44 protein-coding genes, 4 tRNA genes and 1 riboswitch (2 of these 49 running past the window's edge) are annotated in these 57671 nt (G+C 71.3%); of the genes, 24 read left to right on the forward strand and 24 right to left on the reverse strand.

From position 1 onward, the window contains the following. Positions 1-678, forward strand: partial view of a triphosphoribosyl-dephospho-CoA synthase gene (locus ACIP67_RS16390; RefSeq protein ID WP_401692343.1) — the 3' portion only. The gene continues 156 nt to the left of window position 1, outside the view; the window shows 678 of its 834 coding nt (coding positions 157-834); its start codon lies off the left edge, out of view; the stop codon is at positions 676-678. A gap of 550 nt (positions 679-1228) precedes the next feature. On the opposite strand, the gene ACIP67_RS16395 is transcribed toward ACIP67_RS16390, so the two are convergent. The 3 genes from ACIP67_RS16395 to ACIP67_RS16405 all read right to left on the reverse strand — a co-directional run bounded on the left by ACIP67_RS16395 (position 1229) and on the right by ACIP67_RS16405 (position 6143). Then, positions 1229-2623, reverse strand: coding sequence for a PLP-dependent aminotransferase family protein (locus ACIP67_RS16395; protein ID WP_401692344.1), 1395 nt, complete (start codon positions 2621-2623; stop codon positions 1229-1231). A 369-nt stretch (positions 2624-2992) separates the two neighbouring features. Continuing rightward, positions 2993-4483 (reverse strand): aminopeptidase P family protein, encoded by a 1491-nt coding sequence (locus ACIP67_RS16400; RefSeq protein ID WP_401692345.1) that lies wholly within the window; start codon positions 4481-4483, stop codon positions 2993-2995. Positions 4484-4637: 154 nt separating this feature from the next. Continuing rightward, positions 4638-6143 (reverse strand): PP2C family protein-serine/threonine phosphatase, encoded by a 1506-nt coding sequence (locus ACIP67_RS16405; RefSeq protein ID WP_401692515.1) that lies wholly within the window; start codon positions 6141-6143, stop codon positions 4638-4640. Positions 6144-6655: 512 nt separating this feature from the next. On the opposite strand from ACIP67_RS16405, the gene ACIP67_RS16410 reads away from it, so the two are divergent. Beyond that, positions 6656-7321 (forward strand): bifunctional DNA primase/polymerase, encoded by a 666-nt coding sequence (locus tag ACIP67_RS16410; RefSeq protein WP_401692347.1) that lies wholly within the window; start codon positions 6656-6658, stop codon positions 7319-7321. Between the two features lie 55 nt (positions 7322-7376). Continuing rightward, on the forward strand, positions 7377-8207 hold the full coding sequence (locus tag ACIP67_RS16415; protein ID WP_401692349.1) for a hypothetical protein: 831 nt from the start codon (positions 7377-7379) through the stop codon (positions 8205-8207). A 276-nt stretch (positions 8208-8483) separates the two neighbouring features. Here the strand turns inward: ACIP67_RS16415 and ACIP67_RS16420 are convergent, their stop codons facing one another. From ACIP67_RS16420 to ACIP67_RS16430, 3 genes are all read right to left on the reverse strand, one after another. Beyond that, positions 8484-9449: a DUF5926 family protein gene (locus ACIP67_RS16420; protein ID WP_401692350.1), complete on the reverse strand. Its 966-nt coding sequence runs from the start codon at positions 9447-9449 to the stop codon at positions 8484-8486. Between the two features lie 428 nt (positions 9450-9877). Continuing rightward, positions 9878-10429 carry an ATP-binding protein gene (locus ACIP67_RS16425; RefSeq protein WP_401692351.1) on the reverse strand — a complete coding sequence of 184 codons (552 nt, stop codon included), beginning with the start codon at positions 10427-10429 and terminating at the stop codon, positions 9878-9880. Positions 10430-10711: 282 nt separating this feature from the next. Next, a complete protein-coding gene (locus tag ACIP67_RS16430) occupies positions 10712-11533 on the reverse strand; it encodes a glycerophosphodiester phosphodiesterase (protein ID WP_401692353.1) in 822 nt (273 codons plus the stop codon). Positions 11534-11843: 310 nt separating this feature from the next. On the opposite strand from ACIP67_RS16430, the gene ACIP67_RS16435 reads away from it, so the two are divergent. Beyond that, positions 11844-13493 carry a S1C family serine protease gene (locus ACIP67_RS16435; RefSeq protein ID WP_401692354.1) on the forward strand — a complete coding sequence of 550 codons (1650 nt, stop codon included), beginning with the start codon at positions 11844-11846 and terminating at the stop codon, positions 13491-13493. A gap of 106 nt (positions 13494-13599) precedes the next feature. Further along, positions 13600-13686 (forward strand) — tRNA-Ser (locus ACIP67_RS16440). Positions 13687-15140: 1454 nt separating this feature from the next. On the opposite strand, the gene ACIP67_RS16445 is transcribed toward ACIP67_RS16440, so the two are convergent. From ACIP67_RS16445 to ACIP67_RS16475, 7 genes are all read right to left on the reverse strand, one after another. After that, entirely contained in the window at positions 15141-16535 is a 1395-nt protein-coding gene (locus tag ACIP67_RS16445) for a tyrosine-type recombinase/integrase (RefSeq protein ID WP_401692356.1), read from the reverse strand. Further along, a complete protein-coding gene (locus ACIP67_RS16450) occupies positions 16529-16741 on the reverse strand; it encodes a helix-turn-helix transcriptional regulator (RefSeq protein WP_401692516.1) in 213 nt (70 codons plus the stop codon). Before ACIP67_RS16450 ends, ACIP67_RS16445 begins: the two co-directional genes overlap by 7 nt. Beyond that, positions 16732-18195, reverse strand: a complete 1464-nt coding sequence (locus tag ACIP67_RS16455; RefSeq protein WP_401692357.1) for a replication initiator — start codon at positions 18193-18195, stop codon at positions 16732-16734. The genes ACIP67_RS16450 and ACIP67_RS16455 overlap by 10 nt, the downstream gene beginning before the upstream one ends. 150 nt (positions 18196-18345) lie before the next feature. Then, a complete protein-coding gene (locus tag ACIP67_RS16460; RefSeq protein ID WP_401692358.1) occupies positions 18346-19053 on the reverse strand; it encodes a DUF2637 domain-containing protein in 708 nt (235 codons plus the stop codon). A gap of 52 nt (positions 19054-19105) precedes the next feature. Further along, on the reverse strand, positions 19106-20461 hold the full coding sequence (locus ACIP67_RS16465) for a cell division protein FtsK (protein WP_401692518.1): 1356 nt from the start codon (positions 20459-20461) through the stop codon (positions 19106-19108). A gap of 56 nt (positions 20462-20517) precedes the next feature. After that, a complete protein-coding gene (locus tag ACIP67_RS16470; protein ID WP_401692359.1) occupies positions 20518-20730 on the reverse strand; it encodes a hypothetical protein in 213 nt (70 codons plus the stop codon). Then, positions 20727-21077, reverse strand: coding sequence for a hypothetical protein (locus ACIP67_RS16475; protein ID WP_385063683.1), 351 nt, complete (start codon positions 21075-21077; stop codon positions 20727-20729). The genes ACIP67_RS16470 and ACIP67_RS16475 overlap by 4 nt, the downstream gene beginning before the upstream one ends. 171 nt (positions 21078-21248) lie before the next feature. On the opposite strand from ACIP67_RS16475, the gene ACIP67_RS16480 reads away from it, so the two are divergent. Continuing rightward, complete coding sequence (locus tag ACIP67_RS16480) at positions 21249-21731, forward strand: GntR family transcriptional regulator (protein ID WP_401692360.1); 483 nt, start codon at positions 21249-21251, stop codon at positions 21729-21731. Positions 21732-22719: 988 nt separating this feature from the next. Here ACIP67_RS16480 and ACIP67_RS16485 read toward each other — a convergent pair. The 3 genes from ACIP67_RS16485 to ACIP67_RS16495 form a co-directional block, all read right to left on the reverse strand. Continuing rightward, positions 22720-23556 carry a protein kinase gene (locus ACIP67_RS16485; protein WP_401692362.1) on the reverse strand — a complete coding sequence of 279 codons (837 nt, stop codon included), beginning with the start codon at positions 23554-23556 and terminating at the stop codon, positions 22720-22722. A gap of 76 nt (positions 23557-23632) precedes the next feature. After that, a complete protein-coding gene (locus ACIP67_RS16490; protein ID WP_385079394.1) occupies positions 23633-24073 on the reverse strand; it encodes a glycine-rich domain-containing protein in 441 nt (146 codons plus the stop codon). 244 nt (positions 24074-24317) lie between these two features. Continuing rightward, the gene (locus tag ACIP67_RS16495; protein WP_401692363.1) at positions 24318-24548 is read right to left on the reverse strand and encodes a hypothetical protein; all 231 of its coding nucleotides are present in this window, start codon (positions 24546-24548) and stop codon (positions 24318-24320) included. Between the two features lie 126 nt (positions 24549-24674). On the opposite strand from ACIP67_RS16495, the gene ACIP67_RS16500 reads away from it, so the two are divergent. After that, on the forward strand, positions 24675-26018 hold the full coding sequence (locus ACIP67_RS16500) for a hypothetical protein (RefSeq protein WP_401692364.1): 1344 nt from the start codon (positions 24675-24677) through the stop codon (positions 26016-26018). On the opposite strand, the gene ACIP67_RS16505 is transcribed toward ACIP67_RS16500, so the two are convergent. Together ACIP67_RS16505 and ACIP67_RS16510 are read right to left on the reverse strand one after the other, a co-directional pair. Further along, complete coding sequence (locus tag ACIP67_RS16505; protein WP_385079403.1) at positions 25996-26529, reverse strand: NUDIX hydrolase; 534 nt, start codon at positions 26527-26529, stop codon at positions 25996-25998. The two genes, ACIP67_RS16500 and ACIP67_RS16505, sit on opposite strands and share 23 nt — an antisense overlap. Positions 26530-27044: 515 nt before the next feature. Continuing rightward, on the reverse strand, positions 27045-28472 hold the full coding sequence (locus tag ACIP67_RS16510) for a hypothetical protein (protein WP_401692366.1): 1428 nt from the start codon (positions 28470-28472) through the stop codon (positions 27045-27047). 612 nt (positions 28473-29084) lie between these two features. Next, positions 29085-29272: riboswitch (cyclic di-AMP (ydaO/yuaA leader) on the forward strand. A 5-nt stretch (positions 29273-29277) separates the two neighbouring features. Here ACIP67_RS16510 and ACIP67_RS16515 point away from each other — a divergent pair. The 4 genes from ACIP67_RS16515 to ACIP67_RS16530 all read left to right on the forward strand — a co-directional run bounded on the left by ACIP67_RS16515 (position 29278) and on the right by ACIP67_RS16530 (position 31708). Further along, the gene (locus tag ACIP67_RS16515) at positions 29278-29553 is read left to right on the forward strand and encodes a hypothetical protein (protein ID WP_401692368.1); all 276 of its coding nucleotides are present in this window, start codon (positions 29278-29280) and stop codon (positions 29551-29553) included. A gap of 355 nt (positions 29554-29908) precedes the next feature. Then, positions 29909-29998 (forward strand) — tRNA-Ser (locus tag ACIP67_RS16520). 148 nt (positions 29999-30146) lie between these two features. Beyond that, positions 30147-31028, forward strand: a complete 882-nt coding sequence (locus tag ACIP67_RS16525; protein ID WP_401692369.1) for a GNAT family N-acetyltransferase — start codon at positions 30147-30149, stop codon at positions 31026-31028. Between the two features lie 107 nt (positions 31029-31135). Further along, positions 31136-31708, forward strand: a complete 573-nt coding sequence (locus ACIP67_RS16530; RefSeq protein ID WP_401692370.1) for a GNAT family N-acetyltransferase — start codon at positions 31136-31138, stop codon at positions 31706-31708. 199 nt (positions 31709-31907) lie between these two features. Here the strand turns inward: ACIP67_RS16530 and ACIP67_RS16535 are convergent, their stop codons facing one another. Beyond that, the gene (locus ACIP67_RS16535) at positions 31908-32777 is read right to left on the reverse strand and encodes a bifunctional DNA primase/polymerase (protein WP_401692372.1); all 870 of its coding nucleotides are present in this window, start codon (positions 32775-32777) and stop codon (positions 31908-31910) included. Between the two features lie 337 nt (positions 32778-33114). On the opposite strand from ACIP67_RS16535, the gene ACIP67_RS16540 reads away from it, so the two are divergent. From ACIP67_RS16540 to ACIP67_RS16550, 3 genes are all read left to right on the forward strand, one after another. Beyond that, positions 33115-33429: a hypothetical protein gene (locus ACIP67_RS16540; RefSeq protein WP_401692373.1), complete on the forward strand. Its 315-nt coding sequence runs from the start codon at positions 33115-33117 to the stop codon at positions 33427-33429. 548 nt (positions 33430-33977) lie between these two features. Then, positions 33978-34526 carry a SigE family RNA polymerase sigma factor gene (locus tag ACIP67_RS16545; protein WP_401692375.1) on the forward strand — a complete coding sequence of 183 codons (549 nt, stop codon included), beginning with the start codon at positions 33978-33980 and terminating at the stop codon, positions 34524-34526. A 161-nt stretch (positions 34527-34687) separates the two neighbouring features. Further along, positions 34688-36331 (forward strand): long-chain fatty acid--CoA ligase, encoded by a 1644-nt coding sequence (locus tag ACIP67_RS16550; protein ID WP_401692519.1) that lies wholly within the window; start codon positions 34688-34690, stop codon positions 36329-36331. Positions 36332-36575: 244 nt separating this feature from the next. Here the strand turns inward: ACIP67_RS16550 and ACIP67_RS16555 are convergent, their stop codons facing one another. Next, positions 36576-37838 carry an MFS transporter gene (locus ACIP67_RS16555; protein ID WP_401692377.1) on the reverse strand — a complete coding sequence of 421 codons (1263 nt, stop codon included), beginning with the start codon at positions 37836-37838 and terminating at the stop codon, positions 36576-36578. Positions 37839-37984: 146 nt separating this feature from the next. Here ACIP67_RS16555 and ACIP67_RS16560 point away from each other — a divergent pair, with 146 nt between their 5' ends. After that, complete coding sequence (locus ACIP67_RS16560) at positions 37985-38587, forward strand: TetR family transcriptional regulator (RefSeq protein ID WP_401692378.1); 603 nt, start codon at positions 37985-37987, stop codon at positions 38585-38587. Positions 38588-38621: 34 nt separating this feature from the next. On the opposite strand, the gene ACIP67_RS16565 is transcribed toward ACIP67_RS16560, so the two are convergent. After that, positions 38622-43604, reverse strand: coding sequence for a PAS domain-containing protein (locus tag ACIP67_RS16565; RefSeq protein ID WP_401692379.1), 4983 nt, complete (start codon positions 43602-43604; stop codon positions 38622-38624). Between the two features lie 412 nt (positions 43605-44016). Beyond that, positions 44017-44496, reverse strand: a complete 480-nt coding sequence (locus tag ACIP67_RS16570) for an SSI family serine proteinase inhibitor (RefSeq protein WP_401692380.1) — start codon at positions 44494-44496, stop codon at positions 44017-44019. Positions 44497-44652: 156 nt separating this feature from the next. On the opposite strand from ACIP67_RS16570, the gene ACIP67_RS16575 reads away from it, so the two are divergent. Then, positions 44653-44743: transfer RNA gene (locus ACIP67_RS16575), tRNA-Ser, on the forward strand. A gap of 210 nt (positions 44744-44953) precedes the next feature. Next, positions 44954-45026: transfer RNA gene (locus ACIP67_RS16580), tRNA-Arg, on the forward strand. Positions 45027-45412: 386 nt separating this feature from the next. Here ACIP67_RS16580 and chvE read toward each other — a convergent pair. Further along, the gene (gene chvE / locus ACIP67_RS16585) at positions 45413-46501 is read right to left on the reverse strand and encodes a multiple monosaccharide ABC transporter substrate-binding protein (RefSeq protein ID WP_401692381.1); all 1089 of its coding nucleotides are present in this window, start codon (positions 46499-46501) and stop codon (positions 45413-45415) included. Positions 46502-47522: 1021 nt separating this feature from the next. Between chvE and ACIP67_RS16590 the strand changes: the two genes are divergently transcribed. The 7 genes from ACIP67_RS16590 to ACIP67_RS16620 all read left to right on the forward strand — a co-directional run bounded on the left by ACIP67_RS16590 (position 47523) and on the right by ACIP67_RS16620 (position 57467). Continuing rightward, entirely contained in the window at positions 47523-48434 is a 912-nt protein-coding gene (locus ACIP67_RS16590) for a DUF2797 domain-containing protein (protein ID WP_401692382.1), read from the forward strand. A gap of 233 nt (positions 48435-48667) precedes the next feature. After that, on the forward strand, positions 48668-49408 hold the full coding sequence (locus ACIP67_RS16595) for a response regulator transcription factor (RefSeq protein WP_401692383.1): 741 nt from the start codon (positions 48668-48670) through the stop codon (positions 49406-49408). Continuing rightward, positions 49405-51042 carry an ATP-binding protein gene (locus tag ACIP67_RS16600; protein ID WP_401692384.1) on the forward strand — a complete coding sequence of 546 codons (1638 nt, stop codon included), beginning with the start codon at positions 49405-49407 and terminating at the stop codon, positions 51040-51042. Before ACIP67_RS16595 ends, ACIP67_RS16600 begins: the two co-directional genes overlap by 4 nt. A 14-nt stretch (positions 51043-51056) precedes the next feature. Next, the gene (locus tag ACIP67_RS16605; protein ID WP_401692385.1) at positions 51057-52538 is read left to right on the forward strand and encodes a glycosyltransferase; all 1482 of its coding nucleotides are present in this window, start codon (positions 51057-51059) and stop codon (positions 52536-52538) included. After that, positions 52535-54892: an ArnT family glycosyltransferase gene (locus ACIP67_RS16610; RefSeq protein WP_401692387.1), complete on the forward strand. Its 2358-nt coding sequence runs from the start codon at positions 52535-52537 to the stop codon at positions 54890-54892. Before ACIP67_RS16605 ends, ACIP67_RS16610 begins: the two co-directional genes overlap by 4 nt. Positions 54893-55078: 186 nt before the next feature. Then, positions 55079-56611, forward strand: coding sequence for an MFS transporter (locus tag ACIP67_RS16615; protein WP_401692388.1), 1533 nt, complete (start codon positions 55079-55081; stop codon positions 56609-56611). Positions 56612-56702: 91 nt separating this feature from the next. Further along, the gene (locus tag ACIP67_RS16620) at positions 56703-57467 is read left to right on the forward strand and encodes a TetR/AcrR family transcriptional regulator (RefSeq protein ID WP_401692389.1); all 765 of its coding nucleotides are present in this window, start codon (positions 56703-56705) and stop codon (positions 57465-57467) included. Positions 57468-57664: 197 nt separating this feature from the next. Here ACIP67_RS16620 and ACIP67_RS16625 read toward each other — a convergent pair whose 3' ends face one another. Beyond that, positions 57665-57671: the 3' portion of a PPOX class F420-dependent oxidoreductase gene (locus ACIP67_RS16625; protein WP_401692390.1), read on the reverse strand. 464 nt of this gene lie beyond the right edge of the window; 7 of the gene's 471 nt are visible here — the last part of the coding sequence; its start codon lies off the right edge, out of view; its stop codon occupies positions 57665-57667.

Here is a 57671-nt window from a genome sequence, read left to right on the forward strand (position 1 = left end):
GCGCTGGCACCCGGCCTCGCGGCCATGGCCGCCGCCGCCCGCCGCACCGGCGAACCCACGCCCCGGCTCCGAGCCGAGCTGGGCGCGATCGGGCGGTGCACCGAGCACTCGGTGGGGCTGGCCGGCGGCGGGCACCGGGGCGCGCTGTGGACGCTGGGCCTGCTGGTCGCGGCAGCCGCCCTCGATCCCCGCGCGAGGGGCGCCGAGGTCGCCGCCACCGCCAAACGCATCGCCGCCCACACCGACCGGGCCGCCCCTCGGCGCCCGTCGCGGGGCTCGACGGTCTCGGCGAAGTACGGCGCGGCCGGCGCCCGCGGCGAGGCCCGGGCCGGCTTCCCGCACGTCCGCCGTGCCCTGGACGCCTTGGCCAAGGCCCGCACCGCCGGCGCCGACGAGCCCCAGGCCCGCCTCGACGCACTGCTCACCGTGATGTCCACCCTCCAGGACACCGAACTCCTCCACACCGCCGGCCCTGCGGGCCTGCGGCACGTCCAAGCGGGCGCCCGTGCCGTCCTGGAAGCGGGCGGTACGGCGACGGCGGTCGGCCGCGAGGCCCTGTCGGCGTTCGACGCGGACCTCCACGCGCGCGCGTGGAGCCCGCGGGGGAGCGCGGGACTGCTGGCGGGGGCGCTGTTCGTGGACGCGCTGCCGGTGAACACCGCCGCGCCGGCCGCCTGATCCCGCCCGGCGGGGACGTGCGGGTACGCGCCGGAACGTGCGGGTACACGCCGGAACGTGCGGGTACACGCCGGAACGTGCGGGTCCTGCGAGCGGACCGCCCGTTCCGGCGCGGCGCGGCGGCGCGCCTCCGTCTGGGCCGGGAGCCCACGCCCTCCGGCGCGCCGCGGGGGCCGAGCCGGGCCCGCACGCTCTCCGGGATGCCTGAGGGGTCGAGCCGGGTCCGCATGCTCTCCGGCGCGCCTGCGTCCGGGCCGCCGCTGCACGCTCCCCTGGCATGCCGCGGGGGCGGGGCCTGCACGCTCTCCGGGATGCCTGAGGGGCCGAGCCGGGTAGGCGCAGCGCCCCGAGGCGGGGCCCCGGGGCCCCGCCCGGGGCCAACGGCGCCGGGAAGTCCGCACGCTCTCCGGCGCGCCTGCGTCCGGGCCGCCGCTGCACGCTCCCTGGCATGCCGTGGGGGCCGGGCCCGCCCGCTCCCCGGCACGACCGCAGCATCCCGGGAAGAACCGACCGAGGTCCGCTTCAGCGGTCCACCTCAGTGGTGTCCGCCTCAGCGGTCCGATCGGTTCCCGTTCTCGTCCAGCACCTTCGCCAGCACGTCCAACGCGTCGGGATACGCCCGCTCCCGGGGCGTTCCGTAGCCCACCACCAGTCCCTGGGGGCGTGTCCCGGCGCCCTCGTCGGGCGTGTGCCAGTGCTCGCCGAGGCGTCCGACCGCGAGGCCCTCCGCCTCCGCCCGTGCCATCGCCTCCTCCTCGTCGCAGACCTCCACCAGCGCGTGCAGCCCGGCCGCGATCCCGCGTACGCCCCGGCGCGTGCCCAGCCGGTCCAGGAGCAGGTCCCGGCGGCGCCGGTACCGCAGCCGGCAGGCGCGCACATGGCGGTCGTAGGCGTGGCTGTCGATCAGTTCGGTGAGGGCGAGCTGGCCGATGGACTCGGTGTGGTGGTCGCTGTGCAGCTTGGCATCGGCCACGGCGTCGACCAGGTGCGGTGGCAGCACCATCCAGCCCAGGCGCAGCGCGGGCCCGAGCGTCTTGGAGGCGGTGCCCAGGTAGACGACCTCCCCCGGCGCCATTCCCTGGAGTGCGCCGACCGGCTGCCGGTCGTAGCGGAACTCGCCGTCGTAGTCGTCCTCGACGATCAGTGCGCCCCGCGTGCGCGCCCAGTCCGTCAGCGCCCGTCGCCGGGCGGGGTGCAGGGTCACCCCGGTCGGGTACTGGTGCGCCGGCGTGACCACCACGGCCCCGGCGTCCCCCAGCTCCCGCACGCACACTCCCCGCTCGTCGACCGGCACCGGCACCACCTCGCCGCCGTTGTGCCGCACGACGTCCCGGTGGAAGGGCAGCCCCGGGTCCTCCATGGCGATCCGCGTGCCCTCCAGCACCCGGGTGAGCAGCGCGAGTCCCTGGACGGACCCGGAGGTGACCACGATCCGCTCCGGCGGCGCGATGACGCCCCGCGCCCGCTCCAGGTACCGCGACAGCGCCGTGCGCAGTTCCATCCGCCCCCGCGGATCCCCGTAGTCGTAGGCCAGCGAGGGGGCCGTCGCGATGGCGCGGCGCAGCGCCCGCAGCCAGGCGGCCGCCGGGAACGCCCCGACGTCCGGGCTGCCGGGCCGCAGGTCGAAACGCGGTTCACGCGCGCGTGCGCGGGCGTCCGGCGGATCGGCGGTGACGGAGGGCAGCGCGGCGACCCGGGTGCCCGAGCCCTGCCGGGCCGTCAGGTACCCCTCGGCGACGAGCTGGTCGTAGGCGGCCTTCACGGTGTTGCGCGAGAGGCCGGCCTCGGCCGCGAGCCGCCGGGTGGCGGGCAGCCGTGTCCCGGGCGCCAGCCGTCCGTCCCGCACGGCGTCGCGCAGCGCCCGCTCCAGCCCGGCCCGCCGCCCTTCGCCGTCGTCGGACTCCAACAGCAGATCGACTCCGACACCGGGCCAGAAGTCGTTCACGTGGTCCCTCCCCCTCCCCCTAGGTACGTCGTCCGCGGACGATCCGGCCGTGACACCGACCGGACGCGGCGCCGACCGGACACGGCACCGGCCGGACACGGCACCGGCCGGTCCGAAGACGGCCGGTCCGGCGACGGCCGGACACGGCCCTGTCCGGGCACGGCGATGGCCGGGCACCTCACCAGTACCCGGCCATCGTCCCCGTATCAGGCCCGGCGCGAAGCCGTCCGGCACCAGGCCGCGAAGCCGTCCAGTACCAGGCCGCGAAGCCGTCCGGTACCAGGCCGCGAAGCCGTCCGGTACCAGGCAAGGCCGGGAGCCGTCCCGGCGTCAGACCCGGCGTGAAGCCGTCGTCCCGCCGTCCGGTCGTCAGGCCCGGAGCGACGCCATCCAGGTCTCGACCTCGTCGGAGCGCCGCGGCAGCCCGTCGGACAGGTTGCGGTTCCCGTCCTCCGTCACCAGGATGTCGTCCTCGATCCGCACCCCGATCCCGCGGTACTCCTCGGGCACGGTCAGGTCGTCGGCCTGGAAGTACAGTCCGGGCTCGACCGTCAGCACCATGCCGGGCTCCAGCACGCCGTCCACGTACGACTCGGTCCGCGCGGCGGCGCAGTCGTGGACGTCCAGGCCGAGCATGTGCCCGGTGCCGTGCAGCGTCCAGCGCCGCTGGAGACCGAGCTCGAGCACCCGCTCCACGGGGCCCTCGACGAGCCCCCACCCCACGATCCGCTCGGCCAGCACCCGCTGGGCGGCGTCGTGGAAGTCCCGGTACTTCGCGCCGGGCTTGACCGCCGCGATCCCGGCCTCCTGGGCGTCGTAGACGGCGTCGTAGATCTTCTTCTGGATCTCGCTGTACCGGCCGTTGACCGGCAGCGTGCGCGTGACGTCGGCCGTGTAGTACGTGTGCGTCTCCACACCCGCGTCGAGCAGCAGCAGCTCGCCCGAGCGCACGGGCCCGTCGTTGCGCACCCAGTGCAGCGTGCAGGCGTGCGGGCCGGCCGCGGCGATGGTGCCGTAGCCGATGTCGTTGCCCTCCACGCGCGCGCGGAGGAAGAAGGTCCCCTCGATGTAGCGCTCGGAGGTCGCCTCCGCCTTGTCGAGGACCTTGACCACGTCCTCGAAGCCGCGGACCGTCGAGTCGACGGCCTTCTGCAGCTCGCCGATCTCGAAGTCGTCCTTCACCAGACGGGCCTCGGAGAGGAAGACGCGCAGCTCCTGGTCGCGTTCGGCGGTGACCTTGTCGGTCAGCGCGGCCTCGATGCCGGCGTCGTGGCCGCGCACGACCCGCACCGGGCCGGTGGCCTCGCGCAGCGTGCCGGCCAGCTCGCGCACGTCCGCCGCCGGGAGGCCGTAGAGCTTCTCCGCCTCGGTGAGGGAGTGGCGGCGGCCGACCCACAGTTCGCCCTGGCCGGAGAGCCAGAACTCGCCGTTCTCGCGGTCGGAGCGCGGCAGCAGGTAGATCGTCGCGCTGTGGCCCTCTCCCGTCGGCTCCAGGACGAGGACACCGTCCTCGGTCTGGTTGCCGGTGAGGTACGCGTACTCGACTGAGGCACGGAAGGCGTACTCCGTGTCGTTCGAGCGGGTCTTCAGGTTGCCCGCGGGGATCACGAGGCGCTCGCCCGGGAAGCGCGCGGAGAGCGCGGCACGGCGGGCGGCGGTCTCGGCGGCCTGGGGGATCGGCTCCAGGTCCCGCAGCTCCGTGTCGGCCCAGCCGGACTTCATGTTCTCGGCGAGCTCGTCGGACACACCCGGGTACAGGCCGTTCTTGCGCTGCTTGATCGGCTGCTCGCCCGCGTCGCCGGCGGCATCGTCCAGAACAGCTTCCGGGGTCTCCGGAATGAGCTCTTCGGCCACGTTCATCCTCCTAGGTACGGCACTGGGCCCCCTCCATCGTACGGTCGTACAGAAGGGGGCCCAGGGCCCGAGTACCTGTTACTCCGGCTGTCCGGATACCTCGGCTGTCCGGTTACTCCGGCTGTCCGGGGACCTCGGCTGTCCGGGGCCGGCCGGCGTCCTACTCGAAGCGCGCCGCCAGCAGGACGACGTCCTCCGTGCCGCCCGTGGCGTCCTGCCCGTCGGGCAGGACCGTCCGCAGTACGTGGTCGGCGATCGCGCCGGGGTCGTGCCGGAGCGCCCGGGGAACGCCGGCCGCGGCCGCGTGCAGCCGGGCGAAGGCCCGGTCGACGGGGTCGCCGGTGCGGTGCAGCAGCCCGTCGGTGTAGAGCAGAACGGTCTCGCCGGCCTCCGTCTCCAGCTCCGAGCTCGGCGCCTCCCAGCAGGCGAGCATGCCGAGCGGCGCGGAGACGGAGGTCTCGACGAACTCCGTGCGCCGCGCGCCGACGAGCAGCGGCGGGCAGTGGCCGGCGCCCGCCAGGGTGATCCTGCGCAGCTCGGGCTCGCAGTAGGCGAAGAGGGCGGTGGCGGAACGGGCGGGCTCGGTCAGCCGCAGCAGCAGCTCCAGGTCGGACAGGACGGCGACCGGGTCCTCGCCCTCCATCACGGCGTACGCCCTCAGGGAGGCGCGCAGGCGGCCCATCGCGGCGACCGCGCTCGGCCCGGATCCGCTGACCGAGCCGACGGCGAGGCCCAGGGCCGCGTCCGGCAGCGGCAGCGCGTCGAACCAGTCGCCGCCCGCGCGCGGACCGGTGCGGTGCCGGGCGGCGAGCTGGACGCCGGCCACCCTCGGCAGCCGCGAGGGCAGCAGCTCGTCGACCATCGTCGCCATGGCCGCGCGCGTGCGCTCCACCTCGACGATCCGGGCGAGGTGCTCGGCGGCGTGGCGGACGTACAGACGGACCAGGTGGCGTCGGCGCTCGACCGGTTCGGCGGGCTCGTCGTACAGCCAGACGGCGGCACCCAGCCCGCCCGCGCTGTCGGCGGTGAGGGGCAGGGCGTAGCTGGCGGCGTAGCCGAGGCGGGCGGCGACCTCGCGGTGGCGGGGGTGCAGGCCGTCCTCGGCGAACAGGTCGGGCTGGGCGATCCCGTCCTCGCCACCGGGCAGCCCGTCGAGGATCCGGCCGTAGGACAGGGCGCTGCGCGGCACGGTCTCGAGGTGACCGAGATCGGCGCGCCCGAGACCGAGGCCGATCGTGGTGTCCGGGCCGAGGCCGTCGCGGGGTTCCAGGACGACGAGACCGCGCCGGGCCCCCACGAGGGCGGCTCCGGCGTGCAGCAGTTCCTGGAGGGCGTCGGTCAGGGTGTCCGTCCGGGCCAGGCGCTCGGTGAGCTCGTGGAGCGTGGTGAGGTCCGAGACCCAGCCGGCGAGGCGGTCCTGGAGGAGCGCTCCCGCGGCGGGGGGAACGGGTGGGGCGGCCGGGGCGGCGGGCGCGGGCGCGACAGTGTGTGCGGGAGAGGGAACCGTCGAGTCGATTCCAGCCACTTTCGAGGGGTGAGGGGCGTTCATGGCGTCCGGCTCTCGGACCGGTGCGTATTGCGCGAAAACATCGCAAACCCCCATGTCATTCTGCACCGCTGGCGGTGTCTCCACATGTACACGCACTCGTGAGGGGATGTCCAGCATTGTCCTGCGGGGATTGCTGGTGTCCGTGGGACCGGTGGGGTTGTCGCGCACGTGGGTCCGGCTCCCTTGCGAAAAAGCAAAGTTGGCTTAAAAATGCCTCGGGTAAACGGTTATTGCGGTCGACTGGCCTTGCTCCACGGAGCGTCACAGCGGTCGTGATGGGTACGTACTCGGTAAGGACCAGGGGTCGTCGGGAGCCACCCGGAACCTGGTGACCGACCCGGGCGTCTTAGCCATCGACGACCGTGCCCCATCCTCCCGCGGCGGAGGCGGAGAGAACCACGCGCACGGCAAAACGCCAGACTTCGCCACCCCACGCCATGCCCATGTTCGAGATGGGCGCAGTATGGACGGAGTGGCCGCGGAAGCAGCGGACGATCGAACCCCAGGGGTTCCCCTTGTCCATGACAGGGGTGTGATGCGCCAACAGGTACGCACAGTGAAGTGATCGACCCATGGTGTGATGTGGCCCACGGTGTTGCCAGCGGTGCAACGGAAAGGAACGAGCGCTCATGCGCGAGATCCTCGGAAGGCGACGCAGGCTCCTGTCCCAGCGCAGCGACGGGGGGCCTGAGTTGATCGACGCGGCCCTGACCTTCGCGACGGAATGGCAGTGGCCCGTGCTCCCGGGTGTGACGGCGGACCCGCGGGGACGTTCCCGCTGCGGCTGCCCCGACCCGGAGTGCTCGGTGCCCGGCGCTCATCCCTTCGACCCCGACCTCCTCGCGGCCACGACCGACGCCCGCATGGTGCGCTGGTGGTGGACCAACCGCCCGACGGCGCCGATCGTCCTGGCCACCGGTGGCCCGGCCCCCTGCGCGGTCAGCCTGCCCGCCCTCGCCGCCTCCCGCGCGCTCGTGGCGCTGGACCGGCAGGGCATGCGGCTCGGCCCGGTCGTCGCCTCGCCCACCCGCTGGGCGATCCTCGTCCGGCCCTACTCGATGGAGCAGCTGGGCGAGCTGCTGTACGCCAAGGACTTCGTGCCGGGCTCCCTGCGCTTCCACGGCGAGGGCGGCTACCTCGCCCTGCCCCCGTCCGAGACCGGCCAGGGGGAGATCCGCTGGGAGCGTGCCCCGCTGCCCGGCTCGGCCTCGCCCTGGGTGCCCGACGTGGAGGCCGTGGTGGACGCGGTCGTCGACGTCCTCACTCGTACGGGTGTGAGCGCGCCCGAGTTGTGAGGGTGTCGGGCGTGCGCGGAGGGGACGCCCGACTTCGCTCGTTATCTTCCGCTCCATGAACCTTCGTCTGCTCGCCCTCGGGGGCGCTGTGGTGTGCGCGGTCGCACTTCCTCTGGCCATGGCGTCCGCGGGGTCCGTGGGGGACGGCGGGGGGCCGGCGGTGCGGCTGCCCGCGGTGACCGATCGCGGTGCGGTGACCGACAGCCGTACGGGCACCGAGAGCCGGACGGACTCCGACGGCCGTACGGGTACCGGCGGCGGTACGGACGGCGGCCGGTCCACTGACGGCGCCCCGTCCACCGACGGTGGCCGGGGCACGGATGCGGATGGTGACCACCGTGCGGACGGCGACGTCCGTGATGCGGACGGTGACCGCGGAATCGTGGCGGAGGACCGAACGGGAGCAGAGGGTGGGCGCCGAACGGAGGCCGACTCCCGTGCGGACGCCAAGGCGGTCCCCGCCGGTCCGTCCCGCTCCCCCCTGCTGCTCGGCCCCGGCCTGGCCACCGCGGCCCGCTGCGGTCCCGAACTCAGCTCCCCAGACGGTGTCGAGGCGCAGACCTGCGTGCTGGTCCAGGGCGAGGACACATGGGCGCGCACGTACTACCGCAACGCGACCGGCCGGTTCCTGGACGCCGTTCTGAGCTTCATGGAACCCCAGGGGCGCACGGTGCGGATGCGGTGCGCGGTGGGCGCCGACGACGAGCCGGGGACCTGTGAGACGCCCCGTGAGCGCCTCCGGGGCCGGCCGACGGAGTACACGGCGGTCGCGGAGTTCGCCGCGGCGGGCGGTGCCGGGCCGCTGCTGTTGCGGTCCGGCAGCAACTCGTCGAGCGACGCGTCCAGCCACTCGTTCGGCAACATGGCGGGGCGAACGGGGAGTTGAGGGCGCGCGGCTGCCGTGACGGCGTGCGCGGGCATGCGAAGGCCCGGTTGCTGGCGACGGGGGATGCACCAGCAACCGGGCTATTGGAACGGTAACAAGAGATCGGCCCCAGGCAAATTCGATCTCTTGTTTTCATTCCCTTTCCGGACACCGGAAGATGGCCGTTTCCGGCCTCGACTCGCCCTGCCCGAGGGGCAGTTGTGAGCGGCGTCACGCCGACCAGCGGTGCCGGCGTGCTGACCGGTCGGTCAGCACGCCGATGTCCGGAACCATGGGTCAGCTGAGCGTCACCTGTCGGTTGGTCAGACCACCGCGCGCGCGGCGCTCGTCGGCGGTGAGCGGAGCGTCCGAGGCCAGGGCGGTCGCGAGACGCTCGGCGAACTCCGCGGCCGGCTTCTCCACGTCCTCGGCCGAGACCCCGCTCGGCAGGTCCCAGACCGGCACCGTCAGGCCGTGCGCCCGGAAGGAGCCCACCAGCCGGGTGCCCTCGCCGAGGCTCGAACGGCCCGCCGCGTGCAGCCGCGCGAGGGCGTCCAGAAGCCGCTCCTCCGCGTGCGGCATGACCCAGCGCAGGTGGTTCTTCTCCGGCGTCTCGCACCAGTAGGCGGCGTCCACGCCGGTCAGCTTCACGGTCGGGATCGCCGCCGCGTTGGCCCGTTCCAGGGAGGCGGACACCTCCGGCGTGGCGTTCTCCGGATCCGGCACCCAGAACTCGAAGCCGGCGTGCACAACTGGCCCGAACGCGCCTTCGGGGTCGAGCAGGTCCTGCATCCGCGGGCCGTCGGCCGGGGCGCGGCGGCCCTGCACGGGCGTGCCGGGCTGCGCCTCGAGGGCGCGCTGGAGCGTGTCGGCGAGGTCGCGGCTGAGGTCGCCCGACGCCGTGTCGTTCTGCAGACCGAGCAGGACCGAGCCGTCGTCGCGGCGCAGCGCGGGCCAGGCCATCGGCAGGACCGTGGCGAGCGTGACCGACGGGACGCCCTCGGGCAGTCCGTCCTTGAGCGTCAGCTCGACGGTGGCGGCCGGGACCAGTTCGCGCAGCGCCACCCAGTCGCACTCGCCCGGCAGGCCCTCGAACGGACGCTGCACCAGCTCGGTGACGGCGTGCGCGGCGGCCCGGCCGTGACAGGCCTTGTAGCGGCGGCCGCTGCCGCAGGGGCAGGGCTCCCGGGCACCGACGACCGGGATCTCCCCGTCGGTGATCTGCGGCCGGCCGGCCTTCGTCTGGGGTCGCTTCTTGGCCATCTGGGTGTCTCCCGGGTACGGCTCGTCTGGTACGGCGGGAGCCTAGCCGCTCGTACGCTCCGTCACGGGAACCTGTGGACAACGTACGGGCTCGTGGACCCGGGAGAGTGCCCCGAGGTGACTGCGGATGGCCCTGGGACGGCCCTTGGGCCGAGGTGTCGGCTCAGGCCGCCAGCCCTGCTCCTCGGCCCTGACTTTTCGGTGGCCCGTGGCCCCTGGCCCCTGGCCCCTGGCCCGTGGCCCGTGGCCCGTGGCCCCTGGCCCCTGGCCCCTGGCCCCTGGCCCGTGGCCCGTGGCCCGTGGCCCGTGGCCCGTGGCCCCTGGCCCCTGGCCCCTGGCCCCTGGCCCCTGGCCACGGCCCACGATCCGCGTCCTTGGCCGACAGCCCCGGCCCCGGCGCCGCCGGTCCGGGGCGCCGACCCAGGCCTTCAGTCGAGATCGTCGAACACGTCCGCGAAGTCCAGGCCGGGGATCGACACCACCGCGGGGGCCGTGATCCGGGAGGCGAAGTCGTCGCGTCGCCCGCCGGCGTCGGGGTCGTGCACGTCGTCGTGGACGACGACCCAGACGGTGACCTCGCCCCGGGCGTCGTCGCGGACGCCCCAGTCGTCGGACAGTGCCGTGATGATGTTGAGTCCGCGGCCGCCGTGCGCGGTGACCGACGGGGTGGCCGGGGCCGGCCGGGTCGGGCCGCCGCCGTCGGTCACCTCGACGACCAGGCGGCCGCCGGGATCCACGCGCCAGGCGGCTCGCACGTCACCGTCCCCGGCGAGGGCGTCGCCCAGGGGCCGGCCGTGCTTGCACGCGTTGCTCAGAAGCTCCGACAGGATCAGTACGGCGTCGTCGATGACCGCTTCCGACACCCCGCCCCTGCGCAGCTGGTCGCGCATGCGGTGTCTCGCCTTCCCCACGCCCGCAGGGCCATGGGGTACGGCCATGCTCGACGACGTGGGCACCTCCTGTGCCACCACCAACGCCACCCCCGAGACCTCCTTCGCCCCACGCCACGGTGTGGATGCCCCATTGGCCTGTACCGGAAACCGGCCAATCCCTGTGCTGTGGGGCACTCGCGACGGTCGAATGCGGACCGAACGCGCCGGAGCACTCCCCGTGACGGCACGGTCTACGGTGGCTGGATTTTTTCGGTATGGCTGATAACGGAGGATCCTTCAGGTGACCAGTGTGGTCAAGGGGTCTGAGAGGGGCTTGTGTGACGTCTGTGGTTTCTCTCGGAGGTCTTCCCCGCCGTCGGGCCGCTCGTCTCAGCCCCGGTTCAGCCGGTGCAGTACCGCGCGCGGGCGGTTGGTGATGATGGCGTCGACACCCAGCTCGACGCAGAGGTCGACGTCCTCCGGTTCGTTCACCGTCCACACGTGCACCTGGTGGCCGGCCCGCTTCAGCCGTCGCACGTAGGTGGGGTGGCTGCGCACGATCCGGATCGACGGGCCGGCGATGCCCACGCCCGTGGGCAGCCGTCCGTCGCGCAGCCGGGGTGAGACGAACTGCATCAGGTAGACCGTCGGCAGTGTCGGCGCGGCGCTCCGCACGCGGTGCAGGGAGCGGGCCGAGAAGCTCATGACCCGTACCGGGGACTCGGCCGGCGTGGCCGGCGCGTCCAGGCCGAACCGCTTCAGCAGGAGCAGCAGCCGTTCCTCCACCTGCCCGGCCCAGCGGGTCGGGTGCTTGGTCTCGATGGCGAGCTCGACCCGGCGCCCCGCGTCGGCGACGAGCGCCAGCAGCCGCTCCAGGGTCAGGACGGAGGTCTCCGCGCGGTCCTCGGGCCGGACCTCCCAGTCGGGCTCCTCGCGCGCGTCCCGTGCTTTCCAGGAGCCGAAGTCGAGGGCCGCGAGGTCGGCAAGCTCCAGGGCGGAGACGGCACCGCGGCCGTTGGACGTACGGTTGATCCGGCGGTCGTGCACACAGACCAGATGGCCGTCCGCGGTCAGCCGTACGTCGCATTCGAGGGCGTCCGCGCCGTCCTCGATCGCCTTCCTGTAGGCGGCCAGAGTGTGCTCGGGGGCCTCTTCGGAGGCTCCTCGGTGGGCGACGACCTGGATCATGTGCTGCTGCCGTGCGTGGGTCACCGCGTCATGGTGCCACCGGGGCGGGGTACGCGTCCGGCGAAGGAAGGCGGGCATCGGGGCCGGTCTTCTGAGAACCCTCTGAGAACCGCCTGAGATGTTCTGATGAAGTGCCCGAATTGCAGAAGATTACCCCATATAAAGAATGGCCATGAACCCACAGCCACCGCTTATGGTGCTCTGACGGCCCGTGGGAAAAGCTGAGACGTACAAAAGCACATGCACAGCTGCAGCGCGCCGGGTCGACGAAAAGCGTGAGCGAGCGTGACCGAGTGCGACCGAGGACAACAGCCGTGGATCGAGGAGAAGAGCTGTGAGCACCGAGAACGAGGGCACCAACGAGGGCACCACGGTTCCCCCGGCCCCGTCCGCACCCCCCGTGCCGGTGGATTCTCCCTCGGCCGCCCCCCAACCGCAGACCCAGGCACAGCAGCCGCCGCAGGCGCAGCCGCCCGTGCCCGACACCGGCGCGCCCACCACCCCCCTGCCGCCGACGCCCGTGAGCGCGGCGCCGGCCGCGGCCGGCGCGCCGCAGGGTGACTGGCCTCCGCCCGCCGTCCCCCAGGGTGCCGCCGCGCCCGGCTCGTCCGCGCCCGAGGCCCACTGGCCGCCGCCCCAGCCGCCGGCCACTCCGCCGTACTCCGACGGTCTCGGCGGGAATCCGGGGCAGCCCGGTCACCCCGAGCAGCCCGTCCACGCGGGGCAGCCCGGTCACCCCGACCACGCCGCCCCCACCGCTTCCACCGCACACTTCGACCACGCCGCCCCCTCCGACCACGCGGCCCACGCCGCCGGTGAGCCGGTCTGGGGTGCCACCTACCAGCAGCCCGCACCCCCCAAGGCCCGTCGTGGGCGCGGCGCGCTGGCCGCCGCGGTCCTGGTGGCCGCGCTGGTCGCCGGCGGCCTGGGCGGCGGTCTCGGCTACACCCTCGCCAAGAACGACGACGACTCCGGCTCCACCACCGTCTCCGCCTCCGACAGCGGCGGCTCCGTCAAGCGCGACGCCGGCACGGTCGCCGCGGTCGCCGCGGTCGCGCTGCCCAGCACGGTCACCATCGAGGCCGAGTCCAGCAGCGGTGAGGGCGGCACCGGCACCGGCTTCGTCTTCGACACCCAGGGCCACATCGTCACCAACAACCACGTGGTGGCCGACGCGGTCGACGGCGGCAAGGTCACGGCCACCTTCCCGAGCGGCAAGAAGTACGACGCCGAGGTCGTCGGACACGCCGAGGGCTACGACGTGGCGGTCATCAAGCTCAAGAACGCCCCCTCGGACCTGAAGCCGCTGACGCTGGGCGACTCCGACAAGGTCGCCGTCGGCGACTCCACCATCGCGATCGGTGCGCCCTTCGGCCTGTCCAACACGGTGACGACGGGCATCATCAGCGCGAAGAACCGCCCGGTGGCCTCGTCCGACGGCACCGGCAGCTCCTCCTCCTACATGAGCGCCCTGCAGACGGACGCGTCCATCAACCCGGGTAACTCCGGCGGCCCGCTGCTGGACGCCAAGGGCAACGTCATCGGCATCAACTCCGCGATCCAGTCCACCGGCAGCGGCGGTATGGGCGGCACCAGCCAGTCCGGCTCGATCGGCCTCGGCTTCGCCATCCCGATCAACCAGGCCAAGTACGTCGCCCAGCAGCTGATCGAGACGGGCGAGCCCGTCTACGCCAAGATCGGCGCCTCCGTCTCCCTGGAGGACACCGCGGGCGGAGCGAAGATCACCGACGAGGGTCAGAGCGGCTCCGACGCGGTCGAGTCGGGCGGCCCCGCCGACAAGGCCGGCCTCCAGCCCGGCGACGTCATCACCAAGCTCGACGACACGGTCATCGACAGCGGCCCGACCCTCATCGGCGAGATCTGGACCCACGAGCCCGGCGACAAGGTCACCATCACCTACGAGCGCGACGGCAAGTCCCACACCGTCGAACTCACCCTCGGCTCCCGCGAGGGCGACAGCTGATCCGGCCCACGCGCGCGTACCTCCCCGGTTCGGCAACGACCGAACCACACGCGCGCGTGCCCACCCGTTACTCTTGTCCCCGCGCCGCGGACCACTCACGGCGCGGGGAGGCGTGCCCGAGCGGCCGAAGGGAACGGTCTTGAAAACCGTCGTGGCAGCGATGTCACCGTGGGTTCAAATCCCACCGCCTCCGCGCAGATCATGAGCGTTGCAGGTCAGAAGGGGTGCCTCTCACGGAGGGGCACCCCTTCTGCATGGAGCCTGTCTCACCTTGCTCCGGCCCTGTCGCGTTGTGAATCAGTGCGTGTGGACCAGGCGTGGACCAGAGCCATACAACAGCAGTCAGCCTGGAGGCGGCGGAAGACGCCTCGTGCCGAACGGGCAAGAGGGTGTCTGACACTGTGCCCGGCCCCTCGTGTGGTTCCACCCTCTAGGCTGGTGCCTATGCAGCAGCATGAGCATTCTTCCTACCGGGTGCCCACAGGGCGGCCGTTCTTGATGCGGGAGTTGCGCAACAAACTGCCGGGCGTTGATGACCGGATGCTCTACTTGGATGTCCCCGCCGACCCCACTGAGTATGAGGACATCGCTGACGCGCTGTGGGAAGTGTTTCTCGTTGCAAGAAACCTTGCCCCCACCCGTAGCCCTACCGGCTGCGCGGATCATCCGAGTGGTCCGGTCGATACTGAGGCACCCGAAGGATGGGGCCGCTGTCTGCTGTGCAACAGTCGCCGTCGAATCGGCCAACCCAATGTCAAGGCGGCGACGTACGCCTCGAAGAACCTATGGGCCGTACCGGAACCGCCATACGATCACGGGGCCCTCATGCAGGTCAGGGGAGCGCTTAACCATGCGGTGCAGGAGCTTGACTACCGGTCCCCTGACGAGGCATTCCAGCACGTTGCGGACCTCGTACATGCGGCGTTCGTCATCGCCAGAGAACTGTCCCGCCCACGGACTGCTGGATGTCAGCAGCATCCCGGAGCACCAATCGATGCAGCAGCAGCCGGCGGGCCCAAGTGCTTGTTCTGCTTGGGGCAAGAGCGTCGAAACCAGCTCGGCTCGCCTACTGTGAGGGTTCGTCCCAGCCGCCCTGTCCCTAAGGTTCGCCCTCCGGCCGAGCGTCGCTGGAGTGCACCGCCCCCACCACCTCACTGATGGCCAACGTAAAGGATCCTGCGTCTCATGCCCATGCCCAGCGAGCACCTTGCGACCGCGGAAAATCTAGGGGCCCAAGCGGTCGCATGGCTTACGGATGGTCAACTCGACCTCGCCCGCGCTTACCGTGACATGGCAGCCCTCCACTTGAATCTGGCCCAAGTGCGGCATGCCATCATCGGTGATGCGCCGCCTCCTTCTCGTCCTACCGCACCCCTGCCCGAGTGGTGTGGAAACTGTGAGGGCCCGGACCCCAACATGCGATGGGTCTCTGTCGACGGTCCTGACGGCGATGAGCTGATGCGGCGCTGCCCTGACTGCCATCCCTACGCCTACAGCGCTAAGTTGTTCCGGCAAGCGGAGTCGGGGTCACACTCCAGCACACAGGATGACCCCGTGGCCTCAGGTGATTCTTGAGAGCCCAAGTCGGCCTCAGGGCGAACCCATTGGCACTCAAGTCTGGATGAGGCTGCACGCATTGCCTGGGCGTCAGACTTCGTCAGCCATTGACAGGGCTCGCTCGATCTGTTCATTCGAGCGCTGCTGGTTGCGATGGATCGCCTTGGCGTAGAAGCGGAACAGGACTGCGATGCTGTGTCCTGCCCGGCGTGCGACCTCCGCCGGGGAGACGCCGGACTCGAGCCAGAGCGAGACGCCCGCGTGACGCAGCGAGTACGGCACGTCAGCCAGGGGGGAAGCCGCTTCAGACTCGGCCAGCGCCGTGAGTCGAGCCGCTTTCCAAACCGCTCCGTACTCTTTGGACAGCAGGCTGCCACCCTGGGCCGCACGGAACAGCCGGCCGTCTTCAGCGGTGCCGAACTCCTTGATGTGCTCGCGGACCAGGCGCACGAGGGCGGGGGGAATCGGTACAGGTCGGGTTGCCTTTCGGGCCCGCTTCTTCAGGCCGCGCGTATCGAACGACTCGCCTGTGTCGGTCCACCCGGAGCCGACGCGGGGCGTGCTCATCGACAGAAGTACTTCTCCCCAGCCCTCTTCAGGCAAGGTGAAGTCGCCTTCCCGGAGATTGGCCGCCTCCCCAGGGCGGGTGGCCGCGTAGTAGAGGCAGCCGAAGAACGCCATCAGGTGCCGTCCCCGTGGTCCCTGCTGGCCTACAGCGTCGATCAGCGCCTTCGCCAGCTTCGGGCCGGGCACGAACCTGAAGTCGATCTCGTCGGTAGTTTCGGGCGGGGTCCAGTCGACCTTGTCGAGGGGCAGGGTCGTCAGCAACTCGCGTTCCACCGCGTACCGGAGGCAGTTGCTGAAGACGGTTCGCTTGCGGTTCACCGTGTTCTCGGCAGCGGCCGTGCCGTCTTGCTTGAGCATCAGAGCGTCGAGCGCTGTACGCACCACCGCGGGCGTGTTGAGCGTGGTGATGTCGACGGACTTTCGACTGATCCAGTCCAGCGCCGCCATGATGTCGGCGGGCGGCTCTTCGACGTCGACACGGGCCTTCAGCGTCCCGTCGTGGCCGAGGACGAAGCGGTAGACCCACGAGTAGAGGGCGATGCGGAGCACTTTGGGAGCCGGGGCCCCTCGGTTGTCCTTGACCAGCTTCGGCGTGATGGTGGCCAGCGTGTCAGCGATGCTCGCGCGGTGCTTGGCCGAGGCACCGGGCCACTTCATCTCCGCATAGGCGCGCGTGTGGGAGTACCACGTGGTGGAGTTGAGCGCCTGCACCTCCGAGGCAGGCAGGCCGGTTTCCGTGTCGAACTGCTCACGGTTGCGCAGAGCGGCCAGCAGCTCCGAGCGCCGGCCGTCGGCCTGAGCCTTGATCTTGTAGCTCTTGGAGAACGGGCGGGGGCCGACCCGCCAGCGGAGCTGATAGGCCGCCACACGGTTGGGCCGCTTGCGGATGCCCCAGATCTGCACGTCGTAGGTCAGCACGCTTCCTGCACCTCGCAGGAGTCGAACCAGGCGTCGAGGTCGGCCCGGCGTATGCGTATCTGACCGTTGGGGAGCTTCAGGTGCCTGGGGGCCTGGCCCCGCGCGCGCATGCGGTAGAAGGCGGCACGGGACACCCCGATCTCGGCGAGAGCCTCCCCCAGCTTCAGCGTCTGCCTACTGGTCTTGGTCGGAGTGGTCACAGCCAGGGCTCTCCTTCGGACTTGCTGCGTTCGGCGTGGACGATGTCGTGGCGGACCTGGGCGGCGAGCAGCTCTTCGCCGGGGCGGTAGCCGCTGCTGAGGTAGGTCCATGAGGAGTCGGTGACGAGGGTGGTGATCTCGTCGTCGACCGGGAGGCCGGCGCGGATGCGAGCGGCTTCGGTTTGGGCGATGCGCCAAGCTCGGCGTACGTCGCGGAGGGCGCCGAGGGTGGTCGAGTAGGCGCGTGACTTGCTGGAGAAGTGGCCGCGGAAGCCGAGCATGTGGGCCCACTTCCAGAGCTTGAGGTCGGCGAACTCGGGAAGGTGGCCGAGGGCCCAGGCGGTGCGGATCATCTGCCGTGCGTGCTGGCGTATCGGGAGGTCGGTGAGGGGTTCGGCTTGGCCGGAGCCGTCGCAGTCGGCGCAGAGGTCGCGGAAGCCGTCGGGGCCGCGTACGTAGCCGCGTCCGGCGCAGGGGCGGCACACGAGGGTGCGGTCTACGGTGCCCGCGCCCTCGGCGTTCTTGGTGGCGTACTTGGCGACGTATCCAGCGACCTTGGCGTCGCTGAGTTCGCCGTCTCCCAGGGCGGAAATCTCGTCCACCTGGAACCGGTCGCCCCACCGGATGACCCGCTCGCCGACCGCGTCCGACTCGATGATGAGCCGGGCACGCTCGACGGCCAGGCCGACAGCGACGCGGAGCGCGTCGAAGGTGCCCCAGGCCGGGGGCGAGGTGGTGTGGCCGTCGGGACCGTCGAAACGGATGACCGCGTGGAAGTGGACCAAGCCGCGTTGCTGGTACTCGGCGACCTTGGCGAAGGAGACGCGGAGAGCCGCGTTGAGGGCCTTCTGCGTCATGCCGAGGTGCTCGGCGAGGGCACGGCGCAGGTAGGTCGTGAAGCGGGCCCACAGGGCCCCGGCGTGCGCGTTCCACAGCACGGCGCCGGTGTAGTCGTAGCCTGCCGGGTGGAGCGGGGCGCCGAGTTCGGGAGCGTCTTCGGCGTGGCTCTCGCCGCATGCGCAGGGGCGAGGAGTGCCCGCGGCGGTCGTTGGGCGGTTGTGGACGGGGCCGAAGGACGGGGCGGTAAGGGTGACGAAGGCGCGCGGGTGGTCCCGCACGGCTTCGGCGACGTTCTTGCCGCCGGACAGTCCGGCCTTGATCAGGTGGTAGGTGTCGGCCGCGTAGAGGCGGGAGCAGGCCGGGCAGCGGGAGGCGCGGCGGTTGCCGCAGGTGGTGAGGAGACGGCCGGAAGGTTCGTCCTCGGAGCGGTAGGAACGGACGATCTGCTGGGTGGCCTGGTCGGTGGTGATCGTCCAGCCGCGCAAGTTGACCGGGCTGGTGCAGCCGCGCAGGTTGCGGACCTGCTCTGTCACACGGTCGAAGTCGTCGGTGTTGGCCAGTTCGACCAAGTCCCGCAAGCCGGGGCTGATGATGTGGCGCAGGTCGAGGGGGCGGCGCATGACTGGCAGGGCGTCCTTTCTGGCGCGAGGGTGAGACCTGCGGGCAGCAGCGATTCAGTGCGCTCGGGCTGCTGCCCGCAGGCATGACAGGTCGAGCCCAGGAGCGGGCGACGGGGGGAGATGCCGGGACGGCCGGCGGAGTGCGCGGTCCTACAGGGCCGCGTGGAGGGCAGTGGCCATGGACAGGCCGATGCCGAGTCGCGTCTTGAGCTGGGCCGCTGTGATGGGTTCGCCGTGCTCGGTGTGGTGGGACGCGGCGATCGAGCGTGCTTCGGTCAGCAGTGGCTCAGGCACCTTGATCGCAGGCGAGGCGGGAGCCGGGGCGACGACGACGGGAGCGACCGGTACGAGGGTCTGTTCTGGTGTGACGGGCAGGGGCATCGGGGCGGCCGGTTCGGGCGTCGTATCGGCTTCCGGCCGTATTTCGTCCGCGGCTGAGTCCGAGTCGGCCGGGCGGGTGACTGCGTGGAAGGCGCGTAGGAGCTGCGGGCCGACGGTTCCCCAGCCGAGGAGGAGCAGCGGAGCCACGGCGTCGACTGCGGCTCGGCCGTAGTGGCCGGCGGCGACGGGCTCGGCGACGTTGAGAGCCAGGGTCAGCAGTCCGGAGAAGTGCATGAGCCGGGTGGCCGCCGTCATCTGTTCGGCGGGCAGGCCCCGGAGGGAGAGGTAGCGCAGGGCGACCAGGAGGCCGACCACGGACAGGTCCACCATCGGAGCGATGAGCGGTGCGATCGGGGCCGGGACGCCCAGGCGGAGGGCGAGAGACCAGACGTTGCCGAAGGAGAAGACGAACGCCAGAGCGGCAATGACGATCATGACGGCGGTGATCGTGCGCTGAGTGATCCGGTCCTCTGTCATGGGTGTTCACCTCCTCTCGGGTGGCGTCGTGAGCGTGCAGGGCCAGAGGTGATCAGATTGCTTCGGCGTCGGCCTTGATCAGGTCCAGGTCCCTCGTGGAAGGGCCGAGGACGGCTTCGAGGAGGGTGCGCGGGTCAGCGGTGAGGCCCGCGGTCTGCTCGGCGATGCGGGCCGCGTCGGCGTCCGGCACGTACGGCGTGCGGATGCGGGTGAAGCCCGGTTGGGACTGGTGGTTCATGGACGCGACGCCGACATAGGTGGGGTCCTGGAGGTTGATCGGGTTGGCATCCGGCCATTCCCGGATCTCCTCGCCGAGCGCGGCCACGGCGGCTTCAGCGGTCTTCTGCGCGAAGCTCAGGCCCACAGGGCAGACGTCCCGAATGAAGGTCGGGATCGCGTCGCCGGTGGACTTCTGGGTAGTCAGGATGACGAGCAGGCCCACGGAACGGCCCTTCTTCACCAGGTCTTCGACGAGCCGGGCGTTCTCGGCGGCCAGCGCGGCGAGCTTCTTGGTTTTCGCGTCGCTGCCCTTGTGGTCTCGGAAGTAGGTGTGGGCTTCGTCGACGATCAGCACGACCAGCGGCCAGCGGTCGGACGGCCCGACGTCCCACATGGACTTCACGCCGAGCACCGAGCGCACCGAGGCCGACCGGGCACGGCGAAGCTCCACGAGGTGACGGAACAGCTTGTTGGCTTCTTCCAGGTCATCGCCCACGAAGGCGAACATGCGCTGTACCCAGTCGGCGTAGTCGCCCTCGTACGCAGCCGACACCTTGCCGTCCGCGCAGGCGAACTGCACCGCGGGCGAGGGAGCCCAGTCCGACAGAAGCCGGTTGACCAGACTGGTCTTCCCGAAGCCGGGCAGGCCGGCCACGGTCACGCCGGGGACCTGCGTGAGGTTCACGGACACCGGTTGGGCGTACTCGTCCACACCCAGGTCCCACCGAGCGGTCTCGTCCGGCACGTCACCCGTGGGGCGGTGCTCGGTGGGGAACTTCAGCGGGTCCAGGCGCACGCCCCGGATGATGACTTGCCCCGGCCGGTCCTGCGTTACAGCCACTCGTGTGCACCGCCAGGCGTCCGCCAGATGTGGGGCAGCCTTCTGGAACTGTTCGAGGCCCACGCCGGGCAGGCACTGAGCCCGCGCGATCACTCCATACGCGTCGTGCGTCACCTTCAGAGCCGGTATGAGGATGCGCGGCTTGATGGGCTTGCCGCTCGTGTTCGCCAGCGTTGCCATCGCGGTCGGGGTCTTGTCCGTGGCCGACAGCTTGAGCATCGGTGCCAGCCGCTTCCAGCCCCACCGCACACGGACGGCCTGCTGGATGGACTGTCGGGTCATGGTGTCGGCGCGCAGGTAGCGGACTACCCACCACACCGCCCAGCCGACGATCACGGCGAGCACCAGGACGACGACGAGGGGCGTGTGGCTGACGATCCCTTCAGCCGGGGCGTTCTGAGCTTTCACGCGTGGTTCTCCTGCGGGTTGTAGAGGAAGGTCACGAGGGCCGATTCGAGGGCCGCCCGATCCGCGGGGGAGCCGAGGCGGGGGTAGCCGGAGGCGACGAGGACAGCCGCCACCGAGTTCACGAGCGATTCGGTGAACTGGGCACCCGGCCCGGCGTGAGGCAGCGGGTAGCTGCGCTCAGCACCGGACCGGTAAGCCGTGTCGCTCACGCCGCCTCAGCGGTCGGGGCGACCAGGTCCAGCCGATCGGCGCGGTAGGCGATGCCGTCCGACAGCGAGCCGTTGAAGATGCGCGCCCACGGGGTGGCGAACAGCTCCACCGGCATGACCGGGACACCGGGCCGGAGGCCGTTGGGGAGACCGGTCTCCGGGACGGTGATCTTCAGGGCTTCGGCGCGGCCCTCCTCCATGAAGAAGAGGGTGATCGTGTAGAGCTTCGCGCCGGTCTCACGGTCGGTCGCGAACTGCGTCTTCTCGGCGTCCGCGTACTTCGGCACCGGCAGGGTGCCGACCATGAACGACGAGGTGGGGAGAAGGCCAACACGGATGCGTGCCATGGGAGTTGAGTCCTTTCGGTTGCGCTGCGCCGGGGCGGTGAAGCGTGATCACCATTGAACATAGCTGACCTAGCAGTGTCAAGTGAGCGTGGTGAGCTAGGTGTCATCTGACATGGGACACCTATGTCAGTGGGGTGTGCTAGGCGTGCTAGGACTCGTTACTCTTGGGCCATGAGCCCCCCGCCAGAGAGCAAGCAGGACCGTCGGCCGCCGTATCAGCACGCTGCCGACGAGCTTCGGCGCGACATCTTGCAGGGGCGGATCAAGCCGGGCGAGCAGATGCCGGCCATCCGCGAGCTACAGGAACGCTTTGGCGTTGCCAACATGACCATTCGGTCCGCACTCAACGTGCTGCGTGACGAGGGCTTGGTCTACACAATCCATGGTCGGGGCAGCTTCGTCGCAGACCACGATGGCGGCGGCGAGTTTTCGGTGGGCTACACCGCACCGGCCTGGTATCTGGCGAACAAGGGCGAGAAGCCTGGCCAGGCAGAGCGAGCGGAGGGAAGGCCCGACGACGCTGAAGCCGCCGGCGCCACCCTCGCTGAAATGCTCACGGCACTACGAGACGAGATCCGTGCCCTCAGCGCTGATCATCAGGAACTGCGGCGCGAGGTCGAGGAGCTGAAGGCTGCCCAGCAGGCGAAGCCGTAGCCCGGAGATTGGCCACTTCCTCTCGCAGCTCTCTGGTTTCCCTACTGAGGCGACCGATCATGGCCCGCATGTCTTTGATCAGCGCGGTCACCTGTTCCATGTCCCCGACGTAAATGCTGGTCAACCCCGTTTCGTTGTCCTGTATGTGCTCGGTCATCGCTCCCCGATTGCCGCCGTGCCGTCGTTGCGTACGTGCTAGCTCGAACCGCCGGGGCACTACTTGATGGCGTGGCCGGCGGGGCCTCTGATGCAGGTCCGGAGCGTGTTCACGGTGTGGTCGCGTGTCCCGCGCGCTGCTCGACCGATGCCCTGCCCTGCGGAGCTGTTCAGAGTTTCTTTACTGGATCAAGGCGGCCCGCCTACGGCGGCCCGCGCGCGCTGGCGGCCGCGGGCCGCCGCCGCTCCCTGTCTCCGCCACCGCTCCGGCGGCCCCCGGCCACTCAGCGCGCAACACCGCCAACACGGACAGCCAGAGCGGCAAGCAACCCGACCAGCCCGAGCACCAGGACCAGGCCGAGACGTGTTGAGCGCGACCGCACCGTGCCACCGCCGCTGTCCTGAAAGCGGAGCCACGAGGCCGGACGAAGCGGCGTGCGTGCGTCGACAACGCGCAGGTCAGAGTAGGCGCAGGCCGTGACGCATTGGAGAAGCGTGGCTGAGGCCGGTACGGGGTTGCTGGAGGCATACGTGGCGGGTGCTCGTTCGGCGCACCCGCCGCCGTGGCTGACTTTCGGTGGCTGAGGCCAGAACCGTGGTTTCGTCGGCCGTGCTGCAAGGGTCATCCTCTCCAACTCGACAACAGGAGACCGGGTTTGTGTGGTCGCACCCGCGTTCGGGCACGCCGACCGCCCCGGTACCATCGGCACCGGGGTCCTGATCAGGGCTTCCACGACCGGACCACCCGGAATGCTGTCCAGGCTGAGGGGTGGTCCGGTCTCTTGTTGTCGGCCGCCGCCGCTCAGGGGCGTTCGGCGAGCGGGCTTCGGGATCAGCTCAGGGCTTTGCCCACCTCGTAGATCGTCGGCCGGTCCTCCGGGGCGTGGCTGAGCATCGCGTCGATCAGTTCGCCCAGCTCACCGGGTGCCTTCACGGGGCGACGTCTGCCGTTCGCCACGGCTTCTCTCTGCTCGGCGCGGGGAGCATCGTCCGGGTACTCGACCGCTCGCCAGCCGGTGGCGGAGATGAGCAGGGAGGCGCCAAGGGCGTAGACGTCGGCTTCCTGCGTCGGCTCGGCTTCCCCCGTGTCGAGCACGCTGCGCGCGATCTCCGGTGCCTCGTAGTGCACGAGGCAGCCGCGGAACGGGAAGTCGTACCCCTTGGGCACCTGTCCACCCTGGGCAAGGGCCAGGTCGATCAGGTGCGTCCGCTCCGGTCCGATGATGAAGTGCGCCGGCTGCACATCACCGTGGGCCCACCCCTTCGAGTGGAGTTCGGCCAGGGCTTCGACGCACCCCAGCGCCACACTTGTGTGCGGGGTGATCGACGAATCCGGCCTGCGGCAGGGCTCCCACAGCTGGTAGAGGTCGGGGCCCTCACGCCATGGCTGGAAGTTCCACGTGCCGCTCTCCCACTCGCCGTAGGCGATCTCGTCGAAGCCGAGGCGATGGAGCACGGCGCCCTCACGCGCGGGCGCGAGAGCGGTCCAGGGCTGGGCGGACCATTCGGCCGTGGCCTCGATCGGGTAACCGAGCTTCACGGCGTAGTGCCCTCGAGGCCCCTCCACTTCCCAGATCGTGGAGCCCCGACGATTGATGACCAGGCGCTGCGTCGTGGGCATGAGCGCGTCGAGCACCACGATCGGCAGTTCAGGGGTCGAGCCGGACACCGTTCTCTTTTCTCCTTCCGGGTGAACGCGGCCGGCCGTGAGCGGAGGCCGGCCGCGTTCCTGTTGTCGGGTGCTCTTACTGGCCGTAGGGACGGCCGCAGTCCGAGTCGCACTGCGCGAGGTTCTCGCCGTTCACGGTCCACAGGTCGTCGAAGACCACGAACCCGGCCGCCTTCACGGCGCGAGCCGAGGCCGTGACCATCTCCGGGTCACGGGGGCCTCCACCCGGCTTCGGGTTGTGGTGCAGGAAGCGGCCTGCGTACCGCTCGCACAGCCGCGCGTACTCCTTCGTGTGCAGGATGAGCGCGTGCAGGCCCAGGTCCACGTCGTCCGACGGGACCATGGGGACGGTGGCCGTAGCCGCCGTGACCACGAAGGCCACCGCCTGGTCCGCGATGCGCTCGGCACGCTCGGGCGTTTGCCCGTCGTGGACGACCACGAAGTGGGCGAGGCTCTCGAAGAGGTCCTCACCTGCCACCGCGCGACCGGTCCTCTGGTCGTTCGCCGTTGCCGTCATGTGCAGTCTCCTTGTGTGAGGTGGAGCGTCGCACTTGCCGCCCGCCCTAGTCGCCGAGCCCGGAGGACGGGCGATCAAGGGAGGCTGGAGGCCGGCCCCGGACGGGGGCGGGGAGCCGAATACGGAACCCGTCCGGGGCGGCCGGTCTAATGGCTGATGCCGAGGGCCATGCCGATCACCAGGCCGCACGAACCGCTGATGCAGATGATGAACAGGACCCCCGCGTATCGGCCGACAGCGCGCATCACAGCCCGACCCGGCTGTCGTCGTTCCGTGCGGCCAGGCGTGCGCTCAGTTCCTCTCGCGCGCTGAGCGACACCACGTCGTCCGGCATGGCGTCCCACTCCCTGCCGCCCTGTGTCGGCCGCATCTGGACACGGCCGCCGACTGCACCCATGACGACCCCGATGCGTCCGTTGGCGTTGTCCTTCGCCAGTGCACCGAGGCCTGGTCGGGTCTGCTGATTGCTCGCCATGCAGAGGAGCATCGCGATTCAGGCACCTCCGCTAAAAGGTCAGGCTGATTACCCAACTTGGGTAACATCGCCGGAAGTAGAGAATCGGCGACGTTCCGTAGCCCTGGCAGTGTGGGAGCCAGCCCGATGCCCGACGCATCCCGGCCGCAGGAGTTACCTGCCAGGCTGCTGACCGATCCCGAGATGATCGATGCATGTCGGGTACGCGACTTCGCCAGAGTCTTCCGGCTGGTCAAAGTCCGGGCGGGTATCTATCCGTCGATGATCGCTAGGCGATGCGAGCTGACACCCAGCCGAGTCGGCGAGGTCATCGCCGGTCGACGCCAGCTGCTGCACATGGACGTGATCGAGCGCATCTCGGACGGCTTGCGCATCCCCGGAGGCATGCTCGGTCTGGCCCGCCGCCCCTGGGAGACGCCGCAGGCTCTCGTCGTCACCGAGCGGGAGGCGCCGCAGGAGGACCAGGAGCCGGAGCAGCAGCCACCCGCTTCTCTCCCTGGGCCGGACGTCGACAGCATCCTTGCGTTGGCGACGCGGACCAGCCTCAGCACAGCCACGCTTGAAGCCTTCCGATCCTCGATCGAGGACTACTGGCGACGAGACGACCAGCACGGCGGCGAGGCTCTCCGGCCGGCCATCGTCGGCCAGCTCCGCTACGTGGTCGGACTGCTGAAGGAAAATCGGCCGCCGTCCATCCAGAACGGGCTCTACGGGATCGCGGCCGAGCTGGCACGCCTCACAGGCTGGACCTACTTCGACGCCCGCCAGTACAGCCAGGCCCGCGCGTACTTCACTGAGGCCCTCCAACTGGCCAAGCAGATCGACGACCGGCAGTTCATGGCCAACGTCCTCGCCTGCATGAGCTTGCAGGCGACCTACCAGGACAAGCCCACGGACTCCTTGGCACTCGTGACCGCCGCCCAGGACCAGGCCCGCTCAGCGCTCGGCACCACGCCGCGCGTCCTGTCGATGTTGTCCATGCGTGAAGCCTTCGCCCATGCCACTCTCGGCAACCGGACGTCGACTCACCGGGCCCTCGCCGAGGCGCACAGCCAGTTCGAGCAGATCCAGGCGAGTGACCCGGACCCGGCATGGGTGACCTACTTCGACGAACCGAAGCTGATTGTGGACACGGGCATTGCCCACGGCCGACTGGGCGAGGCAGCGACCGCGGAACCTCTGATCGCGGATGCGCTGCGCAGGGAAGACCGCACCAACCAGCGCGGCCGCGCCTTCCACGCGTTCTGGCTGGCCCGCACGCAGCTGGACCAGGGCAAGCTCGACCAGGCGTGCAGCACCGCCACGCAGGCCCTGGAATCCGCGTCGGCAGTGGCCTCCGAGCGGGTGTCAGGCCACCTCAGGGAGTTCTACGACCAGTTGGCCCCACACAGGCAAGAGCCCGTAGCCCTGGCCTTCGAGGCACGGCTACGGGCAGTCCTCCCACCGGTCAGCGGATCGCCTCATCCATGAGCAGGTAGAGGAGACCGACGAGGGATCCGCTGCTGACGATCTCGCGGCGGTCGATCATGCCGCGGATCTCGCTGAGGGGTATCCACTCGATGCGGTCGGACTCGTTCTTCTCTGTGGGCGGGCCGACGTAGGTGGCCCCGTCCGCGCGGAAGACGTGATGCTGTGAGTCGGTGATGCCGTTGGCCGGCTCCGCGTAGATCAGGGGCTTGATGGGACCAGGCCGCCAGCCTGTCTCTTCCAGGACTTCACGGGCCGCTGCCTCTTCCGGGGACTCGCCCTCTTCGACCAGACCCATGGGCAACTCCCAGGCCCACGAGTCTGTGATGAAGCGATGCCGCCACATCATCAGCACCTCTTGCCGGTCGTTGACCACGGCGGCCACGGCCAGGTGCCGGAGGCGAACGACGTGGTACTCCCACCTGCGCCCGTCAGGCTGTTGGACGTCGACCAGACACAGATTCACCCACTTGTTGGTGTAGATCTGGCGCTCACCGTGGGTCTTCCACTCCATACCTGCGGCCCCTCTCGATCGGTCTCCAGGATCTCAGACCGATCCGGCGAGGGTGCGCTTTCGGCTTTTTTCTCGTCACTTTGACGAGATGCCACTGGCGACGGTCAGCCACATCGGCTGCAGCGACCGACCGCGCACGCCTGTGCCTCGCTGTACTCCACCGGCCTCAACCACGCTCTTCTTGCGCCTGCACCGCATCAGGGGCCGTCGACGCCACTACCCCGCTTTAGGAGTTCGATCACTGTGCGGCATCGACGGGGGCCCGGCCGCGCTGGTCAGCCGAAACCTCCTGGGGTGCTGGCGTCCGACGCCGTTGATGTCACTGGTGGGTCATAACGGGTGCAGCCGTGCGAACGCCATCGTGCAGCACCGGTCCTTCGCGCAGTGGCTGGGCCGCGCTGCCAACGGACTGCGGAGCCAGAGTCAATAACGCTTCGTCCGTGGCTCTAGCGAGACCGACTATGCCTGCCGCAGCGTGCCGCATCAGGAACTCGTGACACTGGGGTGAAGGTTCGTCAGGATTTACTCGCAGAATCCTTCGGCATGATGTCGATGCGGGCCACTTCGATCGTGCATGAATTAGCTTCACTCGCCGCAGTTGCTTCTAGGTCAAGCTTCATCCAGCGCTCTCTCATTGGCTTACTCATGGAATCGCGAACGGTTAGGAAGATGGCATGCCTAACGTCCTGACTTACCATGTAGATCGGCGTTTGAGTGCGAAGCCCGTGCCAGAACTCGCCATGCGTGAGCTTCTTCATTTCCAGCAGTACGCGAATACCGCCGGCTGAGGTGAACGTAAAGTCAACTGGGCCTCTACCAGTCTCTACTTCACGGTCCAAGCGAACTCCTGCTTGGGCGCAGTAGCGTTCTAGAACTCCAAGGAAGAGGAGTTGCATGTTCGGCTCAGGGATAGACTTGAGTTCCTGCATGTCTCGCCAGAAAACGCGCCACCCTCCCTTCTTCTCTACCCAGTCTCGGAAGTGATCGATTGCCGTGTGAGCGAACGAGAGAAGGTCTTCCTCGTTAGAGATGTGGGGCTTCTCCTCGATTGGTGATGCGTTTACCGCTTCGCGTGCGAGACGCTGCCAGTTGACATGCAGCATCGGGTCTGAGTCGACATCGTAGGCGCTCGATCCACGCTCCTGCATGTACTGCACCCAACGGCGGACCGCATCCGGATGGGTGCGGGCCAGGGCAATAATCTCGTTCTTTTTCATTCCCTGGGAGATTTTGATGTTGAGATCGTCCCTGAGCGAGGTGTCCAAGAAGTCGCCCCAGTTATCGGACGAAAGTGTTGGAAGTTCGCGCAAGAATCGCTTCGGCACGAGCAGGACGGGCTTGTCCGTTTCGGGATCTACGGGGACGAGATGTTCGGCGTCCATCCAGCGCGATCGCGACTCGTCGTAATGGCTGTGCCGAATCTTGCGGACTTCCATGGGGACGTCGAAGGTGTGGCAAATGTCCTGAGTGTACTTGATGAGGCGCGGTTTTAGGAGGTTGCAGGTGATATCCGAGATGCGATCCTTATTGATTCCCGATACCAGGATTCCCAGCTCTTCGAAGTGCTCGATATCGTCTATTCCCCGGCGGATGGCTTGGCTCATCGCGTCGACCACCTTTTTGGCGAGGCCGGGACCGGATCCAGATCCCTCGCTGCTCTTGCTTGCGAACCCTAGACGAAATTCGCGCGGTTCCGGGAACTCCATAAGGGACAGTGTGCGCTTGAAGTACTGATGCTTGGGGTTGAGTTTGCTGCTCGCGAGGAGTTTAAAAGCAGACTGGAAATAATCCATGATTTCGCCGTACGCTCGCTGCCAGTCTGCGTCCGTGTCTGCGAAGATAAGGAAGGGGTCTACGAAGAGCAGTGTGTCGTTTTCGAGAATTGGGTCGAACCAGTCGAACGCCGCCTCGTACTCGATCTGAAAACGCTCACTGAAGTACATGGTCCCCCCACGCTCGTAGTGACATGCCGATCAAGGCGCTAGATCATGATGCCGCCTCGTTGGGTGCATGGGTAGCGGTCCGCCAAGATCATTCAGCCGAGCTACGACGCTGTCGCGTGATTCCGTACGGATGGGGGGGCGGCCGTTTCACGGGATTCGGTCAGGGCGTTGCCGTGGCCAGTGGTCGGTTGTCCGTGCACCGGTCCACGGGCGCCAGCCCATGTCCGCGCAGGCTCTTACTCCGGGGCAGGGCCCCCAAGTTGTTGACACGCGCCCGGAGCCGCCCCTGCACCCCCCCGGAGATGCGCTCGGATCCTACCGGCGCCCTTCACGCCACAGGAAGCTGTGCCGCGCGGTAGCCCTGGATCGTCTACGCGCGTGTATGAGCCTCCACCTGGGCCTCTTGTCGACCGGATCTGCCGGACCGTCAACCTCCGTTTGAGCTGCGTAGATTAGTGTGATTGTCATGATGCTCGGTGTCGGTGGTGAGCATTGCCACAAATCCCGGAATCGATTGGGATTTTCGGTCATCGGTGAGTCAAGATCCGTCATCACGACAAGTCCCCATCACAGGAACGGTGGGGCCGTCCGGGCGGAACGCCGAGTCCTGCCGCCGTTCGGATGCCCAGTCGCTTCACACGGACCAGGCAGGATCGGGGGACCCAAGGTATGTGCCGAAGCCAGCGTCAATCGCTGGTGCCGGCTAGGGGTGAAGTCGCGTTCCCGCCCAGGGGCGCGGCCGGGCAACTCAACCGGCCCGAACCCGACAGCTCACCTCGTAGGCGACTGAGAAGGATCGGTTGCAATGAGTGCGGCACGCGGCAGCACGCAGGGTCCGGGTACTGGCAACGTCGGTAACGGCGGCGGTAACGAGGACGACGACAAGTCCAAGAAGATGCGGAAGTACGAGACCGCGATCATCCTCCTCGTGGGGCTCCTCGGCGGAGTCTTCGCGGCCGGTCTCCATCGCACGATGGAGAAGGTCTCGTACTACCAGGCCGGTACCACGGGGGTGCTCGCCACGATCGGGCTGACCCTTTTCATCATCGGGATCGTGCGGTTCACCCGGGGACAGGCTTGATCACTTAGCACAGGAACAAATCTACCTAGTCGCTCCATCACCTTTCAGGACCGACTAGAGCAATCACACGGAGACCCCGTGTAAAAGACATCTGCGGACGCGCAGGGAGACTCTGGCCCACAAGCCAGAGTCTCTTCTTATGCGTGGCCGTGGACTTCTTCTCGGCGTTTCCGGGTGCTGCCGGTGTTTCTGCCGGGGGCGTCGGGGGTGTATGGGCTGGGCAGTCGACCGTTGCGTCCTCAGACGGCCAGCTCTGGTGGCGGAAGCGGGCCAGTGGACCCCGTGTGGACCACGGACCCCGCGCAGTGCGTGAGGCGGGAGTGCTGAACCCACTCCGCCCCAGGTAGGTGGCAGCGTAGGCGAGTTGCCTGAGCGGCCGAAGGGAACGGTCTTGAAAACCGTCGTGGCAGCGATGTCACCGTGGGTTCAAATCCCACCGCCTCCGCGCAGGTCATGAGCGATGCAGGTCAGAAGGGGTGCCCCTCTCCGGAGGGGTGCCCCTTCCGTGTTGGCCCGCCCATCTCGCCTCGAGGCGGGTCCGTCGCGAAGGGGAAATCAGGGGCGCGGGTCTGCGGCGTGGGAAAGCATGAAACATGCGACCCGATGACTGGCACCTCACCGACGACGTGAACGACTTCCTCGCCCGAGCCGGAGACTTCCTGCGCTCACGGCCCGGCCCGCACGTCATGCAGCTGACGTGGGCCGAGAGAGTGCGCGCGCGTGGGGCGGAGGCGTTCGGCACCGGAGCTCCGGTCTTCGGGGCGCTGGAGCGAGCGGGCGAGGTCCACGCCACCTTCCACCACCTTCCGCCCCGTGGTGTGGGCCTCTCCCCTCTCTCACCCGAGCAGGCCGACTCCCTCGCCGCTCGCCTGGCCGCCCTCGGGCACGCCCTTCCCTCCGCCAATGCGGACCACGGCACCGCCGCCGCTTTCGCCGAGGCGTGGCAGCGGTACACCGGGGCGACGCCCGAACTCCGCGACACGCGGCTCCGTCTGTACCGCCTCGGCACGCTCACCCCACCCGAGCCGCTGCCGGCTGGCCGAGGCCGCATCCTGGGCGAGCAGGACCTTGAGCAAGTCATGTTCTGGTGCGGCGAGTTCGCCAAGGCCGTCGGGGAGGACGTCTCCATCGACGCCGGCACATGGGCCGACACGCGCTTCGCCGACAAGCGCTACACGCTCTGGGAGACCCCGGACGGCACGCCCGTCTCCATCGCGGGCATGAACCCGCTGATCGGTGGCCAGATCCAGGTGGACATCGTCTACACCCCGGCCCACCTGCGCGGTCGCGGCTACGCGGGCGCCGTGACGGCGGAGGTGAGCCGGGCCGCGCTGGCCGCGGGCGCGAGGGACGCGGTCCTGTTCGCGGACCTGTCCAACCCCACCAGCAACGCCCTCTACCAGCGCCTCGGTTATCGGACGCTCACCGACTGGGCGGCGTACGACTTCTCGTACACCGCACCGGAAGCCGGTTGACCGGGGCCGGCGGCTCGGACTCCGTCAGCACCGTGAACGGGCCGCGCATCCCGGATCCGGTGCGGTGGGCGGGGGCGTGCCCGGCCCGCCGTGGGTAAGCTCCCGGCATGTATCCGGTCATCCGCTCCGGTGCACGGCTGAGCCTCCGGGAGCTCGCCGTCGGCGACGTCGACGCGGTGCACGCCGTGTACGGCAGCCCCGAGGCGACCGCGCACCTGTCGTTCGAGCCGCGCACCCGTGACCAGGTCGCCCGGATCCTGAGCCGGTCCGTCGCCGCCGCGACCGCGACCCCGCGCACCGAGTACGCGCTCGCCGTGGTCGAGCGGGCGACGGACCGGCTGATCGGGTTCGGGCGTCTGGCCACCGACCCGCACCAGCAGGGCGGGGCCGCCATCGGCTTCGCCCTGCGGCCGGACGCCTGGGGCGTCGGGTACGGCGTGGAGACGGTGCGGCTGCTGCTCGGCGTCGGGTTCGAGGACCTGGGCCTGCACCGCGTCTGGGGAGCGAGGTCGCCCCTCAACGAAGCCTCCGCCCGCACGATGGCGGCCGTCGGCATGGTCGAGGAGGGTGTGATCCGCGAGCACGTGCTGAAGGCCGGGGCCTGGCGGGATTCCGTCGTGCACGCGATCCTCGACCGCGAGTGGCGGTCCGCCGGCAGAAGGGCGTCGAGGGAGCGGTGACGCGGACGGCGGCGGGGGCAGGCGCCGTCCCGTGCCTCGCCCCGTCAGGTCTCCCGTCCTCGCCCCCGTCAGGTCTCCCGTCCTCCCTCCTGTCAGGTTTCCCGCAGTCTCTCCCCAGGTTTCCCGCCGTCCCGCCGTCAGGTGTCTTGCCCTCCCCTGTCAGGTGCTTTGCCCTCCCCTCCCGTCAGGTGTCCTGTCCTCACCCCGCCAGGCGTCGTGCCGATGCCACCGTCGCGCGTGCCTCGTGCTCCGTCAGTCCGGTGCGGACGGCCGCGGCGACGAGGGGCTCGGCGAGGGCCGGGCCGATGCCGTCCTCGTAGGCCCGGCAGGCCGCCCAGAACAGCCGGGTGTTGCGCTGGCCCTCGTGGGCGGCGAGGACGAACCGGACCAGGCCGCGCCCGTGGGCGCCGCCCGCCGTCGGGGGCGTGGAGGGGTGCGGGCGGGGCGGAGGGAGCAGAAGGAGCAGGAGGGCGCGCGGGCAGCGCGCGGGGGCGAGGTGCGCGGTGCCGGGGGCGCTGGCGTACACGCCGTGTGCGGTGCGGGAGCCGGGGCCGACGAGGTAGCCGCCGGCGCCCCGGATGTCGATGCCGGGGGCGAGGCGGCCGGCCGAGTTGGGGACGGGGACGTCCGGTGGGCCGGTGAGCCAGAGGTGGCGGCCGCCGGACGGGGTGAGGACGACAACCGTGGGCGGGATCGTGAAGAGGTGGCGAAGGGCCAGTTCGCGCAGGGCGGCCGTGGAGTCCGCGCCGGGCTTGGTGTCCAGGTCGACGCCGATCAGGTGGTGCGGGGGCAGGCCGCAGGCGATGCCGTAGCCGGTGGCCCAGGGGGCGGCGGCGAACAGTGCGCGCAGGCGCGCCGGGTCGGAGGTGGCGTCGTACACGCCGTGGCCCGGGCGGCCGCACTCGCCGTGGCAGCGCGGGGCGGCCGGGTCGTCGCGGTGGGGGGAGCGCAGGGCCGGGAGTTTCGTCCGGGACAGGGGGATGACGGCCAGGCCGCGTTCGGCGGCCGCCAGGGCGTGGGCGAGGGCCGGCGGGGTGGCCTGCCGGGAGTGCCGGTCGGTGGTGGCCATGGAATCATGTTCGTATGCACGTTCGAGAAAGGGAAGGGGGTGGGGGGCGACGCGCCGAAGGCGGCTCGAACCGGACGGAAAGATGACGGAACGCTTCACCTCTTGGGGGGCTTGGGGAGTGGAGTGTCCGGCTTGCCCGGGGTCGCGGTGTGCCGGGCAGGAAAAGTGGCGCAAGGGGTTTATCGACTTGTCATCACGCTTGCGTGCGAATGGCGCCGTCCGAGGTGGTTCGCCGGGATGCGGTGGGCAACTCTGGTCTCGCGACGTCGTCTCAGCGCCGGGACGGTCGGCCAACTGCCTGGCGGAAAACCCTCATCCATGGTTCTGGAGGAACAACATGGCAAGCATCCGTACCGCCCGCGTCATCGCCGCCGTCTCCGCCCTTCCGCTGGCAGTCGCCCTGTTCACCGGCGTCGCGGCGGCGGACAACGGAGGCTTCGCGGACGACGGATCGAACGCGGGTGTCGCCAGCGTCGTGGGCAGCGGCGTCGGTGACGACAACAACGGCAACTCCTCCACCACGCAGCAGAACGCGGTCGGGTCGGGGGCCTCGAACCAGAGCAACACCGCGCAGGTCGACGACTCCGCCTTCACCTCCGTCAACCAGGGCAACGGCAACGTGGTGCTCACCTTCGCCCCGCTGTGGGTGTGACCCGCATGACCTGAGGGGTCGGTGCCCGGCCCGCCGACCTTCGTGTCGGGTGTGCTTCGTGGGGTGAACGCGTTCCTGCGCGGCGGTACTTCGGTACCGCCGCGCAGGCGCGTTCCGCCGCGGTGACGGCTTCCGGCTCACGGCGGCCAACAACCACTCGCGGCGCCACTCGCGGCGGGCCCCCGCGGCGGCCCCCCGCGGCGGCCCCCCGCGGCGCCACTCGCGGCGGCACCCGCGGCGGCACCCGCGGTGGCTCGCCGGCCGCCCGCAGCCACCCGCAGCGGCCCCCCGGCCGTCCCCGGCCACTCGCGGCGCCCCCCCGGCCCCCCGGCCACCGCGGCGGCCCCCTGTCGGGCCCCGTCGGTCCCGGCAGCCGACCCCGGCCGGCTTCCGGTGGTCGGCGCCCCCCAGGGGTGAACCCCGGTGCGCCTCTCCCGCTCGTCCACCCTCAGGAGGTGGGGCGGGCCCCACTCCTACAACCTGAGGGGGACTCCGCTTCGGCACCTGCGGGCGATCCGCGGTGCCGGGGCGGCTCCTAGCGTGGAGTCATGACCACACCCGTCTGCACCAGCGCCTCGAAGGGCATGACGCGGCCCTCCCCGTACCCGTCCTTCTCGTCGTACGTCAGGGCCCGTCAGCCGGTGCTGCTGCGCACCGCCCGGTCGCTGACGGCGAACCCGAGCGACGCGGAGGACCTGCTGCAGACCGCGCTCGCCAAGACGTACGTCGCATGGGAACGGATCGAGGACCACCGGGCGCTCGACGGCTACGTCCGCCGGGCCCTGCTGAACACGCGCACCTCGCAGTGGCGCAAGCGCAAGGTCGACGAGTTCGCCTGCGACGAGCTGCCCGAGCCGGAGCCGCAGCCCGGGGGCGACGATCCGGCCGAGCGGCAGGCGCTGCACGACGCGATGTGGCGGGCGATCATGAAGCTGCCCTCCCGGCAGCGGGCGATGGTGGTCCTCAGGTACTACGAGGATCTCAGCGAGGCGCAGACCGCGGACGTGCTCGGCGTCTCGGTGGGCACGGTGAAGTCGGCGGTGTCCCGCGCCCTCGGCAAGCTCCGCGAGGACCCCGAACTGGACGTCGTCCGGTGAGACGGCCCGGCGCGGACGCTTCCCGCGCCGCGCCCCGAACGTGACCTGATCGATCGGCGCCTCCTAGTGACATACCGCGCGGTATGTGCGCAGAATCAGCGCAACCGTTACCACCGCGTAGGCAATGTCGCCGCACCTGGGAGGACGCCGTGCTGAGCACCATGCAGGACGTACCGCTGCTGATCTCGAGGATCCTGACCCACGGGTCGACGATCCACGGCACCTCGCAGGTGACCACCTGGACCGGCGAGGGCGCCCCGCAGCGCCGCTCCTACGCCGAGATCGGCGCCCGCGCGGCCCAGCTGGCGCACGCCCTGCGCGAGGACCTCGGGGTGGTCGGCGACGACCGGGTCGCGACCCTGGCCTGGAACAACGCCGAGCACGTCGAGGCCTACTTCGCGATTCCCTCCATGGGCGCGGTCCTGCACACCCTCAATCTGCGCCTGCCCCCCGAGCAGCTCATCTGGATCGTCCATCACGCGGCCGACAAGGTCGTGATCGCCAACGGGTCGCTGCTGCCGCTGCTGGCCCCGCTGCTCCCGCACCTGAAGACGGTCGAGCACGTGGTCGTGACCGGCCCCGGCGACCGCTCCCTCCTCGCGGGCGCGAGCGCGCGGGTGCACGAGTACGAGGACCTCATCGCCGGCAAGCCGACCTCCTACGACTGGCCCGAGCTGGACGAACGCCAGGCCGCCGCGATGTGCTACACCTCCGGCACGACCGGCGACCCCAAGGGCGTGGTCTACAGCCACCGTTCGATCTACCTGCACTCCATGCAGGTCAACATGGCCCAGTCGATGGGCCTGACCGACCAGGACACCTCACTGGTCGTCGTGCCCCAGTTCCACGTCAACGCCTGGGGCCTGCCGCACGCCACCTTCATGACCGGCGTGAACATGCTGATGCCGGACCGCTTCCTCCAGCCCGCGCCGCTCGCCGAGATGATCGAGTCGGAGAAGCCGACCCACGCCGCCGCCGTGCCCACCATCTGGCAGGGACTGCTCGCGGAACTGACCACCAGGCCCCGCGACGTCTCCTCCCTCACCCAGGTCACCATCGGCGGCTCGGCCTGTCCGCCCTCCCTGATGACGGCCTTCGACGACCTCGGCATGCGCGTCTGCCACGCGTGGGGCATGACGGAGACCTCCCCGCTCGGCACCATCGCCCGCCCGCCGGCCCACGCGGTCGGCACCGACGAGGAGTTCGCCTACCGCCTTACCCAGGGCCGCTTCCCGGCCGGCGTCGAGGCCCGCCTCACCGGCCCCGGCGGCGAACGCCTCCCCTGGGACGGCGAGTCCGCGGGCGAACTGGAGGTCCGCGGTTCCTGGATCGCCGGCGCCTACTACAACGGCCCCGACGCCGACCCCCTGCGTCCCGCCGACAAGTTCAGCGAGGACGGCTGGCTGAAGACGGGCGACGTCGGCATCATCTCCCCCGACGGCTTCCTCACCCTCACCGACCGCGCCAAGGACGTCATCAAGTCCGGCGGCGAGTGGATCTCGTCCGTCGAGCTGGAGAACGCGCTGATGTCCCACCCGGACGTCACCGAGGCGGCCGTCGTCGCCGTCCCCGACGACAAGTGGGGCGAACGCCCGCTGGCCACGGTCGTGCTGAAGGAGGGCTCCACCGCCGACTTCGAGACCCTGCGCGCCTTCCTCGCCCAGGAGGGCAAGATCGCCAAGTGGCAGCTCCCGGAGCGCTGGACGATCATCGAGGCGGTTCCGAAGACGAGCGTGGGCAAGTTCGACAAGAAGGTGCTGCGCCGGCAGTACGCGGAGGGGACGCTGGACGTCACGCGGCTCTGAACGGCGCGCGGCCAGGGGGCGCGCAGCCGTGAGCGGCGGCCCTTGAACGGCGCATAAGGCCATTGCACGGCGCATACGGCGCCCTTGAACGGCGCGTACGGCCACTGCACGGCGCATGGCCACTGAGCGGCGCACGGCAACTGAACGGCGCACAGCCACTGGGCGCGGGCCTTTCAAAGGCCTGCCCAGTGGCTGCTGTGCATCAGGGTGCCGATGTCACGGCCGTACCGTCACGGCCCCACCGTCACCGCCGTACCGCGGTGGTCCCCCACCCCACCGCCAGCCACACCCCGGCCACCGCGACCACGCCGCTCCAGCCCCAGTGGGTGAAGGCGAGGCCGGCCAGGGCCGAGGCGGTGGCGCCGCCGGCGAAGCCCGCGACGACGTAGGCGCTGTTGGCGGTGGCCGGCTCGGAGGTGGTGGTGAGGGCGAGGGTCTGGTTGGCGACGTGGGAGGCGACGAGGGCCGCGTGGATGGCGATCGCGGCCACGAAGAGCGCCGGCATCACCTGGCCGCCCAGCCAGAACAGCGGCACGGACACGGCGGCGAGCAGGTACGCGGTGCGGACGACCTTGGCGGCGCCGAAGCGGTCCACCAGGCCGCCGGCGAGCGGTGCGACGAAGCTGGCGGCGAGGCCGAAGAGGCCGAAGAGTCCGGCGGTCGCGGTGGACAGGCCGTAGGGCCGGCCGGTCAGCAGCAGCGCCAGCGAGGTCCACAGGGCGCTCCAGGCGCCGTACATGCCGGCCTGCCGCACGCACGCCCGCCACAGGTCGGACGAGTGGCGCACCAGGCCCGGCATGTCGCGCAGGCCGGTGAAGAGCCCGCCTGCGCGCCGTCGGCCGCGTTCGGAGGGCAGGGCGGCGGCGGTCAGCAGGCCGAGCGCGGTGGTGAGGACGGCCGCGCCGACGAACACCGTGCGCCAGCCGAAGGCCTGTCCGGCGAGTCCGCCGAGGACGCGGGCCGCGACGATGCCGGTGAACAGCCCGGCGACGACCGCGGCGACATGGCGGGCGCGGTGGTGGGCGGGGGCGCGTTCGGCGACCAGCGGGACGAGCAGCTGCGGGACGACGGTCGCCGCGGAGGCGATGAGCACGGCGGCGGCGAGCGCCGTGGTCCCCGAGGCCAGGGCGCCGGCGACCAGCGCGGCCGCGGCGACGAGGGACAGCACGGCGACCAGCGGGCGCCGGTTGACACGGTCCCCGAGCGGGGCGAAGAAGAGCAGGCCGGCGGCGTAGCCGAACTGGGCGACCGAGGCGATCCAGGCCACCGCCGACGACGTGGAGCCGAAGTCCCGGGCGATGAGGGGGAGCAGCGGGGCCGCGACGTAGATGTTGCCGGCCGTCACGGCGGTGCACAGGGCGATGAGGGGGAGGAACAGGCGGCCGGAGAAGAGGCCGGTGCCCTGGACGGGCGCCGGGGCCGACCGGGCCGTGCGGCCCTGCTCGGTGTCCTGGACCCCCGGGGCCTGCGGGGCCTGTCGGGTCTGCTGCGGGGTGGCGGACGGCATGGCGGCGGATGCTCCTTCGAGTCGGCGCTGAGTGCCGAGCAGTGACAACCAACCAGTTGGTTGGACGAGAGGAGGAACAGTCTCGAACGGCCGTCCATTCCCTGTCAACCAACTAGTTGGTTGCCTGGCGTGGCTACCATGTCCCCATGGCAACGAGCAGCCCCCGCGGCACCACCCCTCGCGACCCCGAGGCCACCAAGGCGCGCATCTTCGAGGCCGCCGTCGCCGAGTTCGCCCGGTACGGCATCGCGGGCGCCCGCATCGACCGCATCGCCGCCGAGGCCAGGGCCAACAAGCAGCTCATCTACGCGTACTTCGGCAACAAGGCGGAGCTGTTCACCCAGGTCCTCGGCCGCTGCATGGTGGACCTCGCCGCCTCCGTCCCCGTCGACCCGGACGACGTCGAGGGCTGGATGGACCGGCTGATGGACTACCACGCCACCCACCCCGCACTCCTGCGCCTCCTCTACTGGGAGGGCATCGAGTACGGCACCGCCGACCTGCCCGACGAGACGGAACGGCAGGAGCACTACGCCCGCAAGGTCGCCGCCGTCCAGGACGGTCAGGACCGCGGGGTGATCAGCGACGCGATCCCGGCCCGCGACCTGATGTTCCTGCTGGTCGCCCTGGCGAACTGGGCCACCGCCGTACCGCAGATGAGCCGCATCCTGGTGGGCGGCGAGGACGACGACCGCGCCCGCCTGCGCGCCTCCGTGAAGGAGGCGGCCCGCAGGCTGGTCGCGCTCTAGCTCTCCGGCGTGCCGCTGGACGCAGCGCGCGCGCTCAGTTGGTGCCGATCCGCGCGAGCAGGTCCACGATCCGGGACTGGACCTCCGCGCTGGTGGACCGCTCCGCGAGGAACAGCACCGTCTCGCCGGAGGCCAGCCGGGGCAGGTCCGCCTGGTCGACGGCGGCCGTGTAGACGACCAGCGGGGTGCGGTTGAGCTGCTGGTTCGCCCGCAGCCAGTCGACGATCCCGGCCCGGCCCCGGTGCACCTGCATCAGGTCCATCACCACCAGGTTCGGCCGCAGCTGCGAGGCGAGCGTGACCGCGTCCGCGTCGCTCGCCGCCCGCGCCACCTGCATCCCGCGCCGCTCCAGCGTCGCGGTCAGCGCCAGCGCTATCTCCGCGTGCTCCTCGATCAGCAGCACCCGCGGCGGATGCTGCTCACTGTCCCGCGGGGCGAGCGCCTTCAGCAGAACGGCGGGATCGGCGCCGTACGCCGCGTCGCGCGAGGCCTGTCCGAGCCCGGCCGTGACGAGCACCGGAACCTCGGCGGCCACCGCGGCCTGCCGCAGCGACTGCAAGGCGGTCCGCGTGATCGGTCCGGTCAGCGGGTCCACGAACAGCGCGGCCGGGAAGGCGGCGATCTGCGCGTCGACCTCCTCGCGCGAGTGCACGATGACGGGCCGGTAGCCGCGGTCGCTGAGCGCCTGCTGGGTGCTCACGTCCGGAGCCGGCCACACCAGCAGCCGGCGCGGGTTGTCCAACGGCTCCGGCGGCAGTTCGTCGTCCATCGGCTGCGGCCGCGGCGGGTCCGCCACCTCGACGGCACCGCCCGGCCCGTCGAGCGGTTCGGGCCCCTCGGCGGCGTTCTCGTCCGGCGCCCCTATGGCGTACGACCGGCCGACGCCCTCGGTCCCGGGCGCGGGCCGCGCCGGTCCGGCCGGCGGCTGCCCGGGCAGCGGCTGCCCCGCGAGGGACGGCTGCGGCACGGCCGGCTGCGGAGCGACGGGCGCCGCCGCTGCCTGGGGCCCGGCGGCCCGCGGCACGGACGCCCGGGGCTCGGAGACCTGCGGCACCGGCGCCTTCGGCACACCGGGCTGCGGTACGGCGGGCTGCTCGGCCGACGGGTGCGGACGGGCCGTCTGCTCCGGTCGCGCGTCCGGGCCGGGCGGCGTGCCCAGCTTGCGCCGCCGCCCTGAACCGCCGGGGGAGTGCGGGGCCGGGGTGGCCGTGGCCGGGGGCACCTGCGCCTGCGGGACCTGCGGGACCTGCTGGACCTGGGCGGCCTGGCGGGTGAAGGGCACGCCCTGGCCGAGCGTGCGGACGCTGATCGACCGGCCCTGCGTGGAGTTGGGGTCCACGCCCGCGGCGGCTGCGGCTGCTGCCGCGGCCGCCGCAACCGCCGCGGATTCGGCGGGCAACGGCTGCGCGGCCCGCGTCTGCGCCGACGTCTGTGCCGGTGCTTGCGCTGGTGCCTGCGCCTGCGCCTGTGCCTGTGCGACGGCCTCGGGCGGGAGCGGGGTGCCCGTGCTCGGGGTGTTGGTGCTCGACGGCGCGGTGCCCGGGGCGGGCACAGCGGGGACCTCGGCCGCGGCAGCCGGGACCGCTTCGGCGGGCAGGGGCTGCCCCGGAGCGGGCGGCCGGCCTGCGGGAGCCTGTGCGCCGGGAGCCTGTACGGCGGGGGTCTGTACGACCGGGGCCTGGGCGGAGTCCTGCACGGGCACGCCGGTCTGCCCCGACGCCGGCGGCAGCGGAGCGCCCGCGGGCTGAGCGAGGGCGGCCGGCTGTCCGGGCACCGGCTGACCGGCGGCCGACGGCTCCGGCAGGGGCTGCGGGGGCGAGGGCTGTCCGGGCAACGGTCGCGCGGGCACCGGCTGACCGGGAACCGGCTGCGCGGGGACGGGCACGGCTTGCCCGCCTCCGGTCACGCCACCCTGCGCACGAGTCGCCTCACCGGCCCCGCCGGGCTGCTGCCCGACCGCGGCCCGCTGTCCCGGCACGGGCACCGCTCGACCGGCACCGTCCTGGACCTGGGGCTGCCCCTCCACCTGGGCCGCCTCCGCCGTCGGCGGGGTGACCGCCCGGCGCCGACGGCCGGTCGGAGCGTTCGTCGGATGCGGCTGCGGCGGCGTGTGGTCGTCGTCCTGGTCGTGCGGTACGGCGTCGTGCCGGCCGTGGTCGTTCGACGCGTCCTCGGCCCCGCCCTGAACGGGCGCCCCGCCCTGAACGGGCGCCCCGCCCTGAACGGGCGCCACGCCCTGCGGCGGAACGGGCACCTGCCCCGGCACCGGCAGCTGACCGGGAACGGGAACAGGAACCGGCTGACCGGGAACCGGCACCGGCTGACCGGGAACGGGCACCCGCTGACCGGTAACCGGTACCGATTGACCGGGAAGAGGCACCGGATGACCGGGAAGAGGCACCGGCTGACCGGGAATCGGAAGCGGCTGCCCGGCGAGGGGAACCGCGGTGACCCCCGGCGGCACGGGAGAGGCCCCGGGCGGCACGGGAGAGGACCCGGGCGGCACGGTGGCCGGAACCTGCCCCACGGCCTGCCCCGCAACCTGCCCCACGGCCCGCGCCTCTACGGCACCGTCCGGTCCGTCGGACGCCCGGTCCGCCTCGGCCGGCGGCAGGGCGAACACCGTACGGGGCCCCGCCTCCTGCGCGGCGGCCCGTTCCGTCGCCGCGGCCAGCGCGCGCCGTCGGCGTCCCGTCGGCTCCGCGCCCTCCGCGGGATCCGGCGCCTCGCCGCCCGCGACCGCGGGCAGGGCGGCCGGCAGGGCCTGTGGTTCGTCCGCGGCCCGACGTACGGCGGGCTGGGGCACTCCCTGCGGCGGAACGGTGCCGCCGAGGCCCGTACCCGACGCCGCCGTGCCCGCCGCATGTTCGGCGGCCGTCACGACGGCTCCCTCGGCCACTCCGGTGCCGGGGCCGCCGCCCTGACCGGCGCCCTGACCGGCCGGTTCGGCCGGTCGCCCACGCCGCCGCCCGGTTCCTCCAGCTCCTCCGGCTCCACCGGTTCCGCCGGGAGCCTCCACGTCGTCCACCGGACCGGCGGCCGGCACCTCGTCGGCGGCCAGGGCACGCCGGCGACGCCGTCCGGTCGGCGCGACGGACTCCGCCTCGGCACCGTCGGCCGCACCGGCGCCCGCGCCCGCGACCTCGCTCTCCAGGAAGGCGTCGACGGACGACCGCCGGGCCCGCCGCCGCCCCGCGCCGGAACCGTGCCCGGCCTCGGCACCCTCCGCGGCGCCCGCTACCGCGATCTCGGACGTCATCGCCGGCACCGGGCCCTGGACCGGTGCCTCGCCCGCCGCCGGCAGGGCGAACGCGCCACCGCCGACCACGGCGGCCTGCCCGGCGGCGACCGCCCCCGCGCCCCCGCCCAACGGCACTTCGAGGACGTACGCGTTGCCGCTCATCCCCGGCACCTCGTGCGTCTGGAGCACACCGCCGTGCGCCCGCACGATCCCGCGCACGATCGGCTCGTGCACCGGGTCGCCCCCGGAGTACGGCCCGCGTACCTCGATCCGGACCACCTCGCCGCGCTGCGCGGCGGCGACCACGACCGTGTTGTCCATGTAACCGCCCGCCGAGACGGGCGCGTTGCCGGTGGCGTCGACGCCCGCGACATCGGCCACCAGGTGCGCGAGCGCGGTCGCGAGGAGCCGCGCGTCGACCTCGGCCTCGATGGGCGGCGCGTGCACCGCGAACTGCACCCGCCCCGGCCCGACGAGCTCGACGGCCCCGTCGACACCGGCGGCGACGACGGCGTCGAGCATCACCTTCGTACGGTGGATGCCCTCACTGCCGGCGTCGAGCCGCTGGTAGCCGAGGACGTTGTCGATGAGGGTGGTGATGCGCGCGTAGCCCGCCGAGAGGTGGTGCAGCACCTGGTTGGCCTCGGGCCACAGCTGCCCGGCGTCGTCCGCGGCGAGCGCGGACAGCTCGCGGCGCAGCTCGTCGAGGGGCCCGCGCAGCGACCGCCCCAGCAGGGTCAGCAACTGCTCGTGCCGGGCGGCGAGGGCCTCGTACCGGTCCTTCTCCCGCTCCCCCAGGGCGGCGTAGCGCTCCTCGCCGGCGGACAGCTCCTCCGCGTGCCGCTCGCGCAGTTCCTCGAGCTCGGTGACGTGCTGCTGGCGCAGGGCGGTGAGGTCGGAGGCGTGTTCCTCGGAGAGCGTCTCCAGCTCGTCGGCGTGCTTCTTCTCGAGGGCGTCCTTCTCCTCGGCGAGGGTGTCGACGGGCCGCCGGTCGGTGAAGGTCATCACGGCACCGACGAGCTGGTCGCCGTCCCGCACGGGCGCGGTCGTCAGATCGACGGAGACCTTGTCCCCCGACTTCGACCACACCACCTGTCCGCGCACCCGGTGCTTGCGGCCGGACCGCAGGGTGTCGGCGAGCGGCGACTCGTCGTACGGGAAGGGGGAGCCGTCGGCGCGCGAGTGCAGCATGAGCGTGTGCAGCTCCTTGCCGCCGAGATCGCTCGCCCGGTAGCCCAGGATCTGCGCGGCGGCCGGATTGACGAGCACGATCCGCCCGTCGGTGTCCGTCCCCACGACCCCCTCGGACGCGGCCCGCAGGATCATCTCGGTCTGCCGCTGGGAACGCGCCAGCTCCGCCTCGGTGTCGACGGTTCCCGACAGGTCGCGTACGACGAGCATGAGCAGCTCGTCGCTGGCGTAGCCGTAGCTGTCGTAGGCCTGCTGCCCGTTCTCCAGGTTCGCGCTGGTGACCTCGACGGGGAACTCGCTGCCGTCCGTCCGCCGGGCGACCATCCGCGTCGGCTTGGTCCGGCCGCGCGGATCCATGTGGTCGGGCCGCCGCATGGACCCCGGGATCAGCTTGGAGTCGAACTGCGGCAGCAGATCGAGGAGCCCCCGGCCGACGAGCGCGGTACCGGGCGCCTCGAACGCCTCCAACGCGATCGTGTTCGCGTTCACGACGGTCCCGTTGGCGTTGACCAGCAACAACGCGTCGGGAAGTGCGTCGAGTATGGCTGCGAGGCGAGCAGCGCCTCGGGATGGCCTGCTGCTCACGAGTCGCTTCCTCCCTGTTACCGCACCTTGCCGACCGCTCGGGCCATCTTGCCAACCGTCCCGCAGCGTGTCACGCGAGGGAGTCTAAGGGCTGGGGCGGCGCTCGGGGCGCCGGATGAGAGGGAGCTCGCACGACGAGGTGACGCGGAACCCGTGACCACCCGCCCCGGCTTCGCGGGACCTTCGCGCGACGTTTACGGGACGGGTGCGTCTGCCATGAGCGAGCTGTGCGAGCGGCGGACGCGGTCACGGACGCGCCGACGGACGCGCCGACGGACGCGGTGACGGACGCGGTGACGGACGCAGTCAAGGCCGCCGCTCACCGCCGGGACCGGGCGGGCGGGCCGGAGCCCATGACCCGCCGGACACCCGACCCCCTGGGCCCGTGGACGGGCCCTCACCCTCACCGTGCTCACCGCGCGACGGCCGGTCCCGCGTCCGGCAGCAGCGGCACGAACCGGTCCCACCGCTCGATCTCGCACCCGTCGCGGCGGTCGTACGTCGCGTCGACGCTCCGCCCGGCCCACCGCCCGGTGACACGTGCGGTGGCCGGCCCGCCGTACTGCATGGTGCACATGCTGCCGTCCGGCACCGGCGCGAAGGCGTCCTTGCCCCACCGTGTGTTCCGGTCCACCGCCCGGCACGCCCCGGGCGCGTCCGGGTGGCTTCCGCGGTCCGGGCGGCAGTACACCTCGAACGTGCCGTCCAGCCCCCGCCCCGCTCCCTTCACGGTGACCGTGAGGTGATCACCTTCCCCCGGCGACGCGTGCGCCACGGCCGGCCCGGGGCCGACGGCCAGGGAGCCGAGGAGGACGGAAACGGCGGCGAGGGTGAGGCCGAGCCGACGGAACGGCGTGACCTGGACCGCGGTGTCGAGTGCGACGGGCAACATGCCCTGACTAACGCCTCGGCCACGACGACGTTCCGCCCCGCTAAGTCTTTGCCCTGCGGCCCGACTGCCTAGTACCGTAGAGGCCGATTGGTGACACGACGCTCGACTGTGTCATCATCTGCACGCACCACTCGCACACACGCGAGGGGATGTGCTGGAGGCGTCGCCTAGTCCGGTCTATGGCGCCGCACTGCTAATGCGGTTTGGGCCTTAAAGCCCATCGAGGGTTCAAATCCCTCCGCCTCCGCCTCACCCGAAGCCCCGGTCCTCTCGACCGGGGCTTCGTCGTTGCCCCGCCGGAACCCTCCGGGGACCCCCCTGGTGGGCATTTTCGCAGGTCACAACGGGTGTGGGAATCGGATTTCACATGACGGCGGCAGTCATGTAATGTTCTTCCTGTCGCCGCGAGCGGGCCGGAAGGGCCGGGAGCGGAAAGACAAAAAAAGAAGAATGACAAGCACTCGTAGCTTAACGGATAGAGCATCTGACTACGGATCAGAAGGTTGCAGGTTCGAATCCTGCCGAGTGCACACAGGTGAGAGGCCCCGGAGAGATCCGGGGCCTCTTGCGTTTCAGGGGCGTACGGCAGCGAAGTACGGCAACGGGCTCCGGTCAACCGATCCCGCCCCCTTCCGCGGCGGTGGTACAGCTTGCCGAGAGCGGCGCGCACCTCCTCCTCGCTCGCCTCCGCGTGGATCTCCATCGGCATGGCGATCTGCGGGTGGCGGAGATGAGCTGTGCCACCTTCGCGCATGGTCGTACCTACAGCAGGTGACCGGTGGGTGCACCTGGGGGCCGGTGGCCGGGCGTGATCGTCCGGGTCCGTCAGCCGCTGACGGGAGCCGTCGTGCGGGCGCCGTCAGCGGGCTGACCGCCGGGAGCGTGCACCGGGGTTCCGCCCCGGTCGGGCGTGCGGCTACTTGAGGTCGGCGTCCGTGTAGTAGCCCCCCGCGACCAGGACGTAGTCGTAGTTGGTCTTGTCGACGCTCGTCGGCTGGAGCAGGTAGGCGGGGACGGCCTTGACGCCGTTGTTGTAGGCCCTGCGGTTGTTGATCTTCGGCGTCTTGTCGTTGAGGATGTCGTCGGCCATGTCCGCGGCGACCTCGGCGAGCAGTCGGGGGTCCTTGAAGACGGTCTGCGCCTGCTGGTCCGCCTTGATCGACTTCACCGAGGCCAGTTCGGCGTCCTGCCCGGTGACGATCGGGAGGGGCTTGTCGCCGGAGCCGTAGCCGTCCGACTTCAGCGCGGACAGGATGCCGAGGGACATGCCGTCGTACGGCGAGAGGACCGCGTCGACCTGTCTGCTCCCGTACGACTCGGAGAGGATGCTCGTCATGCGCTTCTGAGCGGTGGTCCCGTCCCAGCGCAGGGTGGTGACCTCGTCGAGCGCGGTCTGGCCGGACCGGACGACCAACTGGTCGCTGTCCAGGTACGGCTGCAGCAGGTGCATCGCGCCGTCGAAGAAGTACTTGGTGTTGTTGTCGTCGCTGGAGCCGGCGAACAGCTCGATGTTGAACGGGCCCTTGCCGTCCTCCAGGCCGAGCTGGTCGATGATGTAGCGGGCCTGGAGCCGACCGACCTGCTCGTTGTCGAAGGAGACGTAGTAGTCGACGTTCTCGGTGCCGAGGATGAGCCGGTCGTAGGAGATCACCGGGATGTCCGCGGCGGCGGCCTGCTCGAGCACGTCGTTCAGCGACTTGTTGTCGATGGCGGCGATGATCAGTGCGTCGACGCCCTGCTTGATCAGGTTCTCGATCTGCGAGACCTGCGTCGCCGGGTCGTCCTCGCCGTAGACGAGCTTGGCCTGGTACCCCTTGCCCTTCACATCGTCGACGACGCTCTTGCCGTCGATGATCCAGCGCTCGGAGGCCTGGGTCGGCATGGCGATGCCGATGGTGCCGCCCTCGGGGCTCGCCCCGACGTCCTGGCTGCCGCAGGCGGACAAGGTGAGGGCTAGGGACGTGGCTCCCGCGAGGGCGGCGAGGGCAGCTCTTCGGTTGCGCATGATGATCGTTCCTGGTTCTTCTCGTCGTTGAGAGGATGACGGCGTATCAGACCGGTGCCGAGCGGTGGTGCGCGATGGAGCGGGCCGGGGCGGGGTGGTGAGCAGGGGGCGTGCGGCGGGCGTGCCGTGCTCGTTCCCGGGCGGTGTGCGGGGGCAGGTGCCGTAGGGGTTCCTTACGGCCGGGTGCCGTGTGATCTGGACGGGTCGTCCGTCGGCTGGAGCGGTGTGCCGCGGCGGATCCGGCCGGCGGTCCCGCGGTGCCGAGGTGATGGGGGGTCAGGTCGGCGGACCCGTCGCTCGAGCCGGTGCTCAGGGGTGTTCCACGGAGCGCCGATCGGTGCGTCGGCGCCGGTGCGGGCGTCGGCGCCGGTACGGCCGGGCACCCGGGGCTCGCCGGCTCGTGCGGTCCCTCCGCCGGTGTGCGCCTGTACGTACGTCAGGCTGCATAACCGCGTCGCGGACACACGTGTGCTCTTTCCGGTGATGCGCAGGGCACTCGCCTTTCAACCGTTCGAAATACCGTCACGCAGTCGGGGAGTTGGCGTGGCGTGTGACCCTAGGAGCGGGTGTGCAAGCTGTCAACGGAATGGACAGAAACTGTGTGAGAAAGGTGTTGAGGGAGGGGCTGGTGTGGCGCCGGGGATCGCTCCGGTCTCCGGCGGAACCTCCTGTTGAGGCGCCTGGTGGTCCTGCCGGTCCGCTGTCGGCGTCGTCGGCCGCCGGGGGACGTCCTTCTCCGGGAAGGAGTCGGCCATGGCTGCCGCCCGGGTGGCCGGACGGTGGGGGGAGCGGTTTCCCCCGGGGCGGTCGGTCAAGAGGGTGAGGGCGGTGGGGCGGCCGTCTTCGGTGCCTTCGTGGGCGCGGGGCCCGGGACCGGGGGGCTGAGTTCTCCGGACCTCGTGGGCACTCCGCCCGGCGGGACGGGGCACGCCGCCGGGTGTGCGGCGTCGCGAGGGGCGAGGGGTGCGGGGGCGCCGGAGGGAGGAGGCGTTGTCGGTGGTGGGGCCTACCGTGGTGGGTGATGGCACGGGTGTGGAGGTGCACGGGGCTGCGGTGGTCGGCGCAGGGGCCCGTGCTGATGTGGGACGGCGGGCGTCGCAGCCCGCTGTCCTGGGGGAAGCGAGTGGCCTTCGGGGTCGTGGAGGGGGGTGTGCGCGGATGTGTGGGGGCTCGGGGGCACCCGTGTCCGGTGCGGGCGGTCGTGCCGGGGAGGAGCGCGGGGGCTCGGTGCGAGGAGTGCGCGCGGCTGGACCGGGCGCACTCCGTCGCCGCCGACGGGATCGCCGACGACCCCCGGCCGTATCGCGTGTACCTCGCATGGTTCGGGCCCGGCCTGGTCAAGGTCGGGATCACGGCGGTCGAACGGGGGACGGCCCGGCTGCTGGAGCAGGGAGCCGTCTGCTTCAGCTGGCTCGGCACGGGCCCGCTGATGGCCGCCCGGCGTACCGAGGAGCTGCTGCGGGCCGCCCTGGGCGTGCCCGACCGGATCCCGTACGCCGAGAAGCGGGCGGTGCGGGCGGCGTTGCCGGAGGGCGAGGCGGAACGGGCCGCCGAGACGTCGGAGCTGCACGCGCGGGCCGTCGCGCTGGCCGGCTGGCCGGAGACGCTCGTCCGGGAGCCCTTCCGGGCCGTCGACCACGTCCGCGCCTTCGGGCTCGCCGGGGCCCCGCCCGCCGTCGCGGAGGTGACTGAGCTCCTCGCCGGGGCCGCGGTCGACGGGGAACTGGTGGCGGCCGCCGGACCGGATCTGCACCTGGTGACCGCACGGGGAGTCGTCGTGCTCGACACCCGGTTGATGAGGGGGTGGGAGCTGGTGCCGGTGACGCCCGACGGCGGTGAGGGGGCACCACGGCTGCCCCGGTCCCTGCCCCGGTCCCTGCCCCTGCGGCAGCTCAGGGGGGAGGGGCGGCGGCTCCAGGACGGGCTGTTCTGACCCGGCGTGGACCCGGCGCAGATGAGAGCGGGCAGGTCCGGTGACAGCTTTTTTTAAGGACTTCGATCGAGTAATCAGGACATCCGACCCCCGGGAAGGGGTGGGCAAAGCGGTCGATAGATGAACAAAAAGAGTCCTTGTTAGGTCTTTCCTAAGAGCTGCCTGTGTGTTTCTCAGGAAAATCACAGACAGCAAAAAGCGTGCTCTCAGAGGACGGCGACATGGTGTCCTCCATGACCACGACCTCGCCCCAGGGGCGCACCGAACTGCTGAGGCCGGACGGGAGCCCCGTCCGGGTGCTTGTGGTGGACGACGAACTGTCGATCACCGAGCTGCTGTCCATGGCCCTCCGTTATGAGGGATGGCAGATCCGCAGTGCGGGGGACGGCACGGGCGCCATCCAGACCGCGCGCGAGTTCCGCCCCGACGCCGTCGTCCTGGACATGATGCTGCCCGACATGGACGGGCTGACCGTCCTCGGCCGGCTGCGGCGCGAGCTGCCGGACGTCCCGGTGCTGTTCCTGACCGCCAAGGACGCGGTCGAGGACCGGATCGCGGGTCTGACCGCCGGCGGTGACGACTACGTCACCAAACCGTTCAGCCTGGAAGAGGTCGTGGCCCGGCTGCGCGGGCTCATCCGGCGCTCCGGCGCCGCCGACCGCCGCTCCGACTCCGTGCTGGTCGTCGGGGACCTCACCCTTGACGAGGACAGCCACGAGGTCTCGCGCGCCGGGGTGAACATCCACCTCACCGCCACCGAGTTCGAGCTGCTGCGCTTCCTGATGCGCAACCCGCGGCGCGTGCTCAGCAAGGCCCAGATCCTCGACCGTGTGTGGTCGTACGACTTCGGTGGCCAGGCCAATGTGGTCGAGCTCTACATCTCGTACCTGCGGCGCAAGATCGACGCGGGGCGCGAACCGATGATCCACACCCGGCGCGGCGCCGGTTACCTCATCAAGCCCGCGACGTCATGAGCGGGCGACGACGGCCGCGTCCGCAGAAGCGACGAGCGGGACAGCCGCGCACCCTGCGGACCCGGCTCGTCGTCGCGTCCGTGGCCCTCATCGCGGTCGTGTGCGCGGTGATCGGCACCGTGACCACCCTCGCGCTCCGGTCCCACCTGTACGAGCAGCTGGACAACTCGCTGCGCGAGGCCGCCATGCGGGTCTCCGGCGGACCGGTCGGGCTGGACGGGGAGCAGAAGGGCGGCGGCAAGGACGGCAACGGCACCACGGTGCCCGAGCAGGCCAAGGCGACCGACCTCGCCGACTTCGTCACCCGCGCCCCGCAGCCGAGCGGCACCCTCGCGGCCAAGGTCGACAACGGATCGATCACCGACGCCAAGATCGGCGAGAAGTCCAACGACGACCAGAACATCCCGCGGCTGAACGACAAGGCCCTCACCGAGACGCAGATCAAGGCGCTCGGCACGGTCGCCCAGGACGAGAAGGAACACACCGTCGAGATCCCCGGTCTCGGCGACTACCGGGTCCGCTTCGTCCAGGGCAACAACGGCGACTACTACGTCGGCATCCCGACCGACGAAGCCGACAACACCATCACCACCCTCATCGTCGCCGAGGTGTGCGTCACGGCGGCCGGTCTGGTCGCCGCCGCCATCGCCGGCTTCGTCCTCGTCAGCGTGGCCACCCGCCCGCTGCGCAAGGTCGCCTCCACCGCCACCCGCGTCTCCGAGCTGCCCCTGCACACCGGCGAGGTCCACCTCAGCGAACGCGTCCCGGAGTCCGAGACCGACCCGCACACCGAGGTCGGCCAGGTCGGCGCCGCGCTCAACCGGATGCTCGACCACGTCCACGGCGCCCTGCACGCCCGCCAGCAGAGCGAGATGCGGGTCCGGCAGTTCGTCGCCGACGCCAGCCACGAGCTGCGCACCCCCCTCGCGTCCATCCGCGGGTACGCCGAGCTCACCCGGCGCGGCCGGGAACAGGTCGGGCCGGACACCCGGCACGCCCTCGGCCGGATCGAGTCCGAGGCCGGCCGGATGACCCTGCTCGTCGAGGACCTCCTGCTGCTCGCCCGCCTCGACGCGGGCCGCCCGTTGCAGTTCGAGCAGACCGACCTGATCCCACTGGTCGTGGACACCATCAGCGACGCCCGTGCCGCCGGCCGGGACCACGTCTGGCGGCTGGACCTGCCCGACGAGCCGGCCCTCGTCTCCGCCGACGCCGCCCGCCTGCAACAGGTCCTCGTCAACCTGCTCGCCAACGCCCGCACGCACACCCCGCCCGGCACGACCGTCACCGCACGCGTGCAGCGGCGCGGCCCGTGGCTCTGCGTGGACGTCCAGGACAACGGCCAGGGCATCCCGCCGGACCTGCTCCCGCACGTCTTCGAACGCTTCGCCCGCGGCGACTCGGCGCGCTCCCGCTCCACCGGCTCGACCGGCCTCGGCCTGGCCATCGTGCAGGCCGTCGCGACGGCGCACGGCGGTGCCGTCACCGTGGACAGCGTGCCCGGACAGACCGTGTTCACCGTCTATTTGCCCGCACTTGCCCCGCCCGTTCCCCAGCCGGCCGCCGAAACGAACTGGCAACTTGACTCACAGGTACACCACAGTGCCACCACATGGGTGCAACAGGGCACTTGACGAAGGTCGTTGACATGCGAACCGACTCTTCTCCCGGCACCCTGCCGGCGCGGGAGCACCTCCCGGCCGACGCAGCCGGTACGCCTGTCCTGGACGTAGTGATCCCCGTCTACAACGAGGAGAAGGACCTCCAGCCGTGCGTCCTCAGACTGCACGACCACCTGGCGCGGACGTTCCCGTACCCGTTCCGCATCACCATCGCGGACAACGCGTCGACCGACACCACCCCCGACGTGGCGCGGCTGCTGGAGTCGCGCATCCCCGAGGTGAGGTCCTTCCGGCTGGAGCAGAAGGGCCGCGGCCGTGCGCTGCGGACCGTCTGGTCCGCCTCGGACGCCCCGATCCTCGCGTACATGGACGTGGACCTGTCCACCGATCTCAACGCGCTGCTGCCGCTGGTGGCGCCGCTGATCTCCGGCCACTCCGACCTGGCGATCGGCTCGCGGCTGTCCCGCAGCTCCCGCGTGGTGCGCGGCGCCAAGCGCGAGTTTATCTCCCGCTCGTACAACCTGATCCTGCGCGGCTCGCTCCAGGCGCGCTTCTCCGACGCGCAGTGCGGGTTCAAGGCGATCCGCCGGGACGTCGCGCAGATCCTGCTCCCCCTGGTGGAAGACACCGGCTGGTTCTTCGACACTGAGATGCTGGTCCTCGCCGAGCGTGCCGGTCTCCGTATCCACGAGGTGCCGGTCGACTGGGTCGACGACCCGAACTCCACGGTGCACATCGTGAAGACGGCGACCGACGATCTGAAGGGGGTATGGCGCGTGGGCCGGGCACTGGCCACCGGCTCCCTGCCGCTGGACCGGCTGACCAGGCCGTTCGGTGACGACCCCCGCGACCGCGAGATCATGGACGTACCCAAGGGACTGGCCCGGCAGCTCGTCGGGTTCTGTGTCGTCGGTGGCCTGTCCACCCTCTTCTACCTGCTGCTCTACAGCGGCTTCCGGCAGTTCGCCGGTTCCCAGCTCGCCAACGCGCTCGCGCTGCTCGTCTCCGCGATCGCCAACACGGCGGCCAACCGCCGGCTCACCTTCGGGGTGCGCGGACGCGCCGGCGCCGCCCGCCACCAGGCCCAGGGCCTGGTCGTCTTCGGCATCGGCCTCGCGCTGACCAGCGGCTCGCTCGTCGCCCTCAACGCGGCGACCTCCGACCCGGCGCACTCCACCGAACTGGCCGTTCTGATCGCCGCCAACCTCGCGGCGACCGTGCTGCGCTTCCTGCTCTTCCGGGTGTGGGTCTTCTCCGACCGCCGGGAGGGCGAGAGCCGGCCGACGCACGTCGTCGCCTCCTCCGTCCCGGTGCCGACGGCGTACCCGGCCGGCGGCGCCCCGCAGCCCCCGATGGCGCCGGGCCACGGCACGGCCCAGGGCGCCTACGGACCGCACGACACCACCCAGTTCCGCGTCGGCGAAGCCGCGGACGGCACCTGGAGGGACGCCACCATGCAGTTGCAGCCGGTGCGCCCCCACGACACCGATCCGAGGGACGCCCGATGACCACCGACCTCGACCGGCCGGACTCCTGGAGCCGACCGGAGACCGTGACCCCCGCGGGGCACGATCCGGCTGACCCGTCCGATCCGGCCCACACGGCTGACCCGGCTCACCCGGCTGATCCGGCTCACCCGGCTGATCCGGCTCACCCGGCTCACCCGGCCGACCCGGCTGACCTGACCGACCCGGCTGCCCCGGCTGATCCGGCCGGCCCCACCCCCGAGGCGGGGGAGGCGAAGCAGCCCCTGGCGCGCCGGCTGTGGCGCGGCCGTCCCGAGGACCCGCGCTGGGTGCGCCCGGCCTTCCTCGGCCTGCTGCTCGCCACCTTCGTCCTCTACCTCTACAACCTCAGCGCCTCCGGCTACGCCAACTCCTTCTACTCGGCGGCCGTCCAGGCCGGCAGCCAGTCCTGGAAGGCGTTGTTCTTCGGCTCGCTGGACGCGGCCAACGCCATCACCGTCGACAAGCCCCCGGCCTCGCTGTGGCCGATGGCGCTGTCGGTGAAGGTCTTCGGCCTGAACTCGTGGGCGATCCTCGTTCCCGAGGTCCTGATGGGCGTCGGCACGGTCGCCGTCGTCTACGCGGGCGTGCGCCGCCGGTTCAGCCCGGCCGCCGGTCTGATCGCGGGCGCGGTGCTCGCGCTCACCCCCGTCGCCGCGCTGATGTTCCGGTTCAACAACCCGGACGCGATGCTGGCCCTGCTGATGGCCGTGGCCTGCTACTTCGTGACCCGTGCCGTGGAGGACGGCCGCACCAGGTGGCTGGTGTGGGCGGGTGTCGCGATCGGCTTCGCCTTCCTCGCCAAGACGCTCCAGGCCTTCCTGATCCTGCCGCCGCTGGCCGTCGTGTACGCGGTCTGCGCGCCGGTGCCGCTGAAGAAGCGTTTCGGACAGCTGGCCGTGGCCACCGGGGCGCTGGTCGTCTCCGGCGGCTGGTGGGTGGCGATCGTCGAGCTGTGGCCCGCCTCCTCCCGCCCGTACATCGGCGGCTCGCAGAACAACTCCTTCCTGGAACTGACCTTCGGCTACAACGGTCTCGGCCGCCTGAACGGCGAGGAGACCGGCAGTGTTGGCGGTGGTGGCGGTGCCGGCGGCGGCACCGGCCAGTGGGGCGAGACCGGCTGGGACCGGATGTTCAACTCCGAGATCGGCGGCCAGATCTCCTGGCTGCTGCCGGCCGCGCTGATCCTGCTGGTCGCGGGCCTGGTGGCGACCCGCCGGGCGAAGCGGACCTCGGCGACCCGGGGCGCGTTCCTGGTCTGGGGCGGCTCGCTGCTGATCACCACGGTGGTCTTCAGCTACATGGCGGGCATCTTCCACCAGTACTACACGATCGCCCTCGCCCCCTACCTGGCGGCCGTGATCGGCATGGGCGCCGGCATCCTGTGGGAGAAGCGGTCCGAGCTCTGGGCGTCGATCACCCTCGCCGCCGCCTCCGTGGCGGCCGCGGTCTGGGGATACGTGCTGCTCAACCGCACCTCCGACTACCTGCCCTGGCTGAAGTGGCTGGTCCTGATCGGCGGCCTGGCCGGCGCGCTCGGCCTGGTCTTCGTGGGGCGGCTGTCCCGGCAGCTGGCCCTCGCGGCGGCGGCCGTGAGCGTGGTCGCGGCGCTCGCCGGACCGACGGCGTACACGCTGAGCACCGTGAACTCCGCGCACACCGGCTCGATCCCGACGGCCGGCCCGTCGGGCGCGTCGATGATGGGCGGCGGACGGGGCGGCGGTCCCGGCGGCGGTGGCGGCATGGGCGGCGGTATGCCCGGCCAGCAGGGTCAGGGTCAGGGCCAGAACGGCAACGGCCAGGGCCAGGGCCAGAACGGCGGTGGCTTCCCCGGCGGCGGTATGCCCGGCCAGAACCAGCAGAACGGCAACGGCAACACCCAGAACCAGCAGGGCCAGGGCCAGGGCCAGGGCCAGCAGGGCAACGGCTTCCCCGGCGGCCAGACCGGCGAGGGCGGTGGCATGGGCGGCGGTGGTGGCATGGGCGGCCTGATCAACGGCGCCACGGTCACCGACGAGGCGAAGAAGCTGCTGGAGGCCGACTCCGACCAGTACACCTGGGCCGCGGCGGCGATCGGCGCCCAGAACGCGGCGAGCTACCAGCTGGCCACCGGCGAGCCGGTGATGGCGATCGGCGGCTTCAACGGCACCGACCCGTCCCCGACGCTGGCGCAGTTCAAGCAGTACGTCGCCGACGGCAAGATCCACTACTTCGTCAGCAGCGGCTCGGGCGGCGGCATGGGCGGCAGCGGTGACGGCACCTCGTCGCAGATCACCGAGTGGGTCGAGGCCAACTTCAAGCAGGTCACGGTCGGTTCGGCCACCTTCTACGACCTCACGCAGAAGGCGAGTGACTGACGCACGCACGGGACAACGGTTCGCAGACGGGCGGTGGCCCGGGGTCTCTACCCCGGGCCACCGCCCTTTCCGTCGGGCGCGGTCCGTCGGGCGCGTCCGCTTTCCGTCGGGCGCGGCCGCTTTCCGTCGGGCAAGGCCGGCGATAAGCGCTGTACGCCGTATAGGACTCCCTCTACGGTGTACAGCATGCCCGCTTCCCCTCCCTCCCCCCGTCCCTCTCCCCACCCCTCCCCCCGGCCCACCGCCGAGTCCCCCGAAGGCCACCCCCGGCGCTGGCTCATCCTAGGGGTGATCTGCCTGGCCCAGCTCACGGTGCTGCTCGACAACACCGTCCTGAACGTGGCGATCCCCTCGCTGACCCGCGAGATGGACGCGGCCACCTCCGACGTCCAGTGGATGATCAACGCCTACTCGCTGGTGCAGTCCGGTCTGCTGCTCACCGCGGGCAGCGCGGCCGACCGCTACGGCCGCAAGAAGATGCTGGTCACGGGCCTGGCCCTGTTCGGCGCCGGGTCGCTGGTGGCCGGCCTCGCCGGGACCAGCGGCCAGCTGATCGCCGCGCGCGCCGGCATGGGCGTCGGCGGGGCGCTGCTGCTGACCACCACCCTCGCGGTGGCGATGCAGATCTTCACGCCCGCCGAGCAGCCCAAGGCGATCGGCATCTGGTCCGCGGTGAACGCGCTGGGCTTCGCCACCGGCCCGCTCATCGGCGGTTTCGTGCTCGACCACTTCTGGTGGGGCGCGATCTTCCTGATCAACCTGCCCGTCGCGGCCCTCGGCCTGGTCGCGGTCGTGGCCCTGGTCCCCGAGTCCAGGAACCCCCGGGGCGACCGACCCGACCTGCCGGGCGCCCTGCTCTCCACGATCGGCATGACCGCGCTGGTGTACGCGATCATCTCCGGCCCCGAGCACGGCTGGACGTCGGGCCGGGTGACGGCCACGGCGGCCGTCGCGCTCCTCGCCCTGGCCCTCTTCGCGTACTGGGAGAGCAGGGTCCCGTACCCCATGCTCGACCTCGGCTTCTTCCGGGACCGCCGGTTCACGGGAGCCGTGGCGGGCACGGTCCTCATCACCTTCGGCATGGGAGGCGCGCTCTTCCTGCTCACCCAGCACCTCCAGTTCGTGCTCGGCTACGGTCCGCTGGAGGCCGGCCTGCGTACCGCGCCGCTGGCGCTGGCGGTCGTCGCCCTCAACTTCACCGGTCTGTCCGCGCGGTGGACGGCGAGGCTGGGGACGCCGGCGTCGATCCTGCTGGGCATGGTGCTGATGTCCGGCGGGCTGGTGGCGATCGCCCTCCTCGCGGCGCGGGGCTACGCCGGCACCCTGCTCGGACTGGTCCTCATCGGCGTCGGCGCGGCGATCGCCAACCCGGTGATGGCGCACGCCGTGATGAGCGCCATCCCGCCCGCGAAGGCGGGAGTGGGGGCCGGGATCAACGGCACCCTCGCCGAGTTCGGCAACGGACTGGGCGTGGCGGTCCTCGGGGCCGTGCTCACCTCCCGTTTCGCGGCGCTGGTCGCGGTGGGCGCGTCGTCGCTGCCCGCGGCGCTCGCCGCGGCGGACTCGCCCGGGGAGAAGGAGCGGATCACCGACGCCTTCTCCTCCGGGCTGGTGACCAGTCAGCTGGTCGGAGCGGTGGCCGTGCTGCTGGGCGGGGTGGTGGCGGCAGGGCTGCTGCGCAGGGCGGAGCGGACGGAGGCGGAGGTCCTGGCCGCGTGAAACGACGTAGGGGGGCAACACACCTAGCATCGTCACCAACGTCACCATCATCACCAGTGACCGGACTCACCGGACTCCGAGGAGGTGCCCCATGGGGCAGGCTGCTGCCGGCAAGGCCGCGCGGGCCAGCGTGTGGCTGGACGACAGGGCACGCCGACGTGGCCGCGGGGGCGGGCAGCCGTCGGGCCTCGACCGGCGGCGGATCACCGAGGTCACCGTGCGGCTGCTGGACGCCGAGGGGCTCGACAGGTTCTCCATGCGGCGGCTGGCGGCCGAGCTGAACGTCACGGCGATGTCCGTCTACTGGTACGTCGACACCAAGGACGACCTCCTCGAACTCGCCCTGGACGCGGCCTTCGGCGAGCTGGAGCTGCCCGACCCGGCGGCCGGGGACGCGGACTGGCGCGACCAGCTGCGCGTACTGGCCACGGCGTACCGCACGCTGCTGGTGCGCCACCGCTGGCTGTCGCCGCTCGCCGGGCGCTACCTCAACGTCGGCCCGAACTCCCTCGCGTTCTCCCGCACGGTCCAGCAGGTCGTCCGCCGCACCGGCCTGCCCGCGCACCGCATCACGAGCGCCATCGCCGCCGTCTTCCAGTTCGTGTACGGCTACGGCACGATCGAGGGCCACTTCTTCGGCCGGGTCGCGGACACGGGCATGACCGCGGACGAGTACCTGCAGCACGCCATGACCTCGGTGACCGAGGCCCCGCAGGCCGCCGAGGTCGTGGCGGAGTCCCGGGACCTCATGGCGGCGCGCGGCGGGGACACGGTCGCCGAGATGCTGGACCGGGACTTCACCTTCGCCCTCGACCTGCTGGTGGCGGGCATCGAGGTGATGGTGGACCGGGGCTGACCGCTCGGCCGCCGCGGGGACGGGCGACCGGACCCCGCCCGGGGCCCGCGTTCCCCCACCGCGCCCCGACGCGTGCGCCCCGCGCCCCGACGCGTGCGCCCCGCGCCCCGACGCCCGCGCCCCGCGCCCCGACGCCCGTGCCCCGCGCCCCGACGCCCGTGCCCCGCGCCCCGACGCCCGTGCCCTTCGGGCGGCCCCTACGCC

Source organism: Streptomyces sp. NPDC088812 (assembly GCF_044750285.1).
Classification (GTDB): Bacteria; Actinomycetota; Actinomycetes; order Streptomycetales; family Streptomycetaceae; genus Streptomyces.

What these genes read in the sequence shown, in the direction of transcription:
- ACIP67_RS16400 (WP_401692345.1), bottom strand. Translation starts at nt 4,483, where the DNA reads ATGAACGTGGCCGAAGAGCTCATTCCGGAGACCCCGGAAGCTGTTCTG.
- ACIP67_RS16405 (WP_401692515.1), bottom strand. Translation starts at nt 6,143, where the DNA reads ATGCTGGACATCCCCTCACGAGTGCGTGTACATGTGGAGACACCGCCA.
- ACIP67_RS16410 (WP_401692347.1), top strand. Translation starts at nt 6,656, where the DNA reads ATGCGCGAGATCCTCGGAAGGCGACGCAGGCTCCTGTCCCAGCGCAGC.
- ACIP67_RS16415 (WP_401692349.1), top strand. Translation starts at nt 7,377, where the DNA reads ATGAACCTTCGTCTGCTCGCCCTCGGGGGCGCTGTGGTGTGCGCGGTC.
- ACIP67_RS16420 (WP_401692350.1), bottom strand. Translation starts at nt 9,449, where the DNA reads ATGGCCAAGAAGCGACCCCAGACGAAGGCCGGCCGGCCGCAGATCACC.
- ACIP67_RS16455 (WP_401692357.1), bottom strand. Translation starts at nt 18,195, where the DNA reads ATGCGCCGCCCCCTCGACCTGCGCCACATCATCAGCCCCGGCTTGCGG.
- ACIP67_RS16460 (WP_401692358.1), bottom strand. Translation starts at nt 19,053, where the DNA reads ATGACAGAGGACCGGATCACTCAGCGCACGATCACCGCCGTCATGATC.
- ACIP67_RS16475 (WP_385063683.1), bottom strand. Translation starts at nt 21,077, where the DNA reads ATGGCACGCATCCGTGTTGGCCTTCTCCCCACCTCGTCGTTCATGGTC.
- ACIP67_RS16480 (WP_401692360.1), top strand. Translation starts at nt 21,249, where the DNA reads ATGAGCCCCCCGCCAGAGAGCAAGCAGGACCGTCGGCCGCCGTATCAG.
- ACIP67_RS16490 (WP_385079394.1), bottom strand. Translation starts at nt 24,073, where the DNA reads ATGACGGCAACGGCGAACGACCAGAGGACCGGTCGCGCGGTGGCAGGT.
- ACIP67_RS16495 (WP_401692363.1), bottom strand. Translation starts at nt 24,548, where the DNA reads ATGGCGAGCAATCAGCAGACCCGACCAGGCCTCGGTGCACTGGCGAAG.
- ACIP67_RS16500 (WP_401692364.1), top strand. Translation starts at nt 24,675, where the DNA reads ATGCCCGACGCATCCCGGCCGCAGGAGTTACCTGCCAGGCTGCTGACC.
- ACIP67_RS16505 (WP_385079403.1), bottom strand. Translation starts at nt 26,529, where the DNA reads ATGGAGTGGAAGACCCACGGTGAGCGCCAGATCTACACCAACAAGTGG.
- ACIP67_RS16510 (WP_401692366.1), bottom strand. Translation starts at nt 28,472, where the DNA reads ATGTACTTCAGTGAGCGTTTTCAGATCGAGTACGAGGCGGCGTTCGAC.
- ACIP67_RS16515 (WP_401692368.1), top strand. Translation starts at nt 29,278, where the DNA reads ATGAGTGCGGCACGCGGCAGCACGCAGGGTCCGGGTACTGGCAACGTC.
- ACIP67_RS16525 (WP_401692369.1), top strand. Translation starts at nt 30,147, where the DNA reads ATGCGACCCGATGACTGGCACCTCACCGACGACGTGAACGACTTCCTC.
- ACIP67_RS16530 (WP_401692370.1), top strand. Translation starts at nt 31,136, where the DNA reads ATGTATCCGGTCATCCGCTCCGGTGCACGGCTGAGCCTCCGGGAGCTC.
- ACIP67_RS16535 (WP_401692372.1), bottom strand. Translation starts at nt 32,777, where the DNA reads ATGGCCACCACCGACCGGCACTCCCGGCAGGCCACCCCGCCGGCCCTC.
- ACIP67_RS16540 (WP_401692373.1), top strand. Translation starts at nt 33,115, where the DNA reads ATGGCAAGCATCCGTACCGCCCGCGTCATCGCCGCCGTCTCCGCCCTT.
- ACIP67_RS16545 (WP_401692375.1), top strand. Translation starts at nt 33,978, where the DNA reads ATGACCACACCCGTCTGCACCAGCGCCTCGAAGGGCATGACGCGGCCC.
- ACIP67_RS16550 (WP_401692519.1), top strand. Translation starts at nt 34,688, where the DNA reads ATGCAGGACGTACCGCTGCTGATCTCGAGGATCCTGACCCACGGGTCG.
- ACIP67_RS16555 (WP_401692377.1), bottom strand. Translation starts at nt 37,838, where the DNA reads ATGCCGTCCGCCACCCCGCAGCAGACCCGACAGGCCCCGCAGGCCCCG.
- ACIP67_RS16560 (WP_401692378.1), top strand. Translation starts at nt 37,985, where the DNA reads ATGGCAACGAGCAGCCCCCGCGGCACCACCCCTCGCGACCCCGAGGCC.
- ACIP67_RS16570 (WP_401692380.1), bottom strand. Translation starts at nt 44,496, where the DNA reads ATGTTGCCCGTCGCACTCGACACCGCGGTCCAGGTCACGCCGTTCCGT.
- chvE (WP_401692381.1), bottom strand. Translation starts at nt 46,501, where the DNA reads ATGCGCAACCGAAGAGCTGCCCTCGCCGCCCTCGCGGGAGCCACGTCC.
- ACIP67_RS16590 (WP_401692382.1), top strand. Translation starts at nt 47,523, where the DNA reads ATGGCACGGGTGTGGAGGTGCACGGGGCTGCGGTGGTCGGCGCAGGGG.
- ACIP67_RS16595 (WP_401692383.1), top strand. Translation starts at nt 48,668, where the DNA reads ATGACCACGACCTCGCCCCAGGGGCGCACCGAACTGCTGAGGCCGGAC.
- ACIP67_RS16600 (WP_401692384.1), top strand. Translation starts at nt 49,405, where the DNA reads ATGAGCGGGCGACGACGGCCGCGTCCGCAGAAGCGACGAGCGGGACAG.
- ACIP67_RS16605 (WP_401692385.1), top strand. Translation starts at nt 51,057, where the DNA reads ATGCGAACCGACTCTTCTCCCGGCACCCTGCCGGCGCGGGAGCACCTC.
- ACIP67_RS16610 (WP_401692387.1), top strand. Translation starts at nt 52,535, where the DNA reads ATGACCACCGACCTCGACCGGCCGGACTCCTGGAGCCGACCGGAGACC.
- ACIP67_RS16615 (WP_401692388.1), top strand. Translation starts at nt 55,079, where the DNA reads ATGCCCGCTTCCCCTCCCTCCCCCCGTCCCTCTCCCCACCCCTCCCCC.
- ACIP67_RS16620 (WP_401692389.1), top strand. Translation starts at nt 56,703, where the DNA reads ATGGGGCAGGCTGCTGCCGGCAAGGCCGCGCGGGCCAGCGTGTGGCTG.